Genomic DNA, 57,671 nt, shown 5'->3' with positions numbered 1-57,671 from the left:
GAATAATTCTATCACCACAGATGTTGTGGAGATGATTTATAAGTCATTGGAAGAGGTTGAGAAAAATTACGCAGGAATGGTTATTGGCAACCAAGGTAAAAATTTCTGCGTGGGTGCTAATCTTATGGATATTCTTCGCGAAGCAGAGAAAGGCAGCTGGTCGGATCTGGATCAGGGCATTCGTCAATTACAAAATGCGACAATGGCGTTGAAATATGCGAAAAAACCTGTTGTAGCAGCTCCCTTCGGTATGACTCTTGGCGGCGGAGCAGAGATATGTCTGCACTCTCATGCTCTTCAGGCTTCTTCGGAAACCTATATAGGTCTTGTCGAAGTTGGGGTCGGTTTAATTCCTGCCGGAGGCGGAACCAAGGAAATGGCTGTCCGGGCGATGGAAGGAGTTTTGCCGGGAGTTCAAACTATTCCAGACTATTTCTTTGCCAAACGTTTTGAAGTGATAGCTATGGCTCAGGTCTCGACAAGTGCGGAAAAGGCTCGGCAACTCGGTTTTTTGCGTGACCACGATCGTTACAGCATGAACCCGGAACATATCCTTATGGATGCTAAAGCACGGGTCATTGACCTGGCACTCAACTTCAGACCTAATTTGCCGACGAAGGTGAAAATTGCGGGGGCCGGTGTTCGCGGCACTTTGGAACTGGCAATGTATGGAATGCTTGAAGGGCGTTATATCTCCGAATATGACCGGCATCTAGGCAACAAATTGGCTTATGCTATCACCGGAGGAGACCGTCCGGCAGGTATGCTCGTTGATGAGCAATATCTTTTAGATCTGGAACGTGAAGCCTTTTTAAGTTTGCTTGGGGAAGCGAAGACTTTAGATCGCATCCGCCATATGCTCACTAAAGGCAAGCCATTACGGAATTAGGGGGGAAAACAATGCAAGAAGCGTACATCATACAAGCGAAACGCACTGCGGTTGGAAAATCGGCCAGGGGTGCCTTAGCACAGGTTCGACCGGATGATTTAGGAGCTTATGTAATACAAGATGTTCTTCAGACTATTCCTGACCTTAATAGGGAGGAGATCGACGATCTTGTCCTGGGCTGCTCTTTCCCAGAAGGTGAGCAGGGGATGAACATGGCCAGAATTATGATCCGGCGTGCAGGTCTTCCCATTGAGGTTCCGGGTGTGACCATCAATCGTTTTTGTTCATCAGGGCTTCAGGCGATTTCCATGGCGGCAGACAGGATTCGTTTGGGTGAAGCAGATGTGATGCTTGCAGGCGGAGCAGAGAGTATGTCTTTGGTTCCCATGGGCGGGAGTAAACCGGCTCCAAATCCGTTTATGCTCGTTAATGCCCCGGAAGTATATCTCTCCATGGGGATTACCGCTGAGAATGTGGCTAAAAAATATGACGTCACCCGCGAGCAGCAGGATGTTTTCGCGGCACGAAGCCATCAAAAGGCTTGGGCAGCTCAAAGCAGCGGACGCTATGATGATGAGATTGTCCCGATTCCTCTGCCGACTTGGGGGAAACCGGGTGAGAAATGGTTCACTAAAGATGAGGGTATTCGTCCGGAGACCACAGTAGAAACTTTGGCAAAGCTCCGGCCTGCTTTTAAAAACGGAGGTTCAGTCACGGCAGGGAATTCCTCCCAGACAAGTGACGGGGCGGCAATAACTCTGTTGATGTCCGAACAGAAAGTGAAAACTCTTGGCCTAAAACCTTTAGCCGTTTGGCGCGGGTTTGCGGTTGCTGGAGTGGAACCTGAACTGATGGGAATTGGCCCGCTCAAGGCTATCCCTAAGGTACTCAAGCAAGTCGGCTTAAAGCTGGAGGATATCGATCTCTTTGAGTTAAATGAAGCCTTTGCTTCTCAATCGCTGGCGGTCATTAAGACGCTGGACATTGACCCGGAAAAAGTGAATCCCAATGGCGGTGCCATAGCTTTAGGGCATCCTCTGGGCTGTACCGGGGCCAAGCTAACTGCGACCTTACTGCATGAGATGATTAAACGGAAGAATAAGTACGGAATGGTCACAATGTGCATTGGCGGCGGTATGGGAGCGGCAGGGGTCTACGAATTATTGTAAAGTAAATTCCTCTTTTACAGCGCCTGCCTTGTAGTTCTGGCGGGCGCTGCCAGTGAAGTTTAATGGATGAGGAGGAAGAAGATGTCCGCAACAGTTAAAGAATATCAAAGTAAGCTCGTTTCCCCGGAAAAAGCAGTAAGTGGTGTTAAGAGCGGGGATTGGATCGGTTATTCCTATGCAGCTAATACACTGCCTGTCTTAGATCGGGCTTTAGCTGCACGAACCCCTGAACTATATGATATTCAGCTATTAGGCGGAGTTACAATGCGTCCCCATGCCTTTGTAAAAGCTGATCCCAAAGGGGAGCATTTTAATTGGAATTGTACACATTTTAGCGCAATTGACCGGAAGTATTATGACATGGGGAGAGCCTATTATATTCCTCTCAAGTATTCAGAAGTCCCGCGCTATGTTCTTGAAAACGTGCGCATGGACATCGCCATGATTCAAGTCAGCCCTATGGATAAACACGGATTTTTTAACTTAGGGCCAACAATTTCGCATTACTGGGCCAATGCGCGCAAAGCCAAAGTTATTATTGTGGAAGTTAATGAAGATATGCCAATCGCTCATGGAGGGTATGGCCATTATCTTCATGTTTCCGATGTTGATTATATTGTTGAAGGCGGTCATACCGGCATGCCTCAGGTTCCCTCCGAAGATCCCGGTGAAATTGACCATCAAATAGCAAACTACGTTCTGGAGAATATTAGAGATGGTGATTGCCTGCAGCTGGGAATCGGTACTATGCCTAATGCCTTAGGGCAGCTGATTGCTAAGTCTGATTTAAAAGATTTAGGAGTCCATACAGAAATGTTGGTTGATAGTTTTGTGGATTTAGTAGAAGCCGGCCGAATTTCCGGACGAAAAAAACAAGTTGATCCCGGCCGGATCGTTTACACCTTTGCCGCCGGAACGCAAAAGCTTTATGATTTTATTGATGATAATCCACAGGTTGCAGGTTATCCGGTAGATTATGTCAATGAGCGTGATATTGCCAGCCGCAATGACAATTTGGTTTCAATTAATAATGCTCTGGAAATCGATCTTTCTGGGCAAGTATGTTCGGAAACTATCGGCCCGCGTATGATTAGCGGAGCCGGCGGCCAATTAGACTTTGTTGATGCGGCTTATCATTCCAAAGGCGGAAGAAGTTTTATATGTATGGCTTCAACCTATACCGATGCGAAAGGGAAAATGCATTCTCGGATTAATCCTCTTTTGACAACAGGAGCGGTGGTAACAGATACACGTCCTGTGGTTCAATATATTGTCACAGAGTATGGCATTGTTAACCTCAAAGGGCAAACGACCTGGCAGCGGGCTGAACGTTTGATTAGCCTTGCCCATCCGGATTTTCGTGAAGATTTAATCCGTGAAGCACAAGCATTAAATATCTGGAGAAGAAGCAATAAAGAGATTTAAAGGCGGGAATATCAGCAGAATATAAATAGAAGTCTGGATCAATCATTTCTAATTGAATTATCAGTACGTGTTGTCATCATTAGAATCTTTTAAACGGTAAGCAATCAGTAATTTGAAAATGGTTTTTTAATTATAGTTTCCTTAAAGGGGCGTAGTGAACATAGGTTTTGCTACGCCTTTCTTTATCCAATCGTAAGACTCCCACTTCTTTAAGTGGGAGTGGGATCCTGTACTCTGCTTCGGTGGGGATAGTTCAGCTTTAGCTGAACGAGTTCACTCGACAGGGTTCTTAACGGTTTCCAACGTTATGAGAATTACGGCTGATATCAATCAGTTTAAGTACTCCCCAAGCCAGAACTGCATAGACAATCATTGCAATAATGGTTGATGATTCCAGCACTGACTGAGTTTCCAAACCCTTTGTGACAGCCGAAGGGAAAATTCCGGAAAATGGTGCTAAGAACACTTGAGTTACTGCATAGATGAGAGAAACAAAAGGACTAAGGGGATTAGCTCCGAGAAGTTTAAAGATAAGGCGAAAGGTGAATAAGACTTCGAGAACCCCTAAAACATAATAGACAATTTGTTTGGCTTTAAGATGTTCCGATCCCGTTTTTTTGGCAGTACTTTCGTCCATTTTTAGGCCTCCTTATGTTACGGCAAGTTTATCTTCTAGCATGTACATATTTAGGCATTTTGATGAGCAAACTTTGTATAACAATTAAAAAGGAGGATAGATAATGACTGAGACAATTTTAGAAAGGTCTGAGGGACGGGTAAGTTATCACGATTCCGTTGAAGAAATGCTGCCGAGAATTCGTGAGGATGGAATGTCCAATGTTTTTGACCGCTGGGCAAAACAGGAAAAAATACGGTGTAACTTCTGCTTACAGGGACTCAGCTGTCAGCAGTGTTCAAATGGACCATGCCGGATCAGCGAGAAGAGCGGACAAGACAGCGGTGTTTGCGGAATTGGCGCTGATGCAATGGCTATGCGCAAGTTGCTGCTGCAAAATATTATGGGTGCAGGGACATACAGCCATCATGCTTATGAAGCCTTTCGCACTCTTCGGGCAACAGGAGAAGGTAAAACTCCATTTAAAATAACCGACGTCAATAAACTTAAGTGGATGTGTCAGACGCTTGGCATTAATGTTAATCAAGACATTAACCAGTTGGCAATTCAATTAGCAGACCTGCTTAACCATCAGATGAATATTGGCACGGAAGAGCCAAACCTTATGGTTGAAGCCTTTGCACCGAAGAAGAGAAAGCAGGTTTGGAGAGATCTACATATCTATCCGGCGGGAACCGTTCATGAGGAACAGAACTGCGTGGCGAGTTGTCTAACGAATGTTGACGGAGATTATGTGTCTTTAGCACTTAAAGCTTTGAGACTTGGATTATCGACTATTTACAATTCCCAGATCGGGCTGGAAATGGTCCAAGATATCCTGTTTGGCACACCTCAACCTCATGAAGTCAATGTCGATTTGGGCATTATGGATCCTGAGTATGTCAATATCGTCTTTAATGGTCATCAGCCCTGGGCTGGAGCAGCAACCATCCAAAAGGCCAAGCTGCCGGAGATTCAAGCCAAAGCCAAAGCGGCCGGAGCGAAAGGCCTGAGAGTTGTTGGTTCCATCGAAACAGGGCAGGAGCTGCTGCAAAGGTTTCCCGTTGATGATGTTTTTGTGGGACTTATGGGGAATTGGCTTTCAATAGAACCTCTTTTAGCAACGGGGACAGTCGACGTAATGGCCATGGAGGAAAATTGCTCTCCACCGGCCATTGATATGTATGCGGAGAAATATCAGATTACTCTTGTTAGTGTCAGTACCATTATAGGAGTGCCGGGGCTTGAACATAAAATCCCTTATCATCCCAATGAAGTTGAAGCTATGGCTGATCAACTGATTAATTTGGGAATTGAAAACTTTAAAAAACGGCATGGAATAATTGTAGCTAAGGTTCCGAAGATTACCCAAAAAGCTATTGCGGGATTTTCTACAGAGGCCGTTCTGGGAGCTTTAGGCAACAAACTTGATCCGCTGGTTGACGTAATTGCTGCCGGAAAGATTAAAGGAGTTGTGGCCTTAGCAAACTGTTCTACCTTACGAAATGGTCCTCAGGATTGGAATACAGTTAACTTAACCAAGGAACTGATTAAACGGGATATTCTTGTCGTTGCCGGTGGCTGCGGCAATCATGCTTTGGAAGTAGCGGGCCTTTGTAATCTTGAGGCCGTAAAGATCGCCGGTAAAGGGTTAGGGGAAGTATGCAGCTCTTTGCAAATACCGCCTGTCTTGAGTTTCGGAACTTGTACGGATACGGGCAGAATCTCCATGTTGGTGACAGCGTTAGCGGATCATCTTGATGTTGACGTTCCCCAGCTGCCAATTGCCGTAACTGCTCCCGAGTGGATGGAACAAAAGGCTACCATTGATGGGGTTTTTGCTGTGGCCTATGGAACTTACACTCACCTTTCTCCGACGCCTTTTGTTACTGGAGCTCCTCAGCTGGTGAAGCTCTTGACTCAAGATGTCGAAGGATTGACAGGAGGGAAAATTGCTCTTGGCGACGATCCTGTGGAGGTTGCCAATAATATAGAAAATCACATTGTAAATAAACGAAAAGTATTAGGATTAAGTTAGAAAAGAAGTATCAAAAACTCAAACTCAAATTAATAATAAACAAACCACCCGTAAAAAGTTAAAGTCAAAAAGATGGCTTGAAGTTGTTTTAGTCAAGCCATCTTTTTGACTTTTGAAAGTAACCCTTTGGTTGTGCGAAACATTCCTATTCAATTAGGATTTATTCTTGGGCCTAAATCCTTCTGAAATCCGTTTTTCTGTTTTTTGGGCCAAATGCTGTAAGTTATGAAGGCTATTCTCAGAAGTAGGGGCGAGATGTTGATTTTGTATGGTCTCGGGAGTTTTAGGTTTTGCTCCGAGCTTGTGACGCAGAAAAAAATAAGCGCCTGCTGTAATGACTATCAAGCTTAGACCTAAAAAGAAGGAAGCTCTTTGGTCAGGAATCGCAAAAGCGGAGAAGAAAACTCCAATAAAAATCGCGGTAACTATAATATTGCTTACCGGGTATCCAACGACGTGGGTTTTATAGTCTTTTCGGTTTTCGAGAAACTTTGGACGCAGACGCCAATGGGCGAGACTGATTGTTAAAACGTTGACCAGTGAGAGAAGACCACTGGCACCGGTTACCAGCAGGTATATTTTGTTAGGAATAACATAGGAGAGGAAAGCAATACCTACTAGAAAGACGTTTGTAAACAGCAGGGCGCGCCTGGGGACCGCCTTTTTAGTAACTTTATTAAAAAGGTGCGGTGCTTCTCCTTGTTGGGCAAGGGCGTTTAACATACGAGATGTTCCATACATGCTGGCGCTCATTGCCGATAATGTTGCGGTAAGAATGACGAAATTCATAATAGATTGGACGATGGGGATTTTGTAAGGCAACAAAGCGCTGACATAGGGACTGGTACTGGCATTGTAAGTGGTCCACGGGTGGAGCAGGATAAGGAATAAAACAGAAATAACGTAAAAGGTTGTTACTAAAAATGAGGTAATAAGCACCACCTTGGGCACTGTTTTTTCAGGATCGGAGGATTCTGTGATTGCCAATCCAACTACTGAAGTGCCTGAATAGGCATAAAAAACAAGTAAGAGGGAACCTGCGAACCCAGATAAACCATGAACAAAGAAAGGGGTATTAGAGATGTTGTGCCAGCCCGGGGCACCTCCGAAGAGAGGAAAAAAGACAAGAACGATACCTAATATGATAAACCCAATTAGGGCAATTACCTTCACAATCGCCAGACCTGATTCCAATTTGCCAAATCCTCGTGGATCTGAAAGATTGACTCCGGTCAGAATGACTGTATAAATAACAATAAAAGCCCAGAGAGGAATTCCCGGAAACCAGAGAGCGCTGAAAATTGCGGCAGCAGTTGCCTCACTGGACATGACAAGAATTCCTGAGATCCAGTATAGCCAGCCGATAATAAACCCTACTCCCGGACCAAAAGCTTTGGCCGCATAGGTTTGAAATGAACCTTTCTCCGGGTCGAGTAAGGAGAGTTCAGCCAAAAAAGATAAGTTAAAATACATCAAGATTCCCATGATGGCATAAGCAAGAATAATAGAAGGGCCAGAAAGCCTGATTGTTAAGCCCACTCCCAGAAACATTCCTGCGCCAATGATACTCCCGATAGCCAACATCGTTAAAGAAAATGCCGACATTTTAGAAGATTTATCTTGTATTGATGTCAAATTTGTTGCTTCCTTTCCTATGTTTGTTATTTCTAAAATAGCATTCCCAGCTTTTAGAGATCTATGACGTGATTCACTTTAAAAATTAAAGCCGCTTAGGGAGTCCGCCAAGCCATAAAACGTTTGTCATCATTTACAAATGGTTCCTCTACAATTCTGGTTATAAAAAAGGCACACCTCAAATATTGGAGATCCAACATTTGGAGTGCGCCTTTTTCACTTCTTTTAAGCGGGGGGGTTCCCATACATCTTCGCTGATAGAGTCCATCCTTCAGCGCGACAGCATACCGCCAAGATCATAGGGTGTTTCTTGGTAGACGTAATAATTCAACCAGTTCTGAAATAGTAAATTTGTATGTGAGCGCCATCTGTGGACAGGAATTTTTGTGGGATCGTCGTTAGGGAAGTAGTTCTTGGGAAGAGCCAGCGGGAGACCTTTGGCAAGATCACGGTCATATTCTTCTTTCAGGGTTAAGGTATCATACTCAGAATGACCGGTGACAAAGATGTGGCGTCGATCCCTGGAAACCACAATGTATACTCCTGCTTCGCTGGACTCGGATAATATCTCTAGTTCGGGATGTTCAGCAAGGTCACTGCGTTTGGTTTCCGTGTGACGAGAGTGGGGAACATAGAATTCGTCATCGAACCCCCTTAAGAGCTGCATACCGTTAAAACCGCTCCTATTGACATCGTGTTTAAAGACACCAAACATTTTCTCCGGCAAAGGGTATTTTGGGATGCCATAATGGTGATACAATCCGGCCTGAGCCCCCCAGCATATGTGAAACGTGGAGGTGACGTGAGTTGTTGTCCAATCCATAATTTCCTGGAGGTCCTTCCAGTAGGTAACCTCTTCGAAGTCCAAGTGTTCTACCGGTGCCCCTGTAATAATCATGCCATCATAGTTATGGTTTTTAATATCGGTGAAGCTTTGATAAAAAGCATCTAAGTGTTCCTGAGAGGTGTTTTTGGAATGATGGCTTTCAATTCGCAAAAGAACTATTTCGACTTGCAAGGGAGAATTTCCAAGCAGTCTTAAGAGTTGAGTTTCTGTAGTTTCCTTACGGGGCATAAGATTAAGGATTACAATTTTTAAGGGACGAATATCTTGGTGAAAAGCACGTTCGTATCCCATGACGAAAATATTTTCTTGATTGAGTATTTCCATAGCCGGTAAATGTTCCGGGATTTTAATCGGCATTTAACTAAACCTCCGTTTCAACTGCAAGATAAAGGATTTTTAGTAAAAATTAAAAGTATTTGGAAGCTCTGCAGATTTGTTGTCAGCACTCAGATTGTGATAAACAGGAGGTTCTATCATATGAATTTTGAGTACATATTACTTAATTCTGGCTGGCACTAAGAGCTTGGTCCAGATCATAAAGGAGGTCATCAATAGTCTCTAAGCCGATAGAGAGGCGAATCATATCGGGTGATATTCCGGCAGCGCGCTGGGAGGCCTCATCAAGCTGCTGATGAGTGGTGCTTGCCGGGTGAATAACAAGTGATTTGGCATCTCCCACGTTGGCTAGATGTGAAAACAACTGCAGCTTGTTGATGAATTTTTCTCCCTCACGTAGACCGCCTTTTACGCCAAAGGTAAAGATTGAACCGGCACCTTTGGGCAAGTATTTTTGGGCAAGGGTGTGATAGGGACTGTCAGTCAGGCTGGGATAATTTACCCAAGTGACGAACTGATGTCGGTTTAGAAATTCTGCCACCTTTTGCGCGTTTTCCACATGCCGTTCCATACGAAGGGGAAGGGTTTCTAAGCCCTGTAAAAATAGGAAGGAGTTAAAAGGGGATAGAGCAGCTCCTGTATCACGCAGAAGGGATACTCGTGCCTTGGTAATATAAGCGGCTCTGCCGCAGGCTTCGGTATAAACAATTCCATGGTAGCTGGGATCTGGCTCGCTCAGCCCGAGGAATTTGCCGTTATGCCAGTTGAAATTTCCGGAATCAACAATGACTCCTCCAATAGATGTCCCGTGTCCGCCGATAAACTTCGTTGCCGAATGAACGACGATATCAGCGCCATGTTCAATAGGACGGCATAAGTAAGGGGAGGCAAAGGTATTGTCCACGATGAGCGGAAGATTATTTTCGTGAGCGATAGAGGCAAGTTTCGTAATGTCGGCTACATTGATTTGAGGATTGCCAATGGTTTCGGTATAGAGAGCTTTCGTTCGTTCCGTAATTTTAGCCCGAAATTCTTCCGGGTGATCGCCGTTTACAAAGTGAGTTTTAATCCCCAGTTTAGCCAAGGTATAGGCAAACAAGGTATACGTACCGCCGTAAAGAGAGCCCGAAGCAACAATTTCATCCCCGGCTTGGGCGATGTTAAGGATGGCATACGTAATAGCCGCTTGTCCAGATGATGTGGCCAAGGCCCCTACGCCTCCTTCAAGGAGGGCAAGGCGCTGTTCAAAAACATCTTGCGTCGGATTCATGATCCGAGAATAAATGTTGCCGGATTCCTTTAAGGCGAAGAGGTTAGCAGCATGTTCTGTGTCATTGAAAACAAAGGAAGAGGTTTGGTAGATGGGAACGGCACGGGAATTAGTTGCTGAATCGGGACTTTGCCCTCCATGTAAAGAAACAGTTTCAAATCCAAATTGGCGTTTTTCAGTCATTGCATTTCTCTCCTTTTCTGAATAGGTTTTTCGTGACGGTAATTTTCAAGCACTTTTGAGGCTCTTGATTCACTGCCGTTTGAGTTTTTAGGTTATTAGGAGAGGGTAAGTTCAGCGAAGTTATTGATAAAAAAAGAAAACGACCGCTTCAGAGAAGCGGTCGTTAAGTATTTAACACGCTGCTCTCATCTCTCAGAACCTAGGGTTCTGCTGGAATTAGCACCTTATAGCGTTTTGCTATCGGTTGCCGGGCATCATAGGGCCAGTCCCTCCGCCGCTCTTGATAAGAGATTCAATATTTACTTGGATTGAAGATAATACAGCTAATATATAATAAACTACTTTTTCTGTCAAGATTAAATTAGTTGACGCTGTTCAATTTAGAGGTTCTCCATGGCGACTGACAGCATTAATTTAATCCGATTAAGCTGATTGACTTCACTGGCTCCGGGATCGTAGTCAATGGGTGCAATGTTGGACGCGGGATAAGAGCGGCGGAGTTCACGAACCATACCTTTTCCCGTAATATGGTTTGGTAAGCAGGCAAAGGGCTGCAAACAAACGATATTATTGACTCCGCTGCGAATCAATTCAACCATTTCTCCGGTCAGAAACCAGCCTTCTCCTGATTGATTGGCAAGGGAAAGATGGTTTGAAGCATACTTGGCAATTTCTTCGATAGGTTTGGGAGCTGTAAATCGTTTGCTGGCATTAAGGGCTTTTTTCATCTCTCGCCGAAAGGCTTCTATCCGACCGATAGTGAAATCGCCGGATACCATTCGCCAAAAACTACCGGACAGTTGTTTATATTTGATACGATTATCAAAGGCTCCGTATAAAAGAAAGTCTGCGAGGTCAGGTACAACTGCCTCAGCGCCTTCAGACTCCAGCAGTTCTACAATGTTGTTATTGGCAGTGGGATGGAATTTGACAAGAATTTCACCTACGACGCCAACTTTAGGTTTAACCCAATCCTCATGAATGGGGAGAGTGTCAAAGTCCTGGACAATTTGTCGAATGTTCTTCTCATATTCCTTGGTATTACCTGTTTTTAAAGATTCTTGACAACGCTTCACCCATGATTCGTATAAGTGATTGGCAGAGCCTGGTTCTTGTTCGTAAGGGCGTACTCGATAAAGAACACGCATCAAGAGGTCGCCATAGATCAAGCCCTGCATTACTTTTTTAAAGATCGGAAGCGTTATTTTAAAGCCTGGATTTTGCTCTAAGCTTGATGAATTTCCTGTATTTAATGCCACAACTGGGACGTGTCCCAAATGGGCGTCTGCCAAGGCCTTACGGATAAAAGCAATATAGTTGGTTGCCCGGCATCCTCCGCCGGTTTGAGAAATAATTACCGAGGTGTTGTTTAAATCATACTTGCCGGAATTTAAAGCTTTCATGATTTGTCCAACGACAATAATAGCCGGATAGCAAGCATCATTATGCACGTATTTTAGGCCTTCATCAATGGCTGATTTATCGACGGAAGGTAAAATTTCGATAGTATAGCCTGCCATTTCAAAGCCGGTTTGAAAAAACTGAAAGTGAATGGGGGACATTTGGGGGACTAAGAGAGTATGATTTTTTTTCATTTCCATAGTAAAGATGACGCGAGGAGGTCTTGTGATTAACTTTTCTGGGGTTACCTGACGTTTGTCACGTTCATTGATGGCAGCAATTAAAGAACGTACACGAATTCGGGCAGCCCCTAAATTATTAATTTCGTCAATTTTGATGACGGTATAAATCTTGCCGTAAGCTTCGAGAATTTCTTTGACTTGGTCCGTAGTGACTGCGTCTAACCCGCATCCGAAGGAGTTTAACTGGATCAACTCCAGAGAACTCTGTTGGGCGACATAGCTTGCCGCGGCGTAAAGCCTTGTATGGTATACCCACTGGTCGACAATCCGCAAAGGCCGTTCAACCTGGTTAAGATGACTAATGGAGTCCTCAGATAAGACGGCAAACCCGTAGGATTGAATCATCTCCGGAATTCCATGATTAATTTCAGGATCAAGATGATAAGGCCTTCCCCCCAGAACGATACCCTTTATTTGATGGTCTTTAATATATTGAAGGGCTTCTTCTCCCTTTTGCCGGGAGTCCTTTTTATAATTGTCTAATTCCGCATAGGCTTTTTCCATCGCTTTAAGAATTTCTCTGCTTGGAATTCCTTCCGGTGCTAACTCCTCAATTAAACGTTTACCCATTCTGTGTGGATTATCAAGAGGAAAAAACGGGTGATAAAACGTTATCTTCGGGCTTCTCAGGATGTCCATGTTGGCGTTAATCGTTTCCGGATAAGAGGTAACGATAGGACAATTGTAATGATTATTGGATGATGGGTCTTCTTGACGATTGTAGGGTATGCAAGGATAGAAGATTTTAGTTATCCCTTTTTTCACTAAATCAGCAATATGACCATGGGCAAGTTTAGCTGGATAACAAGCCGATTCCGAAGGTATTGTATCCATACCTTTTTCATAAAGCGGTTTCGAGGATCGCCCGGAAAGAATGACTCGATACTTTAATTCGGTAAAGAAAGTAAACCAGAAGGGGTAATCTTCATAAATATTTAAGACTCTGGGAATTCCGATGGTACCTCGAACAGCTTTCTCGGGCACTAAGGGGATATAGTTAAATACTCGCTTGTATTTATAGGTGAAGAGGTTCGGGATTTCGGATTTGGTGATGGTTTTGCCTTCACCACGTTCACAGCGATTTCCAGAGAAAAATTCATTGCCGTTGGAAAAACGCCGAATTGTGACTAAGCAGTTATTTCCGCACAGGCCGCATCGCTTCATAGAGGTTTCCGAAGATAGTTCTTGAAGTTCGGCAAGAGGCAGGAGAGTTGTCTGATAGCTGGTCTCGAAGCGATCTTTGGCAATCAGCGCAGCACCAAAAGCACCCATAATTCCGGCAATATCAGGTCGTACGACTTCACGATTTACGAGTTGTTCGAGGGCTCTCAGGACCGTATCATTATAGAATGTTCCTCCCTGGACAACAATCTTTTGCCCCAGTTCATCAGCGTTTCGTAAGCGGATGACTTTGAAAAGGGCGTTTTTAATCACAGATATCGCAATACCGGCTGAAATATCGCTGACCTCAGCGCCTTCTTTCTGGACTTGTTTAACCTTGGAGTTCATGAAGACAGTACACCGTGTACCGAGGTCGACCGGATGTTTCGATTCTTGGCCGATCTTAGCAAATTCTTGGACACTCATATTCAGAGATTGGGCAAAAGTCTCCACAAACGAGCCGCATCCTGATGAACAAGCTTCATTTAAAGTGATGGATTCGATAACTCCATTACGGATGACCAAGCTCTTCATATCTTGTCCACCGATATCCAACACGAAATCAACGCCGGGAAGAAAAAAGTTCGCGGCTGTATAATGGGCTACCGTTTCAATTTCTCCAATGTCGACTTTGAGAGCTGCTTTAATGAGATGTTCTCCATAGCCGGTAACAGCTGAATTACGAATTTTAATATTTGGATTTAGTTTTTGATAAAGGTTTTTTAAAGCGTTAGCAGTTGATTCAAGGGGATTCCCTTGATTACTGTCATAGAAGGAATAAAGCAAGCCTCCCTGCTCATCAATCAGGGCTAGTTTCGTTGTTGTTGATCCGGCATCAATGCCCAGGTAAGCATTCCCTTGATAAGTCTCTAAATCCACACGTTTGACTCTATTCTCTGCGTGTCTTTTCTTGAAAGTCTCATACTCCTCAGTATCTTTGAAGAGGGGATTTAACTCCGCATTTTCGTCATTGCTTATTTTATAGATCATCGGTGCTCGTTCATATAAACACTCTTGAGTAAAAGGCTGTTGATTTCGTGAGGAAAGTGCAGCACCGATGGCCACGAAGTATTGAGAGTCATCGGGGAAAATAATACTTTGGTCATCTAAATGCAAGGTTTCAATAAAACGTTTCCTAAGTTCCGAAAGGAAAAACAAAGGACCGCCCAAAAAAGCCACGTTACCCGTAATCGGGCGTCCTTGAGCCAAACCACTAATGGTTTGATTGACAACAGCTTGGAAGACAGAAACGGCAATATCCTCTTTAGCAGCCCCCTCATTAAGCAAGGGTTGAATATCAGTTTTTGCAAATACGCCACAGCGTGAAGCAATGGGATAAATAGTTTTATGATTTTTAGCTAATTCATTTAATCCCAGAGCATCTGTTTGCAGTAATGAGGCCATCTGGTCGATAAAAGCTCCGGTTCCTCCGGCACAGGTTCCGTTCATTCGTTGTTCAAGAGAATCACCAAAATAAGTGACCTTAGCATCTTCACCGCCTAGTTCGATGGCAGCATCAGTCTTGGGAATAACCAGTTTTATGGCGTTAGAGCATGCCATGACTTCCTGAATAAAGGGAACATCTAATGTTTGAGAAATGTTATATCCTCCCGAACCGGTGACCATTAAGGTTAAAGCATGTCCTTGGAGAATTGCTTTGGCATCCTCAAGCATCATAACCACTGTATTACGAATATTGGAAAAATGCCTTAAATAATTTTTGTAGACTATCGTTCGATTCTTATCGAGCACGACAAGTTTTACTGTCGTGGAACCTACGTCTAATCCGATATTTAAAACTCTACTCATTTTCATCCTCCACTTGACGTATTATGCCAAATTATTTCCAAAGGTTGTTATCTTGGGAGGTGGTTACAATGGTTGAGTGCTTCTTCTAAGATGATTTTAACGTGCTCATCATGGATACAATAGTGCACGTGTTTGCCCTCTTTATGAGATCGAGCAAGTCCCAAGTTTTTAAGCAAGCGTAAATGGTGAGAAGCTCCTGAGACCGTTAAATCTGTAATCTGGGCAAGATCGCAAACGCAAAGGTTTGGCTCTTGGAGTAAGGCATAAATAATTTTTACCCGCGTTTCATCAGCAAGTGCCTTAAATATAGGCGTTACGCCTTCCATTTGCGCAAGCGAGTGAGACAATTCCTTTGACCGGTGAGGGGGAATGTGACAATCCAGATTGCAGAAGTTTTGGTGGGTGATACGGTTCAAAAGGTATTCCCCCTTATTTAGTTTACTTCATAAACATTATAATGATTGCTTGAATGTTTGTAAATATTTTTTGTTGATCAATATTTTGAAACAAGCAATTATTAGTAGTTTATGGATATCTCCTTATTAGTTTTAATATGCAGATTCTAAGATTATAGGACTCCCTAGTACTACTTTTATGTAAGTTGCGGCAATTTTGATACAAGCTGCTGCCAAACCGCTCACATTTCTACAAGTGGGAGGCTACAAGTGGGAGTAGTTCTCATCAGCTTTAGTTGAACGAGTCCATTGTCGATATGAAAGAAAATTGGCAGAGATCTTTGAAAAATTTAAACTATTAAAAGGTGTAGGTCAATTTATGTCGAATAATGTATATAATTTTAGCACGACTGTCGGATAAGATCGGAAACCATTACCCCAAAAAGGCCTTTCCGTTGTGGAGGTATCGAATGGAAACGTTTATAAAAAGTGAATTTCAATATCAGGTTATGACGTCTGCTTTAGCTGAAAAGGTGTCGCTGTTAGAGACTATTTTCGCCGCTGTTCGAGAGGGAGTTTTACTGCAGGACGAAAATGGGATTATTCTTAGTGCAAATCCGGCTGCCAAAGAATTATTGGCAGCAGGCTTAAGTGAATTAAAGTCTGAAGACTATATAAAAAATCCAACAAAATGGACTTGTGAAGACGGGAAGTTTCTAATATGGCGGGAACATGCGCTTAAGACTATCCATAAGTCTTCGGAGCAAACAGGTGAGATTAGAATTCTTCATCGGTTTACTCCATACCCATGCTGGCTGAGTATTCGCAGTCTTGTGCTGCCCTCAGATTATAAGTCTTCGGTCCGGGTTTTAACGACTCTCAGCGACATTACCCAGATTCAATACACGGAATACAGAGAAAGAATCCTTTATGGGATTACTAAGCGTGTGTTGGAAGAACAACCGTTAACAGATATTTTACAATATCCTTGCAATGAATTAGTGCATACTTTCGGGTACCCGTTAGCAATCATTGGACTCCAAGGAAAAAAAGGTTCTTTAACTTTAGTGGCACAAGCAGATCTTTCGGGCCATTCTGCTAAAATACAAATGCTATGGAACAATAACCGTAAAGAATCTTGCGGATTTGAAAAAGCAATACGAACCGGTAAACCTCAGATCCATGATGTTTGGCAAAATGCTCTGGATTATCCCTGGTGGCCAATCTACTCAGAACTTTCCATTCGGTCGGAAGGGGCCTTTCCTTTAACAACAAAAGGAAAAACGATAGGTGCTTTGGTCTTGTATGCCTCAAGCGAAGACTATTTTACCCCTTCCAGAGTTAACCTCATTCAATCCCTTGCAGATCAGCTGGCATTAGTACTCTGGACGTCAGAAAACCAGGGCCAACTTCAACTTCAAAATAAGGCGCTTGTTGCTGCTGCAAGTTCCATTATTATCACTAATCGAGCGGGAGAAATACTTTGGGCCAATCCCGCTTTTGCCAGATTATCCGGGTACTCCCTGAATGACATTCTGGGAAAGACTATGAGCTTTATTTCTTCAGGACATCAGGATAAGATTTTCTATCAAAATTTATGGCGAACCATTCTCGAAGGTAAAACCTGGCATGGAGAGTTAATTAATCGTCGAGCTGATGGATCTTGTTATAACGAAGAAATGACCATAACGCCTGTCATCGATAATAACGACAGAGTAATAACTCATTTTATCGTGGTAAAGCAAGATATCAGTGATCGTTTATCCATTCAAAATGCTCTGCTGCGTCAAGAAGAATTGTATCGTGATATGTTTGAAACGATGAGCAGTGCGGTACTTGTTTTTAAGCCTATTAACCAGGGAGAGGATTTTCTCTGCACAGCTCTTAATCAAGCAGCGGAAAAAATTGAAAATATAACCAGGCAGCAAGGGGTTGGCGCACACCTTGATGAAGTCCTTCCGATGGCCAAAGAATTAGGTGTCTGGGATCTCGTTCTTCAAGTATATCGGACCGGAGAGAAGAGGAATTTTCCTGCTGTCTATTACCAAAACCAACGATGCTCAGGGTGGAGCGAAGGGGTTATTTATAGACTGGCGACAGGTGACATTGTCTTTCTATATGATGATGTGACCCAGCGTATACTTAATGAAAAGGCACTTTGGCAGGAAAAGGAGCGTGCCCAAGTAACACTGGCTTCCATCGGAGATGGTGTGATTACCACAGATGTGGGAGGAAAAATCACCTATCTCAATCCCGTCGCAGAAACGATGACAGGCTGGGCTGATAAGGATGCTGTTGGTTTATACATCGAGCAGGTATTTGATGTTTATCATGGGAATACGGAACTGCCCTTAGTTCAGCCTCTATATCAATGCCTGCGGGAACGTAAAGCGGTCACGTTGTCAAATACTTCTATTTTGAAACATCGACTTCGTCGCCAGGCCTATCATATTGAAATATCAGTGACGCCCATGCGTGATCGGGAGGAAACAATGATTGGAGCCGTCTTAGTCTTTCACGATGTCACTGAGAAAAGAGCCCTGCTTGACCGTATATCTCATCAGAAAAATCATGATGCCTTAACGGATTTGCCTAATCGTTTATTGTTAAAAGATCGCCTGTACTTGGCTATCTTACAGGCCCGCCGTCGCCAAGAACAAGTTGCTGTCTTCTTTCTGGATATGGATGACTTTAAACTTGTTAACGATACCTTTGGACACGCGCAAGGTGATGCCTTACTTTGTCAGGTCGCTGAGCGCTTTAAAAATGCCTTGCGGCCTGATGATACAGTTGCCAGACAAGGCGGAGACGAATTTATCATTTTATTACCCGAGCTCTCTTCAGAACAGCAAGCTGCCCAGATTGCTCGGAAATTGTTGAAGGTACTAAATGCTCCATTTCAGATTGGCGATCAAGAGACTTATATTACAGCGAGTTTAGGTATAGCTCTTTATCCTGTTGACGGCGAAGATCCGGAAGTACTGATCCAACACGCCGATATGGCGATGTATCATGTTAAAGCTGAAGGTCGCAATCACTATCATTTTTATACTGAAGCTCTTAACCAGCGTTTGTCGGAACGATTAAAACTGCAAAATGAAATACGTCGTGCTTTGCAAAAAGGGGAATTTATTCTGGAATATCAGCCTCAATTTAATCTGAAAGATGAGCAGATTTGTGGTTTTGAAGCGTTAGTGCGCTGGCAGCATCCTGAAAGAGGCCTTCTGCCTCCAAGTAAGTTTATTGCAATCGCCGAAGAAAGCGGCCTTATCTTGCCCTTAGGAGAATGGGTTTTACGGTCTGCCTGCGAACAAAATAAATGTTGGCAGGATTTGGGCTATCCCCCTGTGAGCATGGCAGTAAATCTTTCTGCGCGTCAATTCCGTCAGAAGGACCTTGTTGAGAAGATCTCCCAGATCATTAAGGAAACCGGTTTGGAAGCCCAATGGTTAGAATTGGAGATTACCGAAACTTTGAGTATGGAAGACGTGGCCTTAAGTTCGGAGATCCTTCGGAAAATGAAAGCTATGGGTATACGACTTTCTATCGATGATTTTGGAACAGGATTTTCATCCTTAAGTTATTTAAGTCGTTTTTCTCTGGATGCTCTGAAAATTGACCGCTCCTTTATTTTTTCTCTAATGGAACATCCTGACAGGCAAGCCATTGTTCTGACAATAATACAATTAGCTAAGAATTTGGGACTCAAGGTCATCGCCGAAGGAGTAGAACGTACTGATCAGTTGGATTTTCTGCGTAGGAAAGACTGTGACGAGGTTCAGGGATATTTGCTGGCTAAACCTGTTTCGGCGGAAGAGGCTGAACGCTTCTTTAATCTTGATTTAAAGGAATTAGTGAACTCGGAAGACTCTACCCCACCTGAAGTTAACGAAGGACCCACCTCCAATTGAGAAGCGGGGGTCTTAAAAACTGGACAAATCATAAGACTCTCTCTTCTCCAAGTGGGAGTGGTTCCGGATACCTTGTTATAGAAGTGTTATTCCAGGGATAACTGCAGGGGTATACACTCTTTGCGAAAGCTCGTTGTCAATCATAAAAAGCCCTGCCCCGTCTTCTTTGATAAGTTTCAATTTTTTTAAAACACGCCCCATGTTTTCCTCTTCTTCGGTTTGTTCTGTAATATACCATTGAAGAAAGATTTCGGTAGTATGATCTTTATTTTCTCGTGCAATGTCCATGAGGGAATAGATTGATTGGGTCACGAATTGTTCATGACTTAAAGCGACCTCAAATACTTCTTGGGAGCTGGAAAAATCGTTTTGGGGTTTTGCAATTTCAATTAGTGTGACCTTCCCGCCAATCTTATTGAGATAATTGAAGAAGCCTAAAGCATGATCGCGTTCTTCTTGAACTTGAACACGAAAGTAATTAGCAAAACCGTCAAGATTCTGGGATGAAAAATATGCTTGCATGGCAAGATATAAGTAACCGGAAAAAAGTTCTTTGTTCAGTTGGCCATTTATGGCATGAATCATGTTTTCCTTCTGCATGTGAGTAACCGCCCTTTCTGTTATTAGATAACTTCTTCTTTTAGAATTCTTCTACATATAAGCAATAAATCCTGCATATAAATTATGTGCGTTATAATTCTCCTTACTATTTGTGGTCAACGACAGCGGTGGAATGGAGGTTATTATGTTTAATAAAATATTAGTGCCCACGGACGCTTCTGAGTATTCTCGCCGTGCCTTTAAAATGGCTTTGGACCTTGCTCGGACTTTCCACTCTGAGATTGAGCTGCTTTTCGTAACCTATGTTCCTGAAGCATATTGGGGATACAGTATCGCAGCCAATTTAATTATTCCGCCGGAACAACTAGAAGAGGGAGGAGAGTTAGTTTTAGATACTACCCTCGAAGGAATGGATGTTGATGGCGTAAAAATTACCAGGAAAAAAATTGAGGGGCATCCTGCTGCTCGGATATCTTCTGAAACAGAACGTGAAGAAATCGATTTGGTAGTTATGGGCAGTCATGGCTATGGTCCTCTAGCGGGTTCAATGCTGGGAAGTGTCAGTCAAGGTGTCTTGCAGCGAGTTAAGTGTCCGGTTCTTATTGTTAAATAGACGGACACCATAAAAAGGGTGGATTATCGTTATTCCACCCTTTTTAGATAGTTAAACACTAATTAAAAAGGAAATCCGAGGCGGCGAATGACTGCAAATCCAGCTTTTTTGGCGAGGGGTATAACTAGTCTGCGCACAAAGGGAGAACCTAGACGCTGAGCGAGTGGTATACCAACATTTTTGGCCAAAGGCGGACCGAAGTTTTGGAGAAGAGGTAATCCGATCTTGCGAGCCAGAGGCGGGCCATATTGTTTCATAAGAGAGGGACCATATTGTTTCAGGAGAATTCCTGCTTGTTGCTGCCAAAGGTCTGATGTTTTAGAGACAGAAGATGAAGGCTGTTTTTCGACTCGGTGAGAGTTTTGCTGTAACGATGGGAAAGGTTTGACATTCTCTTGTTTTGCGGATACTTCAGATTTAATGAGAGATGAGGCAGCGGGTTTGGGAGCAGTTCCCTGGAAGGGAATTTGTCCCGGCCGTTGTTGCTTGCTTGAAGTAAAGGTTTGTGTCTGAATAGGAGAGGGAAATGAAGCCATGGGCAAAACCCCCTTTAAAATCTGCGGATGTTTTTTTATAATACACTATATGAAATATATGGAAGAATGTTTAACATTTGGATGGCCGTTAAAGATTTAATTTAATGAATGGCAAAGAGCAAGGAGTCAGGACGTTTTGTCCGGATTCCTTGCTCTTCTTAGGTATAATATGTTTGATATAGGATTTAACAGGTTATTCGGCCAGAGCAATTGCTTCAATCTCCAAGATTGCGTCCTTGGGCAAGCGGGCAACTTGCACAGCGGATCGTGCGGGAGGATTCTCTGGGAAATAGGCAGCATAGGCAGCGTTCATAGCTGCAAAGTCATTCATATCTCTGAGGAAAACAACAGTTTTTACAACCTTATTCAGTGAAGAACCTGAGGATTCTAAGATAGCCTTAACATTATCTAAAGATTGTTTGGTTGCTCCTTCAATATCCGCCACTAATTCTCCTGTTTGAGGATTGATAGGGAGCTGGCCGGAAGTAAAAATAAGGTTGCCGGCTTTGATTCCTTGGGAATAAGGGCCAATAGCCGCAGGTGCATTTGGTGTATTAAGAGTTTGTTTGCTCATAATATTACCTCCTTTTAAAATGAATATTTGGCAAAGGGAAAACACTAACATTAAGTATACTTGATTTATAAGGAATTAACCAACCAAGAAATTGGTACCGGCTGATAGCAGAGATATTAATAATAGCGGAGAATCAGGTATCCGGCCGAAATGAAGATGCTGATCAACATCATGGGGAAACCAACTTTTAAGAATTGGATATAACGAATTTTAAGGCCATTCTTTTCAGCAATTCCAGCCACGATTAGATTAGCGGAAGCTCCCACTAAGGTTCCGTTTCCTCCGAGACAAGCACCTAAAGCTAAAGCCCACCACAAGGGCTGGGTTTGAGCTGGTGTGAGATGACTAAGCAGGGCTAATTTTTGGATTAAAGGGATCATGGTCGCCACGTAGGGTATATTATCAAGAAATGAAGAGAGGATCGCTGATATAAATAGGATTAAAAGGACTGTTAAGAGAGGCTGCCCTCCTGTCAAACTGATACTCCACTGTGCCAGACGATCAAGGACTCCGGTTTCGACAAGCCCTCCGACAAGTACAAATAATCCGGCAAAGAAAAAGAGCGTTGGCCATTCCACAGTTAAGAAGATATCTTCAGGTTCTTCACGGGTCCAGAGCATTAGGAGCATAGCTCCGCTTAAGGCAATGGTTGCGGTCTCTAAATGAAGAAGGGAATGAAAAGAAAAGGCTGAAATAACGAGAGCTAAAACGACTAAACATTTTTTGAGGAGGGCAAAGTCTTTAATCTCATTCCACTCGTTTTGCAGCATTAATTTGCTTTTTAAGGCTTCTTCGGTGATTAACTTTTGGCGATAAATAAAGTAAAAAAGGAACAAAATTACCACAATAATAATGAGTATCACCGGCGCAAGATTAAGGATAAAATCCATAAAACTGAGGCCCGTTTGCCCGGCTATCATAATGTTTGGCGGATCTCCGATCAGAGTAGCGGTACCGCCGATATTACTCATAAGAATTTGACAAAAGAGAAAGGGAATTGGATCAACCTCCAACTCATCAGCAATTGATAAGGTTATGGGTACTATCAACAAGACTGTTGTGACGTTATCTAAAAAAGCTGATAAGATACCGGTAAGGAGTGACAGGGAAATCAGGAGCAGGGCCGGATTTCCTTTTACTTTTTTGCTGACCCAGATAGCTAAAAAGGAAAATACTCCTGACCTGCGGGTAAGATCTACGATGAGCATCATACCAATTAATAATCCCAGAGTATTCCAATCAACGTGTTCAACTGCTTTTTCTTGAGTGACAATCCCCAAGATAATCATTAGTGCAGCTCCGGAAACGGCGATAACTGATCGCGGAAATTTCTCCATAATAATAAATAAATAGCTGAGTAGAAAAATACCTGTAGCAATCCAAATAAGCATTAACACACCTCCGGTAACTAATTTAAATATTTGCTTAAGATAGCGATTGTACATATTCGACTAAAGCTGAACGTCGATACTTCGATGACGAAAGTGTCTTGTGGACACTTTCGCCGAAAGCGCCTAGCCCATAACAAATGCGATCCCGCTGAAGGATGGAAAAAGGGGGAGTCTTCCGCTTAGATAAATATAAAAAGGGAGAGCAGTCCTAAGTACTGCTCTCCCCAGAGAAGTTTTATCTTGTAGTCTGGCCATCATAGCTTAATACTGACTAAACAGCAGCTTCAAGCCTTAGATCCATGACTTTAGCGTCCTTCACTTTCATGAAGTTTACCCCAACCGAAATAAAATTTATAAATATTAACGTAAAACTAGCTATTATTGAAATTATATCAAGAATTGGAAGCTGCCGTCAAGATAAATAATTGCAAATTATTATTTGCGTTCGGCATAACTTTCAGGATAAAACAGCTGGGACAAACCAATACTAATTCGGATAACTTAGATAAGCCATATTGTGTTAACGTAAGGAGGTTACTTGGGTGTTTAAACATGTCAAAGATATGGAATACACAGTTCACGTTGATCGGCCTGACCCTCGGTTCGCAGTACTGTTATTGGAACAGTTTGGGGGAGGCAATGGCGAACTTAAAGCAGCTATGCAGTATTTTTCTCAAAGCTTAGGCTGTAATGATCCGAAAATAAGGGATTTGCTGCAGGACATTGCTGCTGAAGAATTAAGCCATTTGGAGATGGTGGGAGAAGCTCTGGGGATGCTCATTGGACAAGTTGACAATATTCCCAAAGACTTTGCAGCGAATCATATGGCTTTGCTCGGGGGAGGCCCTCTGCTTGTAAATTCTGCCGGAGTTCCATGGATGTCAACCTATGTCAACTCCATGGGAGACCTGTATACAGACCTTTCATCAAATGCCGGAGCAGAATTGCGGGCAAAATTGATTTACGAGCGCCTTCTGCAGCAAACGGATGATGCCGGCGTTAAAGATATGATCCGATTCCTTTTAAGTCGCGAGGAGTCTCATAACTTCTCATTTATGAAAGCCATTGAGACACTGCAGGGATCAGGAGTGAATAAGGACTTCAGAGATTCGGATTTCTCGAAAAAATACATGAATATGTCCACTGGCCAAGGGGATAGCCGCGGGCCATGGAATCAAGGAAACGAGTTTTCTTATGAAGAAAATCCTAACGAGAAATATGGTGGACCGGCTCAATATGGAAAAGATCCTCAGCCAAACGGACAACGAGAAGTGGCACCTGGTTATATGGATCAGACCCGTAACAATCCTCAGTATGCCCAGCCACAACCGCCGAAACAACATTAATTATGCAAAAACAAAAACCAAAGGACGTTCCTGTCCTTTGGTTTTTAAGTAAAGAGATGGTGTTTTGGAAATTCTAAAAGTGAATATTTATGGTTGAACGGATTGACAAGAACCTGCAAATCAACTAATATATTTCGTGTACGAAATATACGTCAACGAAATATACGTTATCGAAATAAGTAAACAAAGGAAGTACGGATGATGGAAAATCCTAGTCAAAGTTATCAAATCGCTAAGCTGTTTCAAGAAATTATGATTCTTTTTAGACACAATAAAGGAAATGTCTTTGAAGAGAGCGGCATTACTATGCCTCAAATGATGGTTATGGGAATATTGGGTAAGGAAAAGACCCTTAAGATTACTGAATTAAGTGGGAAACTCAGCTTATCCAACAGTACCGTGTCAGGGATTATTGACCGTTTGGAAAACATGGGTCTTGTTGAAAGAAAGCGAAGTGAGGAAGATAGAAGGGTCGTGTATGTCAGTGTTTCACCAAAATTTGCCGAGATACATCAACGCTTACATCAACAAATCGTCAAAAATATCTCCGGCGCTTTAAGTACAGCAACATCGGAGGACCAAGAGAAAATTATCGAGGGGTTAGAACTCTTAAAGAAACTGCTTTATGATTACCAGCAATGTCCAATGGATAATTGATAGATTGTTAAGAGGTAGGGGGACGTTCATGATTAAATTGTATAAATCGTTAAGACATTTTTTACCCTATATTTGTGGCGTGATTTTGTTCCTTTTTGTACAAGTGCTTTCGGATTTATACTTACCAACGTTGATGGCGGACATAGTCGATCATGGGATTGTAAATAAAGACATCGGTTATATATTTCAAGTCGGTGGGCACATGCTTTTAATTGCAGCCGGAGGGACTTTATGCGCTGTTGCCGCCAATTATCTTTCTGCGAAAACTGCTGTAGGGTTTGGCAGGCTCTTGAGAAATAGAATCTTTACGAAAGTACAGAGCTTTTCTTTACAGGAATTTGACAAGCTTGGTACAGCGACATTAATTACCAGAACTACGAATGATGTGACTCAAGTTCAGCAAGTCTCCGTTCTAATTTTAAGTATGATGATTTCTGCACCACTTACCTGCCTGGGCGGGATTTTCATGGCTATCCATGAGGATCCAGGTTTAACGTGGGTTCTCTTAGTTTCGGTTCCGGTGCTTTTTGCCATTATCGGAATTGTCCTGACCAGAGGCATACCTCTCTTTAAGTTGATGCAAATAAAACTTGATAAGCTCAATCTTGTTTTGCGTGAAAATTTAACGGGAATACGTGTTATTAGAGCTTTCAATCGTATCGAAAAAGAAAAGAAGAGATTTGATGATGCCAATCTAGACCTTATGAACAATGCTGTAAAGGTTAATAAGATCATGGCTGTACTAATGCCTATGATGATGCTAATTATGAATTTCACTACGATTGCCATCATTTGGTTCGGAGGAATGCGTATTAATAATGGTGCGATGCAAGTGGGTTCTCTGATGGCCTTTATTCAGTATTCGACACAAATCTTATTTTCTTTCTTGATGATGACGATGCTCTTTGTAACGGTTCCGCGTGCTCAAGCCTCTGCTGCAAGGATCAACGAAGTTTTAGAAACTGAGGTTGAAGTTAAAGATCCAATCCAGACAAAGGTAATGCCTTTAAAGAAAGGATATGTTGAGTTTCAGGGCGTTTCCTTTCGATATCCCGGAGCGGAACAGCCGGCCCTTAAGGAGATTAATTTCAGTGCTGGCCCTGGGGAGATTACGGCCATCATTGGAGGAACGGGCTCTGGGAAATCAACCTTAGTAAATTTAATGATGCGTTTTTATGATGTTGGGAGCGGACGGGTTTTAGTGGATGGAGTAGATGCCCGAGAAATGAGTCAAGAAAGTTTGAGAGCTAAGATTGGGTTTGTTCCCCAAAAATCTGTGCTTTTTTCCGGAACCATTGGTGATAATATCCGCTATGGCAAAGAGAATGCTTCCCTGGAAGAGGTGGGACATGCTGCTCAAGTTGCTCAGGCTGTGGATTTCGTGGCAGGGATGGAAGAGGGGTTTGATCATATCATTGCTCAAGGCGGCACCAATGTTTCAGGAGGCCAGAAGCAGCGTCTGTCTATTGCCCGCGCTTTAATCAAAAGGCCCGAGATTCATATCTTCGACGACAGTTTCTCGGCCTTAGACTTCAAGACAGATGCCAAATTGAGAGCAGCTTTGAAACAGGAAGTTTCAGAGGCTACGGTATTTATTATTGCTCAGCGAGTCGCAACCGTCATGGATGCGGATAGGATTATTGTCCTCGATGATGGTCAAATTGCCGGCATAGGGACCCATCAAGAGTTGTTAAGGACTTGTGAGGTCTATCATGAAATTGTAGCTTCGCAGCTTTCAGAGGGAGAATTAGCATGAGCAGAGAACGAGAAATGACAAGACCAACAGGTCCAATGGGCGGCAGACAGGGTGGACCTGGCGGATCTATTGGGAGACCAATTGAAAAAGCCAAGAATTTCAAAGGAACATTGCATAGACTTTTGGGTTATTTAAAGCCTCAGAGACTAAAACTCAGCTTTGTGGTTGTGTTTGCTATTTTAAGTACTGTATTTAGTATTATGGGGCCAAAGATTATGGGCCAGGCCACAACGATAATGTTTGACGGAATTATGAAAGGCGGAAAAATAAATTTTGATGCTATTTGGAGAATTGTCCTAACTCTGATCGTTCTTTATCTTCTCAGCTCTTTGTTTAGCTATACTCAACAATATATTATGGCTGGGGTGGCGCAAAAAATTGTTTATAACTTGCGTAAAGACGTCGATGAAAAACTTACGCTGCTGCCGCTCAGGTTCTTTGATGCTAGGACTCATGGCGAAATATTAAGCCGTGTGACGAACGATGTTGATAATATTGCCAACACCCTGCAGCAAAGTCTTACTCAACTAATTACCTCTATTGTGACAATCATTGGAGTCATCGTGATGATGTTGACGATCAGTCCTCTGCTGACCTTAATTGTTCTCTTGACTCTGCCTCTCTATATTTTAGTCACTTCGATGATTGCTAAACACTCACAAAGGTTTTTCGCAGCTCAACAAAAGTCCTTGGGAGAACTGAACGGCCATGTGGAGGAAATGTTTACCGGTCATGTTATCATCAAAGCCTTTGGTCATGAGCGTAAGTCTATTGAAACCTTTAAGGAAATTAATGATAAACTTTATGATGCGGGATGGAAAGCTCAATTTATCTCTGGAATCATCATGCCCCTTATGCGATTTGTCAGCAACCTGGGATATGTCATTGTCAGTGTAGTTGGGGGAATTTTCGTTACCCATGGCCGAATTAATATTGGAGACATTCAAGCCTTTATTCAATACTCCCGTCAGTTTACCATGCCGATTGTGCAGACTGCGAACATTGCCAATATTATTCAATCAACGGTTGCCTCGGCAGAGCGTGTTTTTGAATTATTAGATGAAGTTGAAGAAATTCCTGATTCTGAGGATGCTAAAGTAATACCCTTTCCTAACGGAAATGTGAGTTTTGAAAATGTTGATTTTAGCTATAAGGAACAAGAACCGTTGATCACTAAAATGAATATTGATGTCCTGGAAGGAAATACCATAGCAATTGTCGGACCGACCGGTGCAGGTAAGACTACTTTAGTGAATTTACTCATGCGCTTTTACGATGTGGATGAGGGCAAGATTGCTGTTGACGGTGTGGATATTCGGGATATTAAACGTGGGGAACTTCGCAATATCTTTGGTATGGTGCTGCAGGATACATGGTTATTTAATGGAACTATTTTGGAGAACATTGCCTATGGACGTGAGGGGGCAAGCGAGGAAGAAGTTATTAAGGCGGCCAAAGCAGCTCATGCTGATCATTTTATAAAAACTCTGCCTGATGGGTATATGACCGTCTTGAATGAAGAAGCCTCAAATATTTCTCAAGGGCAAAAGCAGCTGCTTACAATTGCCCGGGCGATTTTGGCAGACCCGGCTATCTTGATTTTAGACGAAGCTACGAGCAGTGTTGACTCAAGAACCGAGGTCTATATCCAAAAGGCTATGACAGAACTGATGAAGGGAAGAACGAGTTTTGTTATTGCCCATAGGTTATCAACGATTCGCGATGCTGATGTAATTCTTGTTATGAATAAGGGGAGAATTATTGAAATGGGCAATCATGGAGAGCTTTTGGAGCAAAATGGGTTTTATGCAGATTTGTATAATAGCCAGTTCAGCGGGGCGGACTTGGATCATGAGGTGGTTTGAATTTAAAGGAAATTGTAAGAAACTACTGCTGTAAAACAGCTTCCAGAAAATAATTGGCAGAAAAATAAGCCCAAAAGGACGCTATTAACGCCTTTTGGGCCATTTTTTCAGTTTAATTTTAAAATACTTGTGCAAATTGCCCTTACAGATTCATTTTGGAACTAACCCCTAACGTGCACTCTTCTTAGTCGTTATGTTCACTATGGAAGCGATAATGGTTATGAGGATGGCTATGGCTATGGCTATGGCTATGGCTATGGTTGTGGTCATGGTCATGATCATGGTCGTGGTCGTGATCGTGGTCATGGTTATGGCTATGGACATGTCTATGGATGTGTTCATGCTTATGCTCATGCCCATTCTCGGAATCGTGGTGGTGTGGGCGTCCAAGGGCATGGGCAATCTTATGATCTTTATCTGGAAGGGAATCGAACCAGCCGTTATTGGCATCCTCTACATTGTCTCTGAATTGCATGTAAGGTTTAATGTCAAGTAAAGGAGTTCCGTTAAAGGCGTCAATGCCCGAAATAATGATTTCGCTGCCTTGAATTTCCTTAATCTTGACAATACTTAAGCCAATAGGGTTAGGCCTTTTGGGAGATCGGCTGGCAAAGAGTCCAATTTCAAGCTCCGGTGCCCACGGAGAATGGGTTAATAATTCCAGCGGAGAGTTTACTTGATCGAGATGATAAAGGACATAGACATAGTTGAAACTGGCTAAGGATTTTAGAGCCTGGGCATACTCTGGATTTAAAGTGATCCAGAAATCACCCGGCGCGTCAGGGAGAGATTGATGGGGGGCATTAAAGGAGAAATAAGGAGTATGAATGGTTCCGATGGGATGATAATTAATGTCCATAACGATCTCCTCTCATTTTAGCTATTCTTTATTCACTATTCCTAAGGCTATTGGTTTTTAGGATTTTAAAAAAGGCCAAAGAGGATCCTATTGATCGACCTCCGTGGCCTTTACTTATCTAATATTCTAGTATCGAAGTATTCGAACCGAAGATGATTGGTTGTATATAGGTTCGGCTCCAAATGAACTTAATAAAATACAGGTTTGTCTAAGTTTGCTTAATAATGCTATTCGACATGGGTAAAGAGTTTCCTTCTTCTGGATCATACTGAAACAAAAATTTATGAATGTCTACATGTTTTGACCTTTTATCGGGAATTTTATGAGAGGTAGAAAGATATTTGCAGAGGTGATTTGATATGCCAATGATCAATTTTGACGGCCCGGTTTTGACCATGGATCAGAAGAGAAGTTTGATACATGGTATGAGCCAAGCGGCTTCTCAAGCCTTGGGAATTCCCATGGCAGCTTTTACGGTAACTCTCGATGAACATGAATACAGCAACATGGGTGTAGGAGGAGAAGTCCTCACGGAGTCGAGTTATTGGGACAAATACAAAGAAATTAAAGATTAAATCAATGTCAGATGAAAGCGGCTGTTGGAAGCCGCTTCTTTCCTTGATAGGGTTAGTTTTATTCTGAATTCACTTATGATAAGATGATTTTTAATAACATCAAACTATGAAATAAGATGGGGACTGGGAATTTAAACGGGAAAGAAGGTGTCCAATGCCTACTAAGAGAGACGTAGAACATACATTGGAAAACCAGGATTGGGAGAAACTTATTAGCTTAGCGAAAGAAAATAGGAATATCCTTCGGCAGCTTATGGCGAGAATCTATGTTAAAGACGGGCTCATATTTTGGCGGGCAGTTGAAGCCTTAGGAGTGGTAACTCATGCACTTGAGCAGGATGAGAAAAATGTTGCAGTAGAGATTCTGCGACGGTATTTTTGGATGCTCAATGATGAGTCAGGAGGAACGGCTTGGAACTCTGCGGAAGCCATTGGCAGTATTATTGCTCATTGTCCGGTAACCTGCGGAAAGTTTAATTGGATGTTGTCAGGGTTATTGGAGGATGACAGTTTACGAGATGGTGTTTTGTGGGGCTTAGGTCAAATGGCTCAGAATGCTCCGCACTTGGTAGAACCTTTGGATGAGCGGATAAAACCTTTTTTGCAGTCTGAAGAGCCTTTGACTCGGGGATTAGCTGCCTTTATTTATATGTTAATGAAACCTTTCCAAGAACTTATCCCCCTTTACCGCGAATCAGGGCCGAAATGGAAAGTTTCAGAAGATATGGATTTTAGCCTGAAAAATGATCAAAGTTTGTTAGAATTTTATCAAAACGGAGAGGTTAGAACGTATCATATTTCTGATCTTTGGCAGGCCTCGGTGATTTCATTTTGGACGAAAAAAGTTACAATTAAGGATCTTGAGACTGAATTGACTATTGCCTCTTCTGCGGAAGGAGTTTGCTGGCTGAGTCTCGGTTCGTCTGAGACCGAAGAAAAGGAACTTCAAACTTGGGTTTCGCGCTGGTTTCCGGGATCGTTTCTTATTCGGAGGCGCGAGCCAAACAGCAGGGCAATTCAGGAGTTGAAGGAGTATTTTGCGGGGACTCGCCATCAATTCTCGATTCCTATTCATTCCCAAGGAACTCCTTTCCAGCAGAAAGTGTGGGAAGAACTTCGGCGTATACCTTATGGTGAGACAAGAAGTTACGGTGAACTGGCCGTAAAACTGGGAAATCCGCAAGGGCAAAGAGCTGTCGGGATGGCCAATCATTGTAACCCAATCGGAATTATCGTTCCTTGTCACCGGGTTATCGGCAAAAATGGGTCTTTAACAGGCTATGCCGGCGGCGTGGATATTAAGCAAAAACTTTTAGAACTAGAAGGCGCTTGGAGCTTCTAAAAGTTAAGATAGGAGGATTGTTTTTGGAAAAGACCTCTTTGTTTACTGGGGTAGCACACATTGGGATAAAAGCTTTAGATATCGAGAAAGCCCTTCAATTTTATAGAGAAGTGCTTGGCTTTAGATTAATACAGCGGATTAGGCCTGGAGAGGCGGAATTGGTTTTTTTGGAATTAGGCAATACTGTTATTGAACTAGTTGAAGTAGTAAATAACCGTACGTTCGAAGATGGAGTTGTCAATCATTTAGCACTACTGGTGGAAGATATTTTCCAAGCGATTAAACACTTACAGGAACATCATGTTGAGTTGCCTTCTCTGGAACCGATGCCCTTGGGCGAAGGACGGTATAATTTCTTTTTCCGTGGTCCAAGCGGAGAAAAACTTGAACTTTATCAAGAATGAAGAATGGAATTATAATGCCTGAAAAAAGATACGTAACATTTAATGAACATTTGCGTGAAAGATTTGGCGAAAAAGTATTTAAAGTTTCCTTAGATGGCGGTTTCACCTGTCCTAATCGGGATGGTACTCTGGGGCGAAAAGGCTGCATTTATTGCAGTGAACGGGGATCTGGTGACTTTGCCGGCCGGCAGGAGTTATCAATTCATGATCAATTCTCTGAAGTAAAGGAACGAATGAAGAAAAAATGGCCGAAGGCTAAGTACCTGGCTTACTTTCAAGCATTTACAAATACCTATGCCCCTATTGAACGGCTGCGGGAGTTATATGAAGATTCCCTTAAACAGGAAGGGGTTGTGGGGCTATCCATCTCAACAAGACCGGATTGTCTTTCTGATGAGGTTATTAATTACTTGGAAGAATTAAATCAGAGAACTTATTTATGGGTCGAATTAGGATTGCAATCTATCCATGATCGTACCTTGGAGTTCATTGGACGAGGGCATGATTATGAGCAATTCCTCCGTGGTCTTGAACGATTGCATTCAAGAGGAATTCGAGTATGTGCCCATATTATTCTTGGCCTTCCAGGTGAATCAAAAGAAGAAATGATGGAAACTGCTTCGGCGGTTGCTGATCTGCCTCTGCAAGGGCTAAAGATTCATCTGCTCCATGTTTTAAAGGGAACACCTTTAGCCGCTTTTTATCAGGTACATCCTTTTGAATTGATGACGAAAGAAGATTATGTTTCACTGGTCGTTGATATTCTGGAAATTTTGCCTCCACAGATGATAATTCATCGTTTAACCGGAGATGGGCCTCCTGATGATTTAATCGGGCCGCTTTGGAGCCGCAAAAAATGGGAGGTGCTCAATGCCATTGATGCCAAGCTCATTGAGCGGGATACCTGGCAAGGAAAGAAGGCAAACGAAGGCAATCCTTGAATAACAGAGTGCAGACATGAGTGCAAAAAAAGGCAACCCGTCAGGGTTGCCTTGCAGAAGAAAGAGAAGAAAGAGAAAGAGAAGCTTTCAAGGGCAACTAAGGTTTTATCGTTGCCCTCAGAAATTTTACAGGAGGAATTTTATACTGAGAAGTTTCTCTTGATTTGATGGCTTGATTTACAGATGGTTTATAGCTGGGAGCTAGGTCCAGGTAACGCTGCACGTCTGAATTGGTTTTAAGGATTCTCTGCAAAATTTCTTCATTGTTAAGGCGTTCATTCATGGTACATACGCTCCTCTCGCAAAATCCTTTTAAAGTAAAGGAAAAAGTCAAACTATTCATCAACACTAAGATTATCTTTAAGGGGTATCGTAATGGATGAGTTTGCCTTCCCAAGTTTTCAAAACGGCATGGTTATCATTAAGAGAAACTAAATATTGCGGCAGGATAGGGGTTTTGCCTCCGCCCTTAGGAGCGTTTATGATATAGGTTGGCACTGCGAGGCCTGAAGTATACCCTCTTAGGTGCCTCATAACTGCGAGCCCATCTTGAATTCTTGGCACAAAATGACGTGTTCCCTTGACGTTTTTGGCATGAAAAATATAGTAAGGCCGGATTCGTATTTTAAGCAGTTCCTGATTAAGCTTCGTCATAATCTCCGGCTGATGATTAATTCCTTTGAGCAAAACAGCCTGATTTCCCAAAACCGCACCGGCGGCTATGAGTTTGTCTGCTGCTTTTTTGGCTTCCGCGGTGACTTCCAGGGGATGATTAAACTGAGTATTGATGTAGATCGGCGGATACTTCGCTAAGATTGAGCATAAATCATCATTAATGCGCATGGGAAGGGTTACGGGGACTCGAGTACCGAGGCGTTTGATCTCAAGATGGGGAATCGAATGAAGTTCGCCGAGAAGCCAGTCTAGAGTTTGATCACTCAAAAGCAGGGCATCTCCTCCTGTGATTAAAACGTCCCTTATTTCAGGGTTGGCCCGAATATATGCCAAAGCAACCTTCAGGTCGGCGATTTTAGCGTGGGAATCGGTTTCTCCAATGTTGCGGCGGCGTTGGCAGTGGCGGCAATACATGGCACACATGTTCGTAACATTAATAATTAAACGATCTGGGTATCTCCGAGTAATGCATGGGGCGGGATTGGTAAGAGCCTCCCCCATAGGGTCTTCCTCTCCGAAATCATCACTGAGTTCTGCAAAAGTAGGCAGCCCCTGTAAGCGAATAGGGTCTTGAACATCGGTAATATCCATTAGGCTAAGATAATAAGGGGATATGGCCCAGCGGAAACTTCTTCCTATATGTTGAATTTCTGCGCATTGTTCGGCAGAAAACTGAGGGAATAGGGCGCTTAAAGTGTCTGTATTTTGAATACGATGTTTAATTTGCCAGTGCCAATTCTCCCAGTCTTGATCCGTTGCCCGAAAATAATTCAAGATGTGATTACGACGCTGTTGTATCAGCGCAGTACTTAAAAAGCCTGTAGGGATCGAGTGGCATTTTTCAAGATAAGGGGTAATCTTCTGTTTAAGCTCAGATGCCCGCCGCAACGAAAATTGACGATTCGTATCCGGCGGATTATTCAGTTGTACGGCCATCAAGAATCCCTCCCTGTAGTACTGAAACTAACAACCTAATATTATCATCAAAGTTGTTAGTAGTCAAGAGCATGATGCCTCCTGAAGTTGGCTATGTTATAATAGATTATATAGTTTAAGGGGTGGAAAGAAGTTGGAACAAGCTCGTTATCAAGAGATAGCCATGGACATTGCTCATGCTATCATGATGGGAGAGTATCACGAAGGAGAAAAAATTCATGGCCGCTCAACTTTAGCGGGCCGTTATAACGTTTCTCCGGAAACAGTCCGCAGAGCAATTGCAATTTTGCAAAATGTGGGTGTTGTTATTGTTAACCAAGGGGTAGGAATTACCGTTACCTCGAAAGCAATGGCAGAGAAATTCGTAAGATCGTTTAATCAAAAAGGAGAAATCCAGATCTTTCTCGAAGATCTCAAGAAATTGATGGATCAGAGACGGGAAAATGATCTAAAAATAGAAAGTCATCTTAATAAGCTGCAAGGATATGTAGACCGCATTATGTCTCGTTGGTTAGACGTAGGTGAGATTGAAGTGGGCAAAAAATCCCCAGCCGTCGGGAAAACTTTACGTGAATTAAGGATTCGAGAACGTACGGGGACAACGATAGTTGCTGTCGTGCGAGACGGGTTAGAACAGTTTTCACCTGAGGCGAGCTTTGTCCTGCGCGCCGAAGATGTTTTACTGGCTGCAGGATCAGCAGAAGGACAAATGAGATTGCAAGAGTTAATTATGTGATATGAGGTAGAGTTATGTATCCTGGTGTAGATATTATCGAAATTGAACGAGTGGCGAAGGCTTTGGAACGTCAGCCTGGATTATCAGGAAGACTTTTTACGAGACGAGAACGAGAAAGTCTAGTAGATAAGGGGATACAAAGCTACGCGGCACGTTTTGCTGCTAAAGAGGCCATCCTAAAAACATTGGGAACAGGTTTGCGAGGCTTATCATGGCATGATGTCGAAATCATGACAACCCCAAGCGGCGAGCCTCTTGTCCTTCTTAGTTCCAAAGCAATGACTCTGGTTAAGGAAAGAGGGGGCTCACAAATTCGGGTGAGTTTGTCTCATAACCGAACCCAAGCTATAGCCTTTGCGATCTTGAGTTAGGATGAAGGGTCAAAGGAAAAATGAGGTGAAAGAAGTGCGCGTGGTCAACACTGAACAAATGCGGCAGATCGAAGAACGGGCTATTCAACAATACGGCATACCAAGTATGCTTTTGATGGAGAACGCAGCTTGGGCCGTTGTTGAGGAAATCCGTCGTTGTCTTGTTCAGAATGAAGGAGATTTGGCTGGCTTAAAAGCGGTGATTTTAGTGGGTAAGGGGAATAACGGCGGAGATGGTTTGGCCGTTGCCCGTCATTTAGTGTTGCAGGGGATGGATGTGACGGTCTTATTGTTTGCCGGAACAGAGCAGCTCAAAGGAGATGCTGCTCTTAATTTGCGTCTTTTCCAAGGAACGACGGGTAAACTTTTTGTTATCGAAGGAGAAAAGCAGCGGCTTGTGGCCCGTTTTGCTTTGGCTCAGGCTGATGTTATTGTCGATGCTCTTTATGGCATAGGCCTGCGTGGAGCTTTACCGAGTTTGATCGAAGAATATGTTAATGAGGTAAACAATGCTTCGGCCTGTGTAGTATCCGTTGACATTCCCAGCGGGGTCGAAGCTAATACGGGGAAGGTTTATCGGACTGCTATTCGCGCTCAAATAACAGTTACCTTTGGGCTGCCGAAGTGGGGCCTTTTTTTAGGAGAAGGCCCCATCTATTGCGGACGAGTTGCCGTTGATCCGATTTCTATTCCAGAAGCGTTTCTGGAGGATGAGAGTATTTCCACATATGTTTTAACCGATGATACAATAAGAGAAATCCTTCCCATTCGCCACTTTAAAGGACACAAAGGAACTCATGGTAAAGGTATACTTGTTGCAGGGTCCAAGGGAATGAGCGGTGCAGCTGTTCTAGCCGGGCGGGGTGCTTTGCGCAGCGGCATAGGATTACTGCAAATCGTTACCCCTCAAGGAATTGCGAAAGATGTGGATGCTAGTATTACAGAGGCGACTGTTTGGCCTGCACCCGGAGAGGATAGTCTTAACGAAGAATCTTGGGAAGTAATAGCAAGGCAGGCGGAAAAGGCTCAGGCCTTGGCTATCGGTCCGGGGCTTGCCCAAAATCCTGGATTTGGGCTTGTTCTGGAGGAGATTTTAAGAACTATAAGTTGTCCGGTTGTTTTGGATGCGGATGCTTTAAATTTATTGGCAGGGGAGTCTAGCCTAATTGAAGCCAGAAATGGGCGGGGACCGCTGATACTTACCCCACATCCCGGTGAAATGGCAAGGCTATGCCAATGTACTGTTGCCGATGTCGAAAGCAACCGCTTGGATTTGGCCTTGACTAAAGCTGCCGAGTGGGAGGCCGTTGTGGTACTCAAGGGTTCAGTGACTATTGTTGCTTCACCGGATGGGCGCGCTTTCTTTAACCCAAGCGGAAATCCTGGGCTTGGGACAGGAGGCACCGGTGATGTTCTCACTGGAAGTATTCTGGCCTGGCTGGCCCAAGGAGTATCACCTTTGGAGGCCGCGTGCTTAGGTGCTTATTTACATGGGAAAGCTGGGGATGATCTTGCCGAAGAGTATGGATGGTCTGGCTTTTTGGCCTCTGAAGTTGCAGACCGGTTGCCTAAAGTGCGGCGCTCTCTAGAATTGAAGCTAGGCTAAAAAGGATAGAGGAGGAGATCAATTGTGCGACAGGTTTGGGCTGAAGTGAATTTGCAGGCACTAAAAGAAAATTATTACAAACTTCAGACGTATACACAAAGTGAAATGATGCCCATAGTTAAAGCAGATGCATATGGGCACGGTGCAATTCCGGTGGTGGAGACCCTGATGAGTTGTGGGGCCAAGCGTTTTGGTGTGGCAATTTTGGAAGAGGCCTTAGAATTAAAAGCATCATTTCCTGAGCTGGATGTTATGGTCATTGGGGCACCGGAAAGTGATCAGTGGGAGGATTTTGTTAAAGAGGATATAATCCCGGCAATTTTTCATTTGTCCCAGGCACGTGCTCTTTCTGAAGCAGCTGTAAAATTTAATCGCAGGGCAAGATTACATTTAAAAATTGATACGGGAATGGGCCGAATAGGATTTCGTGATACTGATATTTCTGAAATTATGAAGGTTGCTGCCCTACCCAATTTATTTATTGAAGGGATTTTTACTCACTTCGCTACGTCCGATCAAAAGGATCTGACCTTTGCGAGACAGCAGCTTAAACGATTCCAACTCCTCTATGAGAAACTTAAAGGGGCGGGATTGAAAATTCCCATTAGGCATGCTGCTAACACTGCAGCTATTCTGCAATTTCCGGAAGCTCATTTTGAGTTTGTTCGTCCCGGTATCGGTATGTACGGTCTGGTTCCGTCTTCTCAAGTGGGAGGTAATGTCGGCTTAGAACCGGTAATGTCTTGGAAAGCCAAGGTATCTCATGTGAAAATAATCAAAACCGGAGAAACTGTAAGCTATGGCCGTACCTTTCAGGCAGCCTATCCAACAACAGTCGCAACCATTCCCTTGGGATATGCGGATGGGCTGAGAAGGGCGCTTTCGAATTGTGGGGAAATGCTGGTTCATGGCCGGCGCTCAACAATTATCGGCAGGGTTTGCATGGACCAAACAATGCTTGAAGTTACTAAGATTCAGGGCGTAAACGTTGGTGATGTGGTTACAATTTTAGGAAAAGACGGTTACGAACAAATTACGGCTACGGAGATGGCAGAATGGCTGGGAACAATAAGTTATGAAGTCGTTTGCGGAATTTCCAAGCGAGTCCCGAGGATTTATCTCGATCCCATAGGGAATAATTAGTAAGGGATTTTTCACGCTGACAAGATAAGGGGAAATTTATTTATGACTAGTAATAGTACTCATAATAGCTTATTACATTGGAGTAGTTTCAGGCTGAAATTAGTTTACGAAGGATTGGGCATTGGAGTCATTACCGGGCTAATAGTCGTATTGTACCGATTTCTGCTTGAACAGAGCGGAGTTTTGCTAATTCGACTTTATGATTTCCTCACCGCCAAACCAATGCTCCTTCCTCTTTGGGTGGGAGTTCTGATATTAATAGGTTATATTGTTGGTTTGTTAGTCAAGCATGACCCTATGATAAGCGGCAGTGGTATTCCTCAAGTTGAAGGGGTTTTGTTGAGAAAACTCTCTATGACCTGGTGGAAAGTTATCATTGGCAAATTCATTGGCGGCGTTTTAGCGATCGGAGCCGGTCTTTCTATGGGTCGAGAAGGTCCGTCCGTTCAATTAGGAGCGGCTGTCGGACAAGGCTTTAGTAAAGTACTAAAGAGAATTAAAATTGAAGAGAAATATCTTATCACCAGCGGAGCCAGTGCAGGACTTGCAGCTGCCTTCAGTGCGCCTTTAGCAGGAGTTATGTTTGCTTTAGAAGAAGTCCACAAAAACTTTTCACCCTTAATATTGCTGCCGGCTTTATCAGCGGCCTTATCTGCAGATTTTGTGACAAGCGAATTTTTTGGTTTAAAACCGGTTCTGAATTTTGGTAACTTGCACGACTTTCCTCTGCGTTATTACCTATTTATAGTTATTTTAGGAATTGTTATTGGTGTTTTAGGCGTTGCCTTCAATGCAACTCTTCTGAAGACTCAGGATCTCTATGCTGGGCAGCGTTGGCTGCCCAAAAGGTTTTGGATCATTTTCCCTTTGCTGGTTTCCATAGTTTTAGGGTTTTTCCTGCCGCAGGTTTTGGGCGGCGGCAACGATTTGATTAGTGCACTTATTACGAAGGGCAACTTTACCTTGGAACTTTTGGTCATTTTAATACTTGCTAAGTTTTTCTTTACAATGATTTGTTATGGATCGGGGGCGCCGGGCGGGATCTTCCTTCCCCTTCTTGCGATTGGGGCAATTATTGGAAATATCTACGGGCTTGCCGTTGTCAACATTTTTCAAATTAATAATATGTATGTTAATAATTTTATAATTCTTGCAATGGCGGGTTATTTTACTGCTGTCGTTAGAGCCCCTATCACAGGGACGATTTTGATTACGGAAATGACGGGTTCGTTTACTCATTTGCTTTCCCTATCTGTGGTTTGCATAACAGCTTATATCGTAGCAGACTTTTTAGGTTCTAAACCCATTTATGAATCTTTACTTGAAAAGTTCCTGCACAAAGAAGGGCATCACAAAATAATCGGCAATGAAAAAACTAAATCAATCTTGGAATTTGCCGTCTGTATGGGATCCATCTTGGATGGTAAACAAATTAAAGAGATTAAATGGCCGGCTCATTGTTTGTTAGTATCCGTTAAACGCGGAGAAGAGGAAATTATCCCCAAAGGTGACACTGTGATTTACCCAGGTGATTATTTAGTTGTTCTGACAAACGATGATAAAGTTTCTAAAATTAATGATGCTTTTAATCCACTGGTCGGAAGTTGTGAATTGTAATTTAATCAGTGAATGAAAGTTGAAGAAAGTGCAGAAGGCTTACCTCAAAAGTGAGCCTTTTGCCTTTTTCGGAATAGCCTCCTAAACGAAGGTATGCTCTGGGACAAATAGGTATAAAAGGAATTATAATGGCATAATTCCACATAGAAAAACAAAGTTTCAATAAAAATACATAATACATAAAAAATTATGGGTTATTCTAATGACTTGAATATGCTAAAATATAAATTACACTCAGGAAAGGATTGTTATATAGTAATAACAACTTTTCTTAAAACTGTAATGATTCTATTGAACATTTTATGTTAAAATTATTAATTAAATTGAAGTCCATAAAGGGTGGGTATTATGCAAAACTATCATTTACCAAATAAGCAGGGCCTTTATGATCCCGCGTTAGAACATGATGCATGCGGTATGGGATTCGTTGTTAATATCAAAGGGAAAAAGTCTCATGATATCGTTGAAGAGGCTTTAACAGTTCTGGAAAATTTAAGCCACAGAGGGGCAAGCGGTGCCGATGAAAATACCGGCGACGGTGCAGGGATCTTAATCCAGATTCCTCACAATTTTTTCAAAAGAGAATGTGAGGTTCTGGGCTTTGATTTGCCTGACAAAGGCGGCTATGGCGTAGGTATGATTTTTGCTCATAAATATAAAGACTTTCGCAAAACTCAAATGGAAACCTTTGAAAAGATTGTTTTAGAAGAAGGTCAGAGAATTTTAGGCTGGAGAGAAGTTCCCATCGACATGACGACCATCGGTGAAGGAGCAAAGGCTGTCATGCCGAGATTTATTCAGGTTTTCATAGCGAAGGATACAGCGATCACGGATCAAATGGATTTCGAACGGAAACTTTACGTTATCAGAAAACGGGCAGAAAAAGTTATCGTTCCGATGTGTGAGGATAAGGGTGGAACGTTTTATATCGCCAGTCTTTCCTCGAAGACCATCGTCTATAAAGGTATGCTTACGGCAGAACAACTTAGAAATTTTTATCTTGATCTTTCCGATCTGGATTTTGCCTCGGCCTTGGCTATGGTCCATTCGCGGTTTAGCACCAATACGTTTCCCAGCTGGGAGAGGGCCCATCCCAATCGGTATCTCGTTCACAACGGGGAAATTAATACCATTCGGGGCAATGTTAACTGGATGAAGGCGAGACAGAAATGTATTGATTCCCCTCTGTTTGACGATCTTTCTAAAGTATTCCCTATTATTGATGAATCTGGCAGTGACTCGGCGATGTTTGACAATAGTCTTGAATTTCTCCATCTCACTGGAAGATCACTGCCTCATTCGGTGATGATGATGATTCCCGAACCGTGGGAGAAGAACGATTTAATGTCTGAGACGAAAAAGGACTTTTACAGGTTTAATGACTTTCTTATGGAACCTTGGGATGGTCCGGCTGCGATGGCGTTTACGGATGGTGTTGTTGTTGGCGGTGTTCTGGATAGAAACGGTCTTCGGCCTTCGCGTTATTACGTAACAAATGATGATAAGGTAGTCCTGGCTTCTGAAGTGGGAGTCATAGACATTAAACCTGAAAATGTTAAATATAAAGGCCGCCTGGAACCGGGGAAGATGCTGCTTATTGATACAGAAGCGCAAAGAATTATCTCGGATGAAGAAATTAAAAGCAGTGTGGCGTCTTTACATTCATATAAAGAATGGAATGAACGTCATATCGTTCGGCTCAGCGATTTGCCCGTTGTAAAGACTGAGGAAGAAAAGGTATCGGAGAACCTAATTCAACTCCAGAAAGCTTTTGGCTATACCTTTGAGGATCTTACCAAAACTATGGAGCCTATGGCGATACAAGGTGTTGATCCCGTGGGGGCAATGGGTATGGATTCTCCTTTGGCGGTGTTATCTGAGAAACCGCAAATGTTATATTTTTATTTTAAACAACTGTTTGCTCAGGTTACTAATCCTCCAATTGACGGTATCCGAGAAGAGATTATTACTTCCGGTAGTATTCTTCTTGGGGATACAGGAAACCTATTGGATCCGGACCAAAGAAACTCCGCCAGCTTGGCCTTGGAACACCCCATCTTAACCAATGAACAGTTAAATACCATTAAGGCTCTTAATAATGACAAGTTAAAAGCAGTAACCATTTCAATATTATATAATGTTTCCGAGGGCTCAAAAGCTATGGAAAAGGCTTTGGATAAAGTCTTCCGGAAAGCCGATCAAGCGATCGGTGAAGGAGCTAATATTATTATTCTCTCTGACCGAGGGGTTAGTAAAGAATTTGCTGCTATTCCTGCTCTTTTAGCGTCCTCCGGACTTCACCATCATATGATTCGCAAAGAAATAAGAACCAATATCGGTATTGTCCTTGAATCAGGTGAACCCAGGGAAGTTCATCATTTCTGTACTCTTATTGGCTATGGTGTTACGGCCATTAACCCCTATCTCGCCTATGAGACTCTTAAGGATCTTGCTGAAAGAGGTTTATTGGATGGACTGAGTTATGAAGAAGCTAAAAAGAACTACATCAAGGCTTCTGTCAAAGGTATTCTCAAAGTCCTTACCAAGATGGGCATTTCTACGATGCGAAGTTATCACGGTGCTCAGATTTTTGAGGCAGTGGGTCTGAGAAAGGATCTTATCGAAAAGTATTTCACATCCACTCCTTCAAGAATTGAAGGGATTGGTTTGGAAGAAATTGCTTTAGAAAATCAGATGCGGCATGAAAGTGCTTATCTTGAAAACTCCCCTTACACGGATACTCTTGAAGTTGGCGGGTATTTTCAGTGCAAGGATGATGGAGAAATCCATCTTTACAACCCGGAAACAATCTATACGCTTCAGAAAGCATGCAGGGAAGGGAACTACCCTCTGTATAAGGATTTCTCGAAAAAGATTACTGAAGAGGGAATTTATACCTTAAGGAATCTCCTCGACTTTAAAGTAAATTCGGGAGATACAATTCCTGTTGAAGAAGTGGAATCTGTTGAGTCCATTGTCAAAAGGTTTAAGACCGGGGCGATGTCCTATGGTTCCATCAGCAAAGAAGCACACGAATGTTTAGCCATTGCCATGAATCGGCTGGGCGGAAAAAGTAACACCGGTGAGGGCGGAGAGGATCTCGAGCGGTTTACGCTGCTGCCTAATGGCGATTCCAAGAACAGTGCTATCAAACAGGTTGCCTCTGGACGTTTCGGTGTGACCAGCAACTATCTTGCTAATGCCAAAGAAATTCAGATAAAAATGGCTCAGGGAGCTAAACCCGGTGAAGGCGGCCAGCTTCCGGGACGCAAGGTTTATCCGGAGATAGCCAAAGTCAGACATTCTACGCCGGGTGTTGATCTTATTTCACCGCCGCCCCATCATGATATTTATTCTATTGAAGATTTGGCTGAGCTGATTCATGATTTGAAGAATGCCAACAAAGAGGCACGAATTAGTGTCAAGCTTGTTTCGGAAGTTGGCGTTGGAACTATTGCTGCCGGGGTGGCAAAAGGAAAAGCGGACGTCATTCTGATCAGCGGTTATGATGGAGGGACGGGAGCTTCGCCAAGAACCAGTATCAAAAATGCAGGTCTTCCCTGGGAACTGGGATTGGCTGAGACTCATCAAACCTTAGTACTCAATAAGCTGAGAGACAGGGTAGTTGTTGAAACTGACGGCAAGCTGCTTACAGGCAGGGATGTTGTGATCGCGGCTATGCTTGGGGCCGAAGAATATGGATTTTCGACGACACCTCTTATCGCTATCGGGTGTGTCATGATGAGAGTGTGCAATCTTAATACCTGTCCCGTCGGAATCGCAACTCAGGATAAAACATTAAGGAAAAACTTTAACGGTAAGCCTGAATACGTTGAAAACTTTATGCGTTTTGTTGCTCAAGAAATGCGTGAAATTATGGCGAAACTAGGCTTTAGGACTGTTGACGAAATGGTCGGGCGCACGGACAGACTAAAGACCAAAGAGATAATAAAAAATTGGAAAGCCGCTAATCTTGATTTGTCTCAAATTCTTTATCAGCCCTATGCCGGGGCCGATGTTGGTCGGTTTAATACGCAAAAGCAGAATCATATGCTGGAGAAATCACTGGATATTAAAAAGCTCCTCAGAATGTGCAAACCTGCCTTGGAAAACCAGAAACCGATTCGGGCGAAATTGAAAATCAATAATGTTGACAGGGTTGTTGGAACCATTGTTGGAAGTGAAATCTCCAAGAGATATGGTGAAAACGGGCTGCCGGAAGACACAATCAAATTAACCTTTGTGGGTTCGGCCGGTCAAAGCTTTGGAGCCTTTATTCCTAAGGGTATGTCCTTAGAGTTGGAGGGAGATGCCAACGATTATTTAGGCAAAGGACTTTCCGGTGGTAAAATTATCGTCTATCCCCCCAAAGCGTCAAACTTCCAGCCTGAAGAAAACATCCTGATCGGTAATGTGGCCTTATATGGAGCTACTTCGGGAGAAGCCTATATCAATGGGATCGCCGGGGAAAGGTTCTGTGTAAGAAACAGCGGGGTTAAAGCAGTTGTTGAGGGAGTAGGCGATCATGGCTGTGAATATATGACAGGCGGTAAAGTCGTTATCCTGGGTAAAACAGGAAGGAACTTTGCGGCAGGGATGTCCGGCGGGGTAGCCTATATTCTGGACTTTGACGAAATATACTGTAATAAATCGATGGTGTTACTGGAAACGATCGAATCTGAGGAAGAAATGAATGAAATCAAGAGCATGATTGAAAAACATGTTGAGTACACCGGCAGCCCCTTAGGCAAGAACATTCTTCTGGATTGGACAGGTTATGCTCAGAGATTCACCAAAGTAATACCTAAAGATTACAAACGTATGCTTCAAAACATTGATAAGGCTCATAAGGCGGGCTTAAACGGTGAGGAAGCCTTGATGGCAGCGTTCGAAGAGCATTTTAAAAATTAAAAAATTAAAGGACTATATGATTAAGGTGGGACTTACAATGGGAAAAGCGACTGGGTTTTTAGAGTATGAAAGAATAAATCCAAAAAAACGTTCTCCTGAAGACAGAATTAAAGACTGGGAGGAAATGCGCCTTCATCAGGACTCTGAGGTTATTAAAACTCAGGGAGCGAGATGTATGAATTGCGGAGTCCCTTTCTGTCAGGGCGGAGTTCTGCTCAACGGAATGGCTTCAGGGTGCCCTTTGCATAATCTTATTCCTGAGTGGAATGAGCTGGTTTATAAAGGTCAATGGGAAGAGGCCTATAAAAGACTGACGCGCACCAGCCCTTTCCCGGAATTCACCTCAAGAGTCTGCCCGGCACCTTGCGAAGGCGCTTGCACAGAAGGCTATATTCTGGAACCTGTGACCGTTAATAGTATTGAGTATGAAATTATTGAAAGGGCTTTCGCAGAAGGATGGGTTCGCCCTAAAAACGCTAAAAAGACAGGAAAGAAGATTGCCATTGTCGGCTCAGGGCCGTCAGGGATGTCGGCAGCCTATTATTTAAATGCTGTTGGCCATGATGTAACCGTCTATGAAAGGAACGACAGGGCTGGCGGACTGATGATGTATGGCATTCCCAACATGAAGCTTGATAAACGAGTCGTGGAACGACGTCTTGAGCTGATGAAAGCTTCGGGAATTCAATTTGTGTTGAATACTGAGGTAGGCAAAGATATCCCTGCTCAGGAACTCGTGAACCAATATGATGCGGTTATACTATGTGCCGGAGCTGCCAAGGCACGGGGACTCAATGTTGAGGGTAATGATTTAAAGGGAGTTTACTATGCGGTAGATTTTCTCAAAGCAAATACCAAGAGTCTTCTTGATTCCAATCTTCAAGACGGCAGTTATATAACCGCTAAAGACAAAGATGTTATTATTATTGGCGGAGGGGACACAGGGACCGACTGTGTGGCTACGTCCCTGCGACACGGCTGCAAGAGTGTTCAGCAATTTGAAATTATGCCTGAACCTCCTGAAAAACGCAGAGAAGCTTCGAATCCATGGCCGGAATGGCCGCTTAAGCTTAAAGTTGATTACGGTCAGGAAGAGGCCATAAATCTCTATGGCAAGGACCCTAGAAATTATCTCATTTCGACTAAAAGAATCGTTGGGAATGAGAATGGAGAAGTCAAAGAGGTTCATACTGTAGAGATCACCTGGGTTAAGAATGATTCTGGAAGAATGGTGCCTCAGGAAGTGCCAGGCAGTGAGAAAGTGTGGAAAGCTGACATCGTTCTTCTGGCTATGGGCTTTTTGGGTCCGGAAGATACCATTCCCGCTGAACTTAAACTGGAGAGGGATTCCAGAAGTAATGTGAAAGCCGAATATGAGATTTTTGAGACGAATGTAGAGAAAGTCTTTGTCGCAGGCGATATGAGAAGAGGTCAGAGCCTTATTGTTTGGGCAATCCAAGAAGGTAAGCTTGCTGCTCGAGAAGTTGATAAATATCTCATGGGCAAAAGTGTCCTATAGGCGATTTTATTATTGCTCAATAACATTTTCCCCCAGACTGAAAATTAGTTTGGGGGATTTTTATCCGGTTTTTAAGGCCCCCACTTTTATAAGATTCATAAATCCTTACCTTGAATAATAGAAATAGAAGATTAGGGTTTACAAGGTGTTTATCTTACTGATGAGTCTTTGAGGGAAAAGAGGAGGTAACGGCGAATGAATTATGTTGTTGTGGGAAATTCGGCGGCGGCTATCGGAACTGTTGAAGGGATTCGCAGCGCCGATAAAAATGGTAGGATCACGTTAATTTCGGACGAGCCTTACCATACATATTCACGGCGTCTGATTTCCTATTATCTTTCCGAAAAGCTGCCTGTTTCTAAAACGTATTATCGTCCCAAGGATTATTATCAGCGGTTGGATATTGTCCCCAGGCTTGGTGAACGAGTTAGCGCGTTAAAGCTTGAAGATAAACTTGTAGTTCTGGAATCGGGAGAAACTATTCCATATGATCGCTTGATGCTGGCTACTGGCGGAAAACCCATTATGCCTAACATACCCGGCTGTGATTTGAAAGGCGTACATACATTTATAAAATGGGATGACGTCCTGGGCTTGGAAAAAACAGTGGCACCGGGAAAACGAATCGCGGTTATCGGGGCAGGACTGACTGGCTTGAAGGCTGCGGAGGCTCTAATCAAATGCGGGGTTGATGTTACTGTGGTTGAACTTGCCGGGCAGGTTTTAAATACAGTTCTAGATGAGCCCGCTGCCTATCTTGTTCAAAAAAAGTTAGAAGATCATGGAATAAAGTTCTGCCTTCGTAATGTAGTCACGGGGATTATAGGAAGGAAAGGGAAGGTGTTGGGAGTATCTATTCAAGGAATAACTCTTAAATGCGGGCAAGTAATCTTAGCCCTTGGGGTAAGTCCGAATATTGATTTAGTTAAAGATACACAGATACAAGTTAACCGTGGAATACTTGTGAATGAGCATATGGCAACGAGTGTGGCAGATGTTTATGCCGCCGGTAATGTTGCTGAAGGATATGATACTATTTATCGGCAGCGGAGGGTATTCCCTATATTAGCCAATGCGTATAAGCAGGGCTTTAATGCCGGTTTAAATATGAGCGGCAATGTTAGATCCTATTGCGGCAGTTTTGCGATGAATTCCATTGGCTTTTTTGATTTACCTATGATTACTGCCGGTATTTTGAAACCTGAGGGAGAAGGGTTCGTCGAATTGGTTGATTCTCCATCCCCCGAAAATTATCGCAAAGTCGTTTTAAGGGAGGGGAGAATTGTTGGGTATACAGCCTTAAATAAGGTGGACGGTGCCGGGAGTATTTCAGAACTCATGGAAAAAGAAATAGATGTGAGTAATTTTCAGGAACAATTGTTTAAAGAAAACTTTGACCCGATTAATTTTCTTCAAGAAGTTAAAAGAGAAACGTTATAAACCAAGAGTGACACATTTTGAGTAAATAAGGTATTGGACGGTATAAAACTTTGAGCTGACACATAAGTTCTGGCAAGGGGGGAGTGTCATGGCCTCTTTGGATCTGACAACTTGGATGAGTTATGCCTTTTTTATGCTTTGCCTGATACTTGGCTGGGGTGCTGCTGGAGTCCTGGATTATGACGGAATCTTACGCCGTTCGACGTCCCGATTGAGGAGAATTCTTTTAAGATTTGGCGTGACTTTGGTGCTCGCTGAAGGATTTCGCCTGTTTCTCAGTTTTGTTTTGGGCCCATTGTTAGATATGTTAGTGAATCAGAGCATTAATGGTTTTAAAGCGTTCTAAGCCGGTAATTGATACATATACACATAAATACCAAAAGGCTGAAGCAGGCTGCCTAGTTTTATTGCCGAGTAACGAGGGATTGGTAACAAACTAATTTTTGTTTGTTGCCAATCTCTTTTTTCTAACGGATCTCTATGCTGCAAAGCAGCACCACTGATGAAGGAAAAAATGCATTTGAAATGTTTGCTGGGATATCATTTTGGTTGATAATACAAATATGCGTGCTAAAATGAATAGGATAACAATTAAAGGAGTAATTATGAAACGGACATGGCGTTTTTGGGTTGCCCTATGGGTGGGTAAACTCATCACAATAGGTTTGCAAATCAGCGGAAAAAAAGGGACAACATTACCAGGAAAAATTGCCCAGAAGATAGCCCCAGAGATTATGAAACATTTATCCGCCTCCTATACAGAAGGAATCGTGATTGTCACCGGTACTAATGGTAAAACAACCACGGCTAATTTATTAGCGAGTATTTTACGCGAGGCGGGGAAATCCTTTGCCTTTAATCAAGCCGGAGCAAACCTTGTTACGGGTATTACCGGCGCTTTGCTGCAGAACACTCAATGGAATGGTTCCTCAAGTACCAAGCTCGCTTTGTTAGAGGTAGATGAGGCTACTGTACCTAAGTTTTGTGGACAAGTAACTCCCAGCTTGGCAATTGTGACTAATTTCTTTCGGGATCAGCTTGATCGATATGGTGAATTAGATACTACGGTGCATTTGGTCAAAGAATCATTATCGCCAGAAACTCTACTCATTCTTAATGCCGATGATCCTCTAGTGGCTCAATTTGGATTAGGTTCTGTGCGAACCTGCTTTTATGGTGTTGAATCGACGCCTGATAGTTGCCTTGAGAGTCATGAAACCAGGGAAGCTAAGTTTTGTCCTGCGTGTGGTATTGAACTTAAATATTCCCTCTTTCACTATGGGCAGTTGGGGGTCTATCATTGCCAGGGGTGCGGATTTCATCGCCCTGAGCCACATGTTTTAGCACAAAATGTCGTTGCCGAGGACGATCTGCTAAACTTTCAGGTGGGCGCTGCTGCCTTTTCTACCTCTTTGCAAGGTTATTATAATCTCTATAATGCATTAGCCGCGTTAACTGCAGCGCGTCAGCTCGGAATAGAAGATGGCCTGATTGCAAAAGGATTACGGGAGTTTATTCCTCAAGCTGGGCGTATGGAGCGCTTCAGGCTCACGGGAGGAGAGGTTACCTTAACTCTTGTTAAAAATCCAACAGGGTTTAACCAAGTTATCCAAACGATTCTTAGTGCGGACAAATCGTTAAGGATTATGATAGGAATTAATGATTTAGCAGCTGATGGACGGGACATCTCTTGGCTTTGGGATGTCGACTTTGAACGCTTGGGGATGCGGGAGGAACGGATACAACATATCATTTGCAGCGGACTTCGGGCAGAAGATATGGCCCTGAGGCTTAAATATGCGGGAATTCCTGAAGATAAACTTGTAATTGAACATTCCTTGCCTGCGGCTGTCAATTTGCTGCAGCAAGGCCGTCGGGGAGATGAGGCAGCTTTCTTATTGCCTACATATACCTTGCTTTTTACTCTGCGTGAACTATTGGCCGAACAACAGCAGAAAGCTGGCTTAACAGTTATTGAGGACAGAACTCGAAAGGAGGGGGCCGGAACATGAAGCTAACGATTTGTCATCTTTATCCGGATTTGCTCGATCTCTATGGCGACCGGGGTAATATTTTAGCCTTAGCTGCACGCTGCCGTTGGCGAGGGATTGAATCTGAAATCCAAGAAGTTTCCTTAGGAGAAAGCCTGGATTTTACAGGAATGGATATTCTTTTTCTCGGAGGCGGCTCAGACCGCGAACAAGGTATACTAGTTCAGGATTTAATGCGCAGAGAAAAAGACCTGCGCCAAGCCATTGAAAATGGCTTGGTAGTTTTAGGTATTTGCGGCGGATATCAAATGCTGGGGAACTATTATCAAATGGCGGGTGGAGAGAAAATTCCTGGATTAGGTATCCTTGATCTTTGGACGATTGCCGGTACGAAACGTTTAATCGGAAACGTTGTTGCTGAATTACACCCAACTGCCTTAAAAATTGACCCAGAGTCCAATCTTGCCCGGGATAATTCTGAGCCTAAATTAAGGACATTAGTTGGTTTTGAAAACCACTCAGGCAAAACGTATCTTGGTAAAGGGGTTAGCCCATTGGGAAAAGTTTCGGTGGGTCACGGTAACAATGATCAGGATGGAACGGAAGGGGTCCGATACCGTAATGTTTTCGGGACTTATCTGCATGGTCCGCTTTTGCCGAAGAATCCACATCTTACGGATCTATTGCTGGAGCTTGCCCTGATCAGGCGAGGTTTTGACAGTTGCTTGACAGAACTTGATGATTATTTAGAAACCCTTGCCCATAAAACGATGGTTAATAAGCTTTTGAAGCAAGCATAGATTTCGGCAGATCATCGATTTCGAACAAAAATGAGTATATCAAGCATGCTATACTGGTATACTATCTATAGATTCAATGATTTATTAGTAAAAATTGCTTAATACCATGCTTTACCAGAATTTACATGACGAAATAGTTCTATTTTCGCGGTGATTTAGCTTAATTACTCTTCATGTTCGTTGACACTTTTTTGTGTTATTGTCTATAATAGAGTATAGCTTTGGCTAAAAGACTTGGGGGTGCTAATGTGGCAGAGAGTAAGCGGATTATGATCAGTTTGCCGGAGAGTTTGCTTGCAGAAGTGGACGGAATCGTCACAGTGGAGAAACGTAATCGCAGTGAATTTATCCGAGAAGCGCTCAACAGCATTCTTCATGAACGTCGAAAAAAAGGAATCCAGGAACAAATGCGCAAAGGTTATATCGAAATGGCTCAGTTGAATTTGTCGATAGCAAGAGAACTGTTCTCAACGGAACAAGAAGTGTTAGAGTACTATGAAGAATCGATGGTGGAGTGTCGGAGATGATCATAAAGCGCGGGGAAATTTATTACGCAGAACTTAACCCCGTTGTCGGCTCTGAACAGGGAGGAACTCGTCCGGTCCTCGTGATTCAAAACGACATAGGGAATCAATTCAGCCCGACCACAATAATTGCTGCGATCACATCACAAATAGCAAAGGCAAAGTTACCTACACATGTTGAAGTAAGAGCTCGACGCAGTGGTTTAGAGCGAGACTCCGTCATTCTTACCGAACAAATTCGAACCATCGATAAAAGTCGCCTGAAGGAGAAAGTGACAGTTCTCGATGAAGAAGTGATGCTTAGGGTGGATCAAGCCATTGAGATTAGTCTTGGGTTGGCTGATATATAGAAAATTGTTTTTGAACACGAGGCAGCGTAGCGGCGATGAACCGACGCTGTTTTTGTATTCTTAGAGGGGAGATTAAGAATAATGGGAAGACAACGACCTGTGATAGGGATTACTGCTGCACATTATTCTGAAGAATTAAAGTCGTTTCCGCGGGCCTTTTATGTGGACAGTATTCGAAACGCTGGAGGAACTCCGATTATTCTGCCGCCGGTTCAGAATAGCGAAGAAAGCCGAGAGGTTTTAGATCTTATAGATGGTTTATTATTAACTGGTGGAGGAGACATTTCTCCTACCTATTTAAAAGAAGATCCTCAGCGCGGAGTTGAAGCTTGCTTTCCTGAAAGGGATTTTAGCGAGCTGTTGTTGGCGAAGGGGGCTATGCAGCTGGATTTACCTCTTTTAGGAATTTGTCGAGGAATTCAGGTATTAGCAGTTGCAGCCGGCGGGAAAATCTACCAAGATATTCCAACCCAGTATCCTGAAGCGATCGAACATAAACAAACTGCGCCCCGTCAATACACATGGCATAGTATTGAAGTAAAGCAAACGTCTTTGCTTTTTACGCTGTTGAAGAAGACGGGCATTGATGTCAATAGTCTCCATCACCAAGCTGTCCGTGAGATCCCCTCAGGCTTTCAGATAAATGCCCAGGCAGTAGATGGTATCATTGAGGGAATTGAAAAAACGGCCGCCAAGTTTTGCTTGGGAGTTCAGTGGCATCCTGAAAGCTTGCTCGAAACTGAGAAACATAGTCGTGCTCTATTCAGTGGATTTATTGAAGCATGTATTGACAAATAGACATTTGTAGATAGAGATAAGGTTATGCGGTATTTTTCAAAAATGAGAGAGGGAAGCAATGCTTCCCTCTCTCATTTTTGAAAAATACCTGGCAAACAAGCTATTGGCTTGCCGTCCATAGCAGGTATTTTTCCCATTTTCGGATGCGTTTTAAAACGCAAACTCAATGTCAGCTCTTGCATAGTTTAAAGCAGATTAGTTATATTGTCAAATTAATTATTATTCATAAGAAATTCACAAGTTTTTCACGAGAATGTCGCATTAAACGCTTAAACTTAAGTCATAGAAACCGCTGAATATCCCTAAGTCTTAAAAGGAAAAAGTCTACGAATTTGAGGAGGGCTGAAAATAAGTTAAAACAAAGTAAGGCTTAGTTGTTAAAGAAGGAAAATTGGGCAAGATAAAATCGAGACTAAAAATGCATAGGTTTCAGTTTAAGCATGGCTAGGGCTAGAAGATAAAGGGGGAATTATGATGTTTGGCTTAATAATTTTATTGATTATTGCTTATTTTATCTATAAAGAATCACATTCCGGAGAGTTGTTTGGGGGGCATCCTGCTCATACCTGTAATCCTCTGGATATCCTAGATGAACGCTACGCACGTGGTGAGATTAGTCGAGAGGAGTATTTTGAACGTAAAGCGGGGCTGAGCGGGCGCAAACATACTGTTTCTCTTGAAAAGACCAATCAGGAGTAAGATGGATTTCGAAGTTCGTATTAGTAAAATAGTCATATTCTTGGTGTATTCAAATTTAAAGGAGGAATTTATATGATGAGTGGTTGGGGACACATGATGGGCGGCTGGGGTAATGGCTATGGTTACGGAGGTTACAGCGGCTACGGAATGGGGATGATGGGCTTTTTTATGCCTTTGATATTTGGAATCGCCATTATTTTACTCGCTGTCTATTTCTTCCGCCGCAGTAAGTCAAGAGTTCAGTCTCAGGGATTTAGCACCCATAATAGCGCCCTGGATATACTGCGTGAACGTTATGCACGAGGAGAGATTGATTCCGCTGAATTCCAAAGCAAAAAACAAGATTTGGAAAGCCGCTAGTATTTGGTTTGTCAAAAAAGAAGCATCACATTACAAATCGGCCTGCTGATGGATAATCATTGGCAGACCGATTTTGTTATTCTGTCAAGCAACGGTTCGCTTTCGCTAAGGCTCAGAGAAGCAGGGCTTTCAAGTGAGTGCGTGATTGGAAAATTTTTGATCCAGCCAATTAAGTAATTCTTGAGGGCTGTTTACGGTTAAACCATTATTGGTTTTTGCTTTTCTGACCAGAACTATATCCAAACCAAGCTCTAAAGCTGCCGAAATCTTTGTGTCTGTCCCTCCGGCGAGACCACTGTCGCGTGTTAGAACAATATCTGCGCCATAAAACTTAAAAAGGGCTTTATTAATTTCTTTGGAAAATGGGCCTTGCATTGCCACAATATCCCGGGGATGTAAACCGGCTTCCCGACATTTTTGCACTAAATGCCCTTCGGGTAAAATTCTTGCCACGAGACGCACTGATTGGGCAAAAGAACTACTGGTAATTGATTGAAGCTGATGGCTTCCTGTTGTAATAAAGACGGTAATTGTCCGGTCTTTTAGCTTGCGCAAGGTGTTAATACGTTGCTCAAGCAGGACTAGAGCTTCTTCCCAATGGTAGACAGGGAAAATTAAAGGGCTGGAGGGAACTTTAGTTTCCGGCCGCTCTAAGCGGATAAAAGGAATGTTCAGTTCCTCGCACCGACGTCGTAAAGCAGTAAATTTACTGCTCACAGAAGGGTGACTTGCATCAATAACTAATGCTGGATGAGATGGCAGGGGAGTTTCTTCAGACCAGTATTGTCTCTGAATAACATCAATTTTTCTAGCGGTTAGCTGTGTATTTAATTCACGTGCTGCTGCAGATTCCCCCAAAAGAATGATCATGTTTGTTAACCTCCGTTAGTGATCAATAGCAATAGCGCGAAGGGGAATTAATTCAGGCAATTTTCTAAATCCATAACTTTCCATATGATATAGGAAACTGCCCAAGTAATAACAAAAAGACCGACAAGTATGTAACCGATAGAACCAAAGTTGAGACTTTGGATCCAGACCCAAAAACTGCTATGATAACCCAGCTTGGTTGAGAGTATCTGAGCAAGTTCAATAATACCAATGACGAGGGCGGCAATAACCGATAAACCTGTAACCGAAAGATTATAATAAATTTTGCGCAGAGGGGTAGAAAAAGCCCAATGATATGCTGTCGTCATAAAAACCCCGTCTGCTGTATCCATCAAACTCATGCCTGCAGCAAATATAACAGGCAGAGAAAGAATTGCTGTCATGGGCATGCCTTTAGTACCGAGTGTAGCAGAAATGGCCAGTAAAGCAACTTCCGAAGCTGTATCAAAACTAAGCCCGAAGAGAAAGCCTAAAGGATAAACATGCCAGCTTTTATTTATAAATCGATAGAGGGGTTTAAAAAAACGGCTTACGAATCCTCGATTCAATAAAAGTTCGTCAAGGTTTTCTTCGTCAAATTCACCTTGACGCATTCTCTTGAAAAAGCCAAAGATATCAAACCAAATGTAAAGATTAAACAGTCCTATAAGCAAAAGAAATCCTCCGGCAACTGCGGTTCCTATTATACTGGCGAAATTTTGTATTTGGGGGATGTTTTGTTGTGCCCAATGCATAGAAACAGCAGTAATGATGGACATGATACAGACAACGGTTGAATGACCAATCGAGAAGAAAAAGCCGACCCCCATAGGGTCTTGTTCTTGTTGAATCATTTTGCGAACTGTATTGTCTATGGCCGCAATATGGTCCGCATCAAAGGCATGACGCAGGCCTAAGGTATAGGCGAGAAAAGCAAATCCCAGTAACTGAGGAAATTGTTTTAAATTTAATAGCAGCATGATTATACCTAGCAAGTGTATACCAGTCACAGAAACTCCATAAGGAAGCCAGCGGTGACGATCCCAAATATCTTTGGCGGCGTTATTCATAGTCTCTCTCTCCTAATAAGTAATTCATTGCATTGTTCAACCGCGTCAGACAAAACGAAAAGCCCGTCTCCTAAGAGAAGGGCTTAAAGATAATACAAATATATACCCCCTAACATTCCCGTAGGTAGTTTGGCTTAAGAATAAGCAGGTCTCCTGGCTCAAGATCATTATCAACTCACGTCTTCCCAGGTTTGTCCCAGTGACATTGTGTGAATTGATTCCCTTTTACAGTGGCGGGCACCGCGTCAGCCTTTAACTGACTTTCCTTTTCAATCCTTTTCCCTCAGGAAGGGATCACTTATTCCTAACTATTTAGTTAATTCTAATAATAACATGAATGAAGTGATTTTGTACAGCAAGTTCATTAAATGTAAACCTTGTGTTATAGTTATAAAATCGGGGGTGAAAGTGTTTAAATGATTAATCCGTTTTTCATTCTAATAGGAGTTGTTTTCTTTCTTGTCTATGGAGGAATTAATTATTATATCGGCCTGCGTGGCTGGCAAGCTTTATTTAGCTATGTCCCCTTTATTCCTCTAAAAGTTTATTGGCTTGTTTTTGGGCTGATTTCATTGTCCTATTTAATTGCCCGCTTTTTGCAAAAATATCTGCCGCAGGGGCTTTACGAAGGGTTAAATCTCATTGGGGCCTATTGGATGGCCTTTATGTTTTACTTTTTATTAATCATTGCTGCCATCGATCTCATGCGTTTAGTAAACTATAGTTTTCATCTTATTCCTCTGAAGGAGGGTCTAAATCCGGCTTTCGGATTGGCGATCTTCGTTCTTGTGCTGGGAATTGTAGGCTACGGGGCCTGGAATGCGCGAAACCCGCGCATAAATCATTATGATATTACAATAGCCAAACAGGCGGGCTCGCTGAAACAATTGCATGTTGTGATGGTATCGGATATCCATCTCGGTACGATCATTCATAATAGTTATCTTACTAAGATGGTTGGGATGATCAATCAATTGCAGCCTGACCTTGTACTGTTTGCGGGCGACGTATTTGACGAGAATGTTGAAGCGGTTAATAAGCAGGAAATGACGGAAGCCTTTGAAAAATTGAAAGCTCAGTACGGGGCCTTTGCCGTGTTGGGCAATCATGAGTATATTGGAGGAAATGCTGAAGAAGCCGTCAAATATTTGGAGGCAGCAGGTGTAAGAGTTTTGAAGGACAGCAGTCAGGAAATCGATGGAAGTTTCTATTTAGTTGGCAGAGATGATCGATCCGGAGCTCGTTATAATGGGGTTCAGAGAAAATCTCTACAGACCTTGCTTCAGGGAGTTAATCACTCTCTGCCTATTATCGTTATGGATCATCAACCATTACAATTGGAGGAACCTGTTCAGCAAGGGGTTGACCTACAGCTATCAGGGCATACTCATGCAGGACAGTTGTTTCCGATTCGCTTAATTACTCGCCGAATCTTTGAAGACGATTGGGGCTACCTTAAAAAAGGAAACTTTCAACTCATCGTTTCCTCAGGATATGGAACGTGGGGCCCGCCAATTAGGTTGGGAAATACACCTGAAATTGTAGATATCACTATTAAGTTTAAGTAGTCCAGTTGTTAACTGAATGAAGTTTCTTGGCAGATGACCGGATTTTTCTGAAAAGGAGGCAGATGATGGCTAGGGAAGGCAGAAGCTTAGTGGAGGATGTCGCGGAAGACATCCTGGCAATGATTACTATCGACAAAAAATTTTCAGCAGGTGATAAGCTTCCCAATGAGAATGAGCTTGCAGGAAAATTACAAGTGAGTCGTACGACACTGCGAGAAGCTATTCGCATCTTAATTGCTCATAATGTTTTGGAAATCCAGCGTGGTAAAGGAACTTATGTCAAAGACAACCTGGATTTGAACAAGGCATATGGCTTAAAAGAGCTTTCTGCATTTAAACCAGATATCCAAGATCTCTACGAAATGCGGCTCATTTTTGAACCGCAATCGGCTTATTATGCCGCAAAACGTGCAACTGATAAAGAACTTGAGCGAATTTTGTATTATGGCAAGTTAGAAGAAGAACTGATCATTAAAAAAGAAGATCGAACTGAAGTAGAACAGGCCTTTCATCAAGCCATTGCTAAAGCGACCCATAATGAGTTTATGAATCAACTGATGCCTGTTCTTTATCAAGCTATCAACAAAGGAGTTCCTTTGTCAGATACCAATGAAGAAATGGTTCGCAATACGCTAAATGATCATCGCATGATTATGGAATTTTTGGCAGCTCGAGATGCTGAGGGAGCTAAAACTGCTATGAAGCTGCATATTATTCATGCTATGAGAGGTTTTGGATTTGTGGAAGATTAAACATAGTTTCGAACTTTTTTTCTGAGATTTATCCAATCGTAAGACTCCCACTTCTTGTAAGGAGGCCACTGAAAAAGTCCCATTATAGTAAGAAGGTGTAGCACCTCAAAATACTGAGGAAGTTATACCTTTTTTGCTTTATAATTATAGTATCAATTACATGTAGGTGAGCAGTACTATGATTCAAA

At 42.8% G+C, this 57,671-nt stretch carries 47 protein-coding genes and 3 riboswitches (1 of these 50 running past the window's edge); of the genes, 32 read left to right on the top strand and 15 right to left on the bottom strand.

From position 1 onward, the window contains the following. The 3 genes from B5771_RS01305 to B5771_RS01295 form a co-directional block, all read left to right on the top strand. On the top strand, positions 1–889 hold the end of the coding sequence (locus tag B5771_RS01305; RefSeq protein ID WP_088185914.1) for a 3-hydroxyacyl-CoA dehydrogenase/enoyl-CoA hydratase family protein. It extends 1,499 nt beyond the left edge of the window; only the last 889 of its 2,388 coding nucleotides appear in the window; its start codon lies beyond the left edge, outside the window; it ends in the stop codon at positions 887–889. A gap of 11 nt (positions 890–900) precedes the next feature. Continuing rightward, positions 901–2,058 (top strand): acetyl-CoA C-acyltransferase, encoded by a 1,158-nt coding sequence (locus tag B5771_RS01300; RefSeq protein ID WP_047811829.1) that lies wholly within the window; start codon positions 901–903, stop codon positions 2,056–2,058. Positions 2,059–2,139: 81 nt separating this feature from the next. Further along, on the top strand, positions 2,140–3,483 hold the full coding sequence (locus tag B5771_RS01295) for an acetyl-CoA hydrolase/transferase C-terminal domain-containing protein (protein ID WP_088185913.1): 1,344 nt from the start codon (positions 2,140–2,142) through the stop codon (positions 3,481–3,483). A 289-nt stretch (positions 3,484–3,772) separates the two neighbouring features. Here B5771_RS01295 and B5771_RS01290 read toward each other — a convergent pair whose 3' ends face one another. Then, entirely contained in the window at positions 3,773–4,120 is a 348-nt protein-coding gene (locus B5771_RS01290) for a YggT family protein (protein ID WP_047811827.1), read from the bottom strand. A 103-nt stretch (positions 4,121–4,223) separates the two neighbouring features. Here B5771_RS01290 and cooS point away from each other — a divergent pair, with 103 nt between their 5' ends. After that, on the top strand, positions 4,224–6,137 hold the full coding sequence (gene cooS, locus B5771_RS01285; protein WP_088185912.1) for an anaerobic carbon-monoxide dehydrogenase catalytic subunit: 1,914 nt from the start codon (positions 4,224–4,226) through the stop codon (positions 6,135–6,137). Between the two features lie 153 nt (positions 6,138–6,290). Here cooS and B5771_RS01280 read toward each other — a convergent pair whose 3' ends face one another. The 5 genes from B5771_RS01280 to B5771_RS01260 all read right to left on the bottom strand — a co-directional run bounded on the left by B5771_RS01280 (position 6,291) and on the right by B5771_RS01260 (position 15,437). Further along, on the bottom strand, positions 6,291–7,772 hold the full coding sequence (locus B5771_RS01280; protein ID WP_088185911.1) for an amino acid permease: 1,482 nt from the start codon (positions 7,770–7,772) through the stop codon (positions 6,291–6,293). Positions 7,773–8,043: 271 nt separating this feature from the next. After that, entirely contained in the window at positions 8,044–8,976 is a 933-nt protein-coding gene (metA, locus tag B5771_RS01275; protein ID WP_088185910.1) for a homoserine O-succinyltransferase, read from the bottom strand. 142 nt (positions 8,977–9,118) lie between these two features. Beyond that, positions 9,119–10,408, bottom strand: a complete 1,290-nt coding sequence (locus B5771_RS01270) for a homocysteine synthase (RefSeq protein ID WP_088185909.1) — start codon at positions 10,406–10,408, stop codon at positions 9,119–9,121. 182 nt (positions 10,409–10,590) lie between these two features. Beyond that, a riboswitch (SAM riboswitch) is annotated at positions 10,591–10,698 on the bottom strand. A 90-nt stretch (positions 10,699–10,788) separates the two neighbouring features. After that, on the bottom strand, positions 10,789–15,021 hold the full coding sequence (locus tag B5771_RS01265; RefSeq protein ID WP_088185908.1) for a 2-hydroxyacyl-CoA dehydratase: 4,233 nt from the start codon (positions 15,019–15,021) through the stop codon (positions 10,789–10,791). A 47-nt stretch (positions 15,022–15,068) separates the two neighbouring features. Further along, on the bottom strand, positions 15,069–15,437 hold the full coding sequence (locus B5771_RS01260) for a metalloregulator ArsR/SmtB family transcription factor (RefSeq protein WP_053006536.1): 369 nt from the start codon (positions 15,435–15,437) through the stop codon (positions 15,069–15,071). 449 nt (positions 15,438–15,886) lie between these two features. Between B5771_RS01260 and B5771_RS01255 the strand changes: the two genes are divergently transcribed. Then, on the top strand, positions 15,887–19,327 hold the full coding sequence (locus B5771_RS01255) for an EAL domain-containing protein (protein WP_172408117.1): 3,441 nt from the start codon (positions 15,887–15,889) through the stop codon (positions 19,325–19,327). 75 nt (positions 19,328–19,402) lie between these two features. Here B5771_RS01255 and B5771_RS01250 read toward each other — a convergent pair whose 3' ends face one another. Next, the gene (locus tag B5771_RS01250) at positions 19,403–19,927 is read right to left on the bottom strand and encodes a ferritin (RefSeq protein WP_047811822.1); all 525 of its coding nucleotides are present in this window, start codon (positions 19,925–19,927) and stop codon (positions 19,403–19,405) included. 145 nt (positions 19,928–20,072) lie between these two features. Between B5771_RS01250 and B5771_RS01245 the strand changes: the two genes are divergently transcribed. Further along, positions 20,073–20,501: a universal stress protein gene (locus tag B5771_RS01245; RefSeq protein ID WP_047811821.1), complete on the top strand. Its 429-nt coding sequence runs from the start codon at positions 20,073–20,075 to the stop codon at positions 20,499–20,501. Positions 20,502–20,563: 62 nt separating this feature from the next. Here B5771_RS01245 and B5771_RS24495 read toward each other — a convergent pair whose 3' ends face one another. From B5771_RS24495 to B5771_RS01230, 3 genes are all read right to left on the bottom strand, one after another. Further along, entirely contained in the window at positions 20,564–21,037 is a 474-nt protein-coding gene (locus tag B5771_RS24495) for a hypothetical protein (RefSeq protein WP_207652666.1), read from the bottom strand. A gap of 193 nt (positions 21,038–21,230) precedes the next feature. After that, entirely contained in the window at positions 21,231–21,611 is a 381-nt protein-coding gene (locus tag B5771_RS01235) for a Rid family detoxifying hydrolase (protein WP_047811819.1), read from the bottom strand. Between the two features lie 116 nt (positions 21,612–21,727). Continuing rightward, positions 21,728–23,002 (bottom strand): ArsB/NhaD family transporter, encoded by a 1,275-nt coding sequence (locus B5771_RS01230; RefSeq protein WP_047811818.1) that lies wholly within the window; start codon positions 23,000–23,002, stop codon positions 21,728–21,730. Positions 23,003–23,240: 238 nt separating this feature from the next. After that, positions 23,241–23,347, bottom strand: a riboswitch (cyclic di-GMP riboswitch). Positions 23,348–23,544: 197 nt separating this feature from the next. Between B5771_RS01230 and B5771_RS01225 the strand changes: the two genes are divergently transcribed. The 4 genes from B5771_RS01225 to B5771_RS01210 all read left to right on the top strand — a co-directional run bounded on the left by B5771_RS01225 (position 23,545) and on the right by B5771_RS01210 (position 28,626). Continuing rightward, on the top strand, positions 23,545–24,348 hold the full coding sequence (locus B5771_RS01225) for a manganese catalase family protein (protein ID WP_047810858.1): 804 nt from the start codon (positions 23,545–23,547) through the stop codon (positions 24,346–24,348). A gap of 201 nt (positions 24,349–24,549) precedes the next feature. Beyond that, on the top strand, positions 24,550–25,005 hold the full coding sequence (locus B5771_RS01220) for a MarR family transcriptional regulator (protein WP_047810859.1): 456 nt from the start codon (positions 24,550–24,552) through the stop codon (positions 25,003–25,005). Between the two features lie 28 nt (positions 25,006–25,033). Continuing rightward, a complete protein-coding gene (locus B5771_RS01215) occupies positions 25,034–26,761 on the top strand; it encodes an ABC transporter ATP-binding protein (RefSeq protein WP_088185906.1) in 1,728 nt (575 codons plus the stop codon). Beyond that, complete coding sequence (locus B5771_RS01210; protein ID WP_088185905.1) at positions 26,758–28,626, top strand: ABC transporter ATP-binding protein; 1,869 nt, start codon at positions 26,758–26,760, stop codon at positions 28,624–28,626. Before B5771_RS01215 ends, B5771_RS01210 begins: the two co-directional genes overlap by 4 nt. A gap of 184 nt (positions 28,627–28,810) precedes the next feature. Here B5771_RS01210 and tsaA read toward each other — a convergent pair whose 3' ends face one another. Further along, positions 28,811–29,485 carry a tRNA (N6-threonylcarbamoyladenosine(37)-N6)-methyltransferase TrmO gene (gene tsaA, locus B5771_RS01205; RefSeq protein WP_088185904.1) on the bottom strand — a complete coding sequence of 225 codons (675 nt, stop codon included), beginning with the start codon at positions 29,483–29,485 and terminating at the stop codon, positions 28,811–28,813. Between the two features lie 359 nt (positions 29,486–29,844). Between tsaA and B5771_RS01200 the strand changes: the two genes are divergently transcribed. From B5771_RS01200 to B5771_RS01185, 4 genes are all read left to right on the top strand, one after another. After that, positions 29,845–30,060, top strand: a complete 216-nt coding sequence (locus B5771_RS01200; protein ID WP_088185903.1) for a tautomerase family protein — start codon at positions 29,845–29,847, stop codon at positions 30,058–30,060. A gap of 154 nt (positions 30,061–30,214) precedes the next feature. Beyond that, positions 30,215–31,402, top strand: coding sequence for a DVU0298 family protein (locus B5771_RS01195; RefSeq protein WP_088185902.1), 1,188 nt, complete (start codon positions 30,215–30,217; stop codon positions 31,400–31,402). A gap of 23 nt (positions 31,403–31,425) precedes the next feature. Further along, positions 31,426–31,806 carry a VOC family protein gene (locus tag B5771_RS01190; protein ID WP_088185901.1) on the top strand — a complete coding sequence of 127 codons (381 nt, stop codon included), beginning with the start codon at positions 31,426–31,428 and terminating at the stop codon, positions 31,804–31,806. 14 nt (positions 31,807–31,820) lie between these two features. Then, positions 31,821–32,747: a TIGR01212 family radical SAM protein gene (locus B5771_RS01185; RefSeq protein WP_140417666.1), complete on the top strand. Its 927-nt coding sequence runs from the start codon at positions 31,821–31,823 to the stop codon at positions 32,745–32,747. Positions 32,748–32,844: 97 nt separating this feature from the next. On the opposite strand, the gene B5771_RS01180 is transcribed toward B5771_RS01185, so the two are convergent. Together B5771_RS01180 and eam are read right to left on the bottom strand one after the other, a co-directional pair. Further along, positions 32,845–33,030 carry a hypothetical protein gene (locus B5771_RS01180; RefSeq protein ID WP_088185899.1) on the bottom strand — a complete coding sequence of 62 codons (186 nt, stop codon included), beginning with the start codon at positions 33,028–33,030 and terminating at the stop codon, positions 32,845–32,847. A gap of 77 nt (positions 33,031–33,107) precedes the next feature. Continuing rightward, a complete protein-coding gene (gene eam / locus B5771_RS01175; RefSeq protein WP_088185898.1) occupies positions 33,108–34,358 on the bottom strand; it encodes a glutamate 2,3-aminomutase in 1,251 nt (416 codons plus the stop codon). Between the two features lie 133 nt (positions 34,359–34,491). Here eam and B5771_RS01170 point away from each other — a divergent pair, with 133 nt between their 5' ends. The 16 genes from B5771_RS01170 (at position 34,492) to B5771_RS01095 (ending at position 53,223) form a co-directional block, all read left to right on the top strand. Further along, the gene (locus tag B5771_RS01170) at positions 34,492–35,094 is read left to right on the top strand and encodes a TrkA C-terminal domain-containing protein (protein WP_088185897.1); all 603 of its coding nucleotides are present in this window, start codon (positions 34,492–34,494) and stop codon (positions 35,092–35,094) included. A 14-nt stretch (positions 35,095–35,108) separates the two neighbouring features. After that, positions 35,109–35,465: a holo-ACP synthase gene (locus B5771_RS01165; protein WP_047810870.1), complete on the top strand. Its 357-nt coding sequence runs from the start codon at positions 35,109–35,111 to the stop codon at positions 35,463–35,465. Between the two features lie 34 nt (positions 35,466–35,499). Then, a complete protein-coding gene (locus tag B5771_RS01160; protein ID WP_088185974.1) occupies positions 35,500–37,071 on the top strand; it encodes an NAD(P)H-hydrate dehydratase in 1,572 nt (523 codons plus the stop codon). A gap of 21 nt (positions 37,072–37,092) precedes the next feature. Then, positions 37,093–38,214, top strand: coding sequence for an alanine racemase (gene alr / locus B5771_RS01155; RefSeq protein ID WP_088185896.1), 1,122 nt, complete (start codon positions 37,093–37,095; stop codon positions 38,212–38,214). Between the two features lie 42 nt (positions 38,215–38,256). After that, entirely contained in the window at positions 38,257–39,831 is a 1,575-nt protein-coding gene (locus B5771_RS01150) for a ClC family H(+)/Cl(-) exchange transporter (RefSeq protein ID WP_088185895.1), read from the top strand. Between the two features lie 348 nt (positions 39,832–40,179). After that, on the top strand, positions 40,180–44,742 hold the full coding sequence (gene gltB / locus B5771_RS01145; RefSeq protein ID WP_088185894.1) for a glutamate synthase large subunit: 4,563 nt from the start codon (positions 40,180–40,182) through the stop codon (positions 44,740–44,742). Between the two features lie 37 nt (positions 44,743–44,779). Next, entirely contained in the window at positions 44,780–46,261 is a 1,482-nt protein-coding gene (locus B5771_RS01140; protein WP_088185893.1) for a glutamate synthase subunit beta, read from the top strand. A gap of 195 nt (positions 46,262–46,456) precedes the next feature. After that, positions 46,457–47,701 carry an FAD-dependent oxidoreductase gene (locus tag B5771_RS01135; RefSeq protein WP_088185892.1) on the top strand — a complete coding sequence of 415 codons (1,245 nt, stop codon included), beginning with the start codon at positions 46,457–46,459 and terminating at the stop codon, positions 47,699–47,701. 88 nt (positions 47,702–47,789) lie between these two features. Next, complete coding sequence (locus B5771_RS01130) at positions 47,790–48,047, top strand: hypothetical protein (RefSeq protein WP_088185891.1); 258 nt, start codon at positions 47,790–47,792, stop codon at positions 48,045–48,047. Positions 48,048–48,306: 259 nt separating this feature from the next. After that, positions 48,307–49,713, top strand: a complete 1,407-nt coding sequence (locus tag B5771_RS01125; RefSeq protein ID WP_088185890.1) for a MurT ligase domain-containing protein — start codon at positions 48,307–48,309, stop codon at positions 49,711–49,713. Next, the gene (locus tag B5771_RS01120) at positions 49,710–50,492 is read left to right on the top strand and encodes a glutamine amidotransferase (RefSeq protein WP_088185889.1); all 783 of its coding nucleotides are present in this window, start codon (positions 49,710–49,712) and stop codon (positions 50,490–50,492) included. Before B5771_RS01125 ends, B5771_RS01120 begins: the two co-directional genes overlap by 4 nt. A gap of 248 nt (positions 50,493–50,740) precedes the next feature. After that, entirely contained in the window at positions 50,741–51,019 is a 279-nt protein-coding gene (locus tag B5771_RS01115; protein WP_047810879.1) for a ribbon-helix-helix protein, CopG family, read from the top strand. Further along, entirely contained in the window at positions 51,016–51,366 is a 351-nt protein-coding gene (locus B5771_RS01110; protein WP_014825820.1) for a type II toxin-antitoxin system PemK/MazF family toxin, read from the top strand. The genes B5771_RS01115 and B5771_RS01110 overlap by 4 nt, the downstream gene beginning before the upstream one ends. An 81-nt stretch (positions 51,367–51,447) precedes the next feature. Then, positions 51,448–52,164, top strand: coding sequence for a gamma-glutamyl-gamma-aminobutyrate hydrolase family protein (locus B5771_RS01105; RefSeq protein ID WP_088185888.1), 717 nt, complete (start codon positions 51,448–51,450; stop codon positions 52,162–52,164). Between the two features lie 474 nt (positions 52,165–52,638). Continuing rightward, the gene (locus B5771_RS01100; RefSeq protein WP_242966689.1) at positions 52,639–52,863 is read left to right on the top strand and encodes an SHOCT domain-containing protein; all 225 of its coding nucleotides are present in this window, start codon (positions 52,639–52,641) and stop codon (positions 52,861–52,863) included. A 72-nt stretch (positions 52,864–52,935) separates the two neighbouring features. Next, complete coding sequence (locus B5771_RS01095; protein WP_172408116.1) at positions 52,936–53,223, top strand: SHOCT domain-containing protein; 288 nt, start codon at positions 52,936–52,938, stop codon at positions 53,221–53,223. Between the two features lie 129 nt (positions 53,224–53,352). Here B5771_RS01095 and B5771_RS01090 read toward each other — a convergent pair whose 3' ends face one another. Beyond that, entirely contained in the window at positions 53,353–54,093 is a 741-nt protein-coding gene (locus tag B5771_RS01090; protein WP_047810883.1) for a precorrin-6A/cobalt-precorrin-6A reductase, read from the bottom strand. 47 nt (positions 54,094–54,140) lie between these two features. Beyond that, positions 54,141–55,163, bottom strand: coding sequence for a HoxN/HupN/NixA family nickel/cobalt transporter (locus tag B5771_RS01085; RefSeq protein WP_047810884.1), 1,023 nt, complete (start codon positions 55,161–55,163; stop codon positions 54,141–54,143). A gap of 125 nt (positions 55,164–55,288) precedes the next feature. After that, a riboswitch (cobalamin riboswitch) is annotated at positions 55,289–55,480 on the bottom strand. A 99-nt stretch (positions 55,481–55,579) separates the two neighbouring features. On the opposite strand from B5771_RS01085, the gene B5771_RS01080 reads away from it, so the two are divergent. Next, a complete protein-coding gene (locus B5771_RS01080; protein ID WP_047810885.1) occupies positions 55,580–56,731 on the top strand; it encodes a metallophosphoesterase in 1,152 nt (383 codons plus the stop codon). Between the two features lie 65 nt (positions 56,732–56,796). Then, positions 56,797–57,483, top strand: coding sequence for a FadR/GntR family transcriptional regulator (locus tag B5771_RS01075; protein WP_047810886.1), 687 nt, complete (start codon positions 56,797–56,799; stop codon positions 57,481–57,483). Positions 57,484–57,671: the final 188 nt, after the last annotated feature.

Source organism: Desulfosporosinus sp. FKA (assembly GCF_002196785.1).
In the GTDB taxonomy this organism is placed as follows: Bacteria; Bacillota; Desulfitobacteriia; order Desulfitobacteriales; family Desulfitobacteriaceae; genus Desulfosporosinus; species Desulfosporosinus acididurans.
This window is presented reverse-complemented; position numbering and strand designations above follow the sequence as displayed.

Coding starts and splice junctions, on each gene's coding strand:
- B5771_RS01085 (WP_047810884.1), bottom strand. CDS start 55,163: ATGAATAACGCCGCCAAAGATATTTGGGATCGTCACCGCTGGCTTCCT.
- B5771_RS01075 (WP_047810886.1), top strand. CDS start 56,797: ATGGCTAGGGAAGGCAGAAGCTTAGTGGAGGATGTCGCGGAAGACATC.
- B5771_RS01300 (WP_047811829.1), top strand. CDS start 901: ATGCAAGAAGCGTACATCATACAAGCGAAACGCACTGCGGTTGGAAAA.
- B5771_RS01210 (WP_088185905.1), top strand. CDS start 26,758: ATGAGCAGAGAACGAGAAATGACAAGACCAACAGGTCCAATGGGCGGC.
- B5771_RS01220 (WP_047810859.1), top strand. CDS start 24,550: ATGGAAAATCCTAGTCAAAGTTATCAAATCGCTAAGCTGTTTCAAGAA.
- B5771_RS01195 (WP_088185902.1), top strand. CDS start 30,215: ATGCCTACTAAGAGAGACGTAGAACATACATTGGAAAACCAGGATTGG.
- B5771_RS24495 (WP_207652666.1), bottom strand. CDS start 21,037: ATGGCTTCATTTCCCTCTCCTATTCAGACACAAACCTTTACTTCAAGC.
- B5771_RS01120 (WP_088185889.1), top strand. CDS start 49,710: ATGAAGCTAACGATTTGTCATCTTTATCCGGATTTGCTCGATCTCTAT.
- gltB (WP_088185894.1), top strand. CDS start 40,180: ATGCAAAACTATCATTTACCAAATAAGCAGGGCCTTTATGATCCCGCG.
- B5771_RS01140 (WP_088185893.1), top strand. CDS start 44,780: ATGGGAAAAGCGACTGGGTTTTTAGAGTATGAAAGAATAAATCCAAAA.
- eam (WP_088185898.1), bottom strand. CDS start 34,358: ATGGCCGTACAACTGAATAATCCGCCGGATACGAATCGTCAATTTTCG.
- B5771_RS01230 (WP_047811818.1), bottom strand. CDS start 23,002: ATGCTTATTTGGATTGCTACAGGTATTTTTCTACTCAGCTATTTATTT.
- metA (WP_088185910.1), bottom strand. CDS start 8,976: ATGCCGATTAAAATCCCGGAACATTTACCGGCTATGGAAATACTCAAT.
- B5771_RS01290 (WP_047811827.1), bottom strand. CDS start 4,120: ATGGACGAAAGTACTGCCAAAAAAACGGGATCGGAACATCTTAAAGCC.
- cooS (WP_088185912.1), top strand. CDS start 4,224: ATGACTGAGACAATTTTAGAAAGGTCTGAGGGACGGGTAAGTTATCAC.
- B5771_RS01110 (WP_014825820.1), top strand. CDS start 51,016: ATGATCATAAAGCGCGGGGAAATTTATTACGCAGAACTTAACCCCGTT.
- B5771_RS01265 (WP_088185908.1), bottom strand. CDS start 15,021: ATGAGTAGAGTTTTAAATATCGGATTAGACGTAGGTTCCACGACAGTA.
- B5771_RS01255 (WP_172408117.1), top strand. CDS start 15,887: ATGGAAACGTTTATAAAAAGTGAATTTCAATATCAGGTTATGACGTCT.
- B5771_RS01130 (WP_088185891.1), top strand. CDS start 47,790: ATGGCCTCTTTGGATCTGACAACTTGGATGAGTTATGCCTTTTTTATG.
- B5771_RS01100 (WP_242966689.1), top strand. CDS start 52,639: ATGTTTGGCTTAATAATTTTATTGATTATTGCTTATTTTATCTATAAA.
- B5771_RS01235 (WP_047811819.1), bottom strand. CDS start 21,611: ATGAGCAAACAAACTCTTAATACACCAAATGCACCTGCGGCTATTGGC.
- tsaA (WP_088185904.1), bottom strand. CDS start 29,485: ATGGACATTAATTATCATCCCATCGGAACCATTCATACTCCTTATTTC.
- B5771_RS01080 (WP_047810885.1), top strand. CDS start 55,580: ATGATTAATCCGTTTTTCATTCTAATAGGAGTTGTTTTCTTTCTTGTC.
- B5771_RS01105 (WP_088185888.1), top strand. CDS start 51,448: ATGGGAAGACAACGACCTGTGATAGGGATTACTGCTGCACATTATTCT.
- B5771_RS01125 (WP_088185890.1), top strand. CDS start 48,307: ATGAAACGGACATGGCGTTTTTGGGTTGCCCTATGGGTGGGTAAACTC.
- B5771_RS01095 (WP_172408116.1), top strand. CDS start 52,936: ATGATGAGTGGTTGGGGACACATGATGGGCGGCTGGGGTAATGGCTAT.
- B5771_RS01295 (WP_088185913.1), top strand. CDS start 2,140: ATGTCCGCAACAGTTAAAGAATATCAAAGTAAGCTCGTTTCCCCGGAA.
- B5771_RS01215 (WP_088185906.1), top strand. CDS start 25,034: ATGATTAAATTGTATAAATCGTTAAGACATTTTTTACCCTATATTTGT.
- B5771_RS01165 (WP_047810870.1), top strand. CDS start 35,109: ATGTATCCTGGTGTAGATATTATCGAAATTGAACGAGTGGCGAAGGCT.
- B5771_RS01250 (WP_047811822.1), bottom strand. CDS start 19,927: ATGCAGAAGGAAAACATGATTCATGCCATAAATGGCCAACTGAACAAA.
- B5771_RS01090 (WP_047810883.1), bottom strand. CDS start 54,093: ATGATCATTCTTTTGGGGGAATCTGCAGCAGCACGTGAATTAAATACA.
- B5771_RS01180 (WP_088185899.1), bottom strand. CDS start 33,030: ATGAATGAACGCCTTAACAATGAAGAAATTTTGCAGAGAATCCTTAAA.
- B5771_RS01200 (WP_088185903.1), top strand. CDS start 29,845: ATGCCAATGATCAATTTTGACGGCCCGGTTTTGACCATGGATCAGAAG.
- B5771_RS01135 (WP_088185892.1), top strand. CDS start 46,457: ATGAATTATGTTGTTGTGGGAAATTCGGCGGCGGCTATCGGAACTGTT.
- B5771_RS01245 (WP_047811821.1), top strand. CDS start 20,073: ATGTTTAATAAAATATTAGTGCCCACGGACGCTTCTGAGTATTCTCGC.
- B5771_RS01150 (WP_088185895.1), top strand. CDS start 38,257: ATGACTAGTAATAGTACTCATAATAGCTTATTACATTGGAGTAGTTTC.
- B5771_RS01185 (WP_140417666.1), top strand. CDS start 31,821: ATGCCTGAAAAAAGATACGTAACATTTAATGAACATTTGCGTGAAAGA.
- B5771_RS01270 (WP_088185909.1), bottom strand. CDS start 10,408: ATGACTGAAAAACGCCAATTTGGATTTGAAACTGTTTCTTTACATGGA.